The organism is Aeromonas allosaccharophila, assembly GCF_016026615.1.
Classification (GTDB): Bacteria; Pseudomonadota; Gammaproteobacteria; order Enterobacterales; family Aeromonadaceae; genus Aeromonas; species Aeromonas allosaccharophila.
On record NZ_CP065745.1, the window covers coordinates 172115 to 228092 of the forward strand.

Below are 55978 nucleotides of genomic sequence, written 5' to 3' on the forward strand. Positions count from 1 at the left end.
TGCGCCATCAGCTGGGGCTCTCCCAGCGGCGGGCGGCCGAGCTGAGCGGCTTGACCCACGGCGCCATCTGCATGATCGAGCAGGACAAGGTGAGCCCGTCGGTTGCCTCCCTGCAAAAGCTGCTCACCGTCTATGGCCTGCCGTTGTCGCGCTTCTTCGCCGAGGAGGAGAGCCGCACCCCGGAGGTGGTGATCAAGGCTGATCAGCTTATCGAGCTGGGCAGTCAGGGGGTCTCCCTCAAGCTGGTGCATAACGGCAACAACCGCCGCCAGCTCGGCTTTATGCTGGAAACCTATCCCCCCGGCACCGACACCGGCGGTCAGGTGACCCATCAGGGGGAGGAGGTTGGCACCGTGCTGGAGGGATCCGTGGTCCTGACGGTGGCGGGCCAGAGTTATCCGCTGGAGGCGGGCGACAGCTACGTGATCGACACCGGCGAGCCCCACAGCTTCAGCAATCCGTCGGGGCAGACCTGTCGCATCGTCAGCGCCCACACCCCGGCCAGTTTTTAATCTAGGCAGTAGTTTGGCAACCGAACCGGTAAGGAAACAGGGATCATGACCGAACATGTAAACAGTTACTACGCAGCCAGCGCCAATAAACATGCGCCCTACCCGACATTGACCGAGCAGTTGGAGTGCGATGTCTGCGTCATCGGCGCGGGCTATACCGGCCTCTCCAGCGCCCTGCATCTGGTGGAGAAGGGCTACAAGGTTGTGGTGCTGGAGGCGGCCCGGGTCGGTTTTGGCGCCAGCGGCCGCAACGGCGGCCAGATCGTCAACTCCTACAGCCGCGACATCGACACCATAGAAGCGAACTGCCCGCCGGATCAGGCCAGGCTGCTCGGTTCCATGCTGTTTGAGGGGGGCCAGATCATCCGCGAGCGGATCAAGCGCTACAACATCCAGTGCGATCTGCAGCAGGGGGGCGTCTTTGCCGCCGAGACCGAGAAGCAGCTGCATGAGCTCAAATCCCAGTATGCCCGCTGGCAGAAGTGGGGCAACGACCAGCTGGAGTTGCTCGATGCCAAGGGGGTGCGCGAGGTGGTGGCGAGCGATCGCTACGTCGGCGCCCTGCTCGACAAGAGCGGCGGCCATATCCACCCGCTCAATCTGGCGTTGGGGGAGGCCGAAGCGATCCGCATGCAGGGGGGACAGATCTTCGAGCAGTCTGCCGTCACCAGCATCACCCCGGGGCAGCCAGCACTGGTCAAGACCGCCAAGGGGGCGGTGAAGGCGCGCTTTGTGGTGGTGGCGGGCAACGCCTACCTCGGTAATCTGGTGCCGGAACTGGCGGGCAAGAGCATGCCCTGCGGCACCCAGGTGATCGCCACCGAAGTGCTGGGGGAGGAGCGGGCTCGCTCCCTGTTGCCGCAAAACTACTGTCTGGAGGATTGCAACTACCTGCTCGACTACTACCGCACCTCCGGCGATCATCGGCTGCTCTATGGCGGCGGCGTGGTCTATGGCGCGCGGGATCCGGCGGATATCGAGCGGCTGATCATCCCCAAGATGCTGAAAACTTTCCCGCAACTGGCAGGGGTCAAGGTGGAGTACACCTGGACCGGCAACTTCCTGCTCACCCTGTCGCGCCTGCCGCAATTTGGTCGCATCGGCCCCAACATCTACTACATGCAGGGCTACAGCGGTCACGGTGTCACCTGCACCCATCTGGCGGGCAAGCTGCTCTCAGAGGTGCTGAGCGGTCAGGCGGAGCGCTTCGATGCCTTTGCCAAACTGCCGCACTACCCCTTCCCCGGTGGTCGGCTGTTCCGTATCCCCTTCACTGCCGCGGGCGCTGCCTGGTATACCCTGCGCGACCGGTTGGGGGTATAAGGGCCGCCCAGCGAGAGATGCGGGTTGGTGCTTGCCGCTCTGCGAGCGCAGATGCCAGCTCCCATGCCGGAAACAACGAGGCCACCGCGAGGGTGGCCTTGTTGTTTATCAAACTGCAGCGCGCTGTTTAGCTGTAGAAGGCTTCAACGGTGCCCTTGAGCTTGATCAGAATGGGCTGACCACGGCGATCCAGCGCTTTGGGGGAGGGGATCTTCACCCAACCTTCGCTGATGCAGTACTCCTCGACATCGGTGCGCTCTTTGCCGTTCAGGCGAATACCGATCGGGTGCTCGAAGCAGGCGGCCACATAGTGAGGGCTGCGGGGATTGCAGGAGAGGTGATCCGGCAGAGCCGGTTTGGTGCTGGTATCGCTCATCGATATAACCCGAAATGAATAAAAAGTGGGTCATTGTAGAGAATGCCGCCATGGCATTCAAGGCGGCCAAAAAACAGGCAGAGGATGCCCGCCATCGCTATGGGCGACCCGCTTATCCCCGTTGCCAATGCATCACCAGCTCGGGGCGGCCGCTATGCTCGCACAACTGCTGCTCACCCTCTTTGAAACCGTTGCGGCAATAGAAGCGCCGCGCCTGCTTATTTTCGGCGTAGACCGTCAACTCGAGCTGGTCATATTGGGCTTTGAGGTGATCGAGCAGTTGGCGACCCAACCCGAGTGATTGGTGAGTTGGGGAGATAAACAGTGCGGCGACAGACCCCTGATACCAGGAGATAAAGCCCAGCAGCTGACCATCCTCCTCATAGACCCAGCTCTTGCTGGCGGGCAAGTAACTATCCCTCATCGCCGCCCGTTGCGCTTGCCAAAAGGCGGTGGAAATAAAGTCGTGGGCTTGCAGCGATGCCTGATACCAGAGCTCGACGGCGGCATCCAGATCGGTTGTTAATAATGGGCGGATCATAGTGGCCTTAATAACAAAGAGTGGGAGTAATGCAGGCTCGATGAGCGCAGCGTAATCGGGCATTCGCGGTAGCGAGAGGGGGGGGGGAGAGTCCTGCCTGACACCCGGTTCGCCGTAACCGTTCACCGGGACGGTGTTGACAGCACCAACTCCTCCGGGAACGGGTAGTCGGTTTTCTCGATGCAGGACCTGACAACTGCCCTCAGCCACTCCTGCGGGCAGCGGCCCAATCGCTTGGCCGTCTCCACCAACGATAGGATACGCTGCCTGAACTGCTCGCCTCGATGCGACCAGACGCCATAGCTTCCCTTGCGCCACAGCACATAGCCACGCAGCGCCCGCTCCGCTTCATTGTTGGTCAGCGCTATCTCGTCGTTTTCCATAAAACGCCATAGCATCTCATCGTCCTTGAGCAGTAACTGGCAGCGCCCACGGTAGCGCTTGGAACACAGTACACTGCCCCGCTCCAGCTGCCTTCGCCAGCTTTGCCGACATCGCTGCAACCTTCGCTGGTACTGCTCCCGGCTTAAGCAGCCTTGTTCATAGCCATGCCGGGTTCTGAACACCGTGTCAGCCAGCAGTACCAGCCGGGCTCCGATAGGCTGGTTGACGGCGTCGCTACTCTCGGCAATCGCCGCCACGTTGCGCAGCACATGCGCCCAGCACAGTTGGCGCTGGGCGCTGTCGATGAAGCGGTATCCCGCATACTGGTCGGTCACCAGCACCCCATCAAGCTCACTGCCCAGCAACCGCTTCGCTGCCTCCTGACCGCGGCCAAACGCCGTCATGAAGCAGACCGCGACCTTGCTCAGGGCCAGCCACATCCAGCGTCGCTCACCGCCCCGCTGGTGCCGGGTTTCATCGGCATGGATGATGGCGGCAGACTGCACTTGCTGTTTGATGGCTTGGTGGGTCGGGGTGAGCATGGCGCTGACCCGGCCTTGCGCTTCACTGATGGCGCCTCGGCTAAAGCTCAAACCGAAGTGCTGCTTGAGCTGCTGCTGTATCTTGCTGATGCTCTGGTGGAACTGACCACTCTGCAAAGCGATATAGCTCAGCAGATTAGCCCCCATCTGGCTGTGGCTCACCGTATCGGGCAGGGCTGCTTCACTGGTGGTGACGCACCCACGGCAGGTGCCCCGATACAGCTGATGCTCTGTCACCACATAGCTGACCTCGGGCAGGTCAAACACCTGATGAACCCGGTAGGGCTTGTCATGGGACACCACCTGCTCACCACAGCAGGCGCACTGCCGGGCAGGATAGTGTGGTATTGCCGTCAGTCGGTCGTCCTCAGGATGACGTTCACGCCGCTGCCCCTTGTGGCCAGGCTGGGCACCACGAGCCTTGCCGGAAGCGGGGCGCTTGCGCGCAGGCGGGGTCCCCGAGCCATCAGTGGAGGGGGGCTTGGAGGAGTTATTGCTGTTTTGGTTGAGGCGGTCTTCAAGCTCGGCGATGCGCGCCATCAGCTTGTAAATCAGCTCGTTGGCTTGCTCGAGGGTCAGCGGCAGGCCGGGTGGTGGCGTAATGGGTTTGCTCATGACGTGATGGTGCCAAGCTGGCGGGATCAGGCAAGGGGCAACAGTGGATCAAGGGATGATCGTCTCACTTTTTCCTGTCAATGCCATCTGGGTGAACAGTTACGGTTCGCCACCTTGGCCAAAACGGCAAGGCTGTGATTTATGTAATTCGTGTCGCCGTAATACCTGTCACCGTATAGTGTCGCTCGACATTGACGGTTATTTCCCCCCAGCGGGAGGATTTGACTCTGGCCTGATGCGCTTGAAAAGCCGCCTGATCAACAAACTCTTCATAGACATCGAATCGGCAGGGATTGAGAGGATCTTGGTTCACCTTAAAGATCAGACAGCCGGTTTCAGATCGGGTTAACTGGATATGGTTATCAAGTTCATCCTTGACCGCAGTCAAATCGTTGGAGGACACGATAATAAATCCCTTTAATATCACTCTGCTCATAAATCATCCTTAAATATAATTATCGTGAGATTGATATCGAACTACTTGGTTTGTGTTGGACTATTGCAAATAGCCATAACCACTTTGGTGCGGCGAGCTGTAAAATCGACGCTTTGAAACATCCTCTTTAACCATTTTTATGAAACTAGCCAAGATGTATCTCAAGTCGCTCACATAACTCCCATAACGCTATTTTGTTTGAGTCATAATCAAGAAGATTGCTTGCCTCAAGAGCCCCACACCAACGAAACTCGGAATGTTCAGGTGATAACTTAGGATCGCCAGTCACTTGTACGGAGAATGAATACTCAGGGATTACATAACGATGGTTTATCCAATGTTTATGGCCGGTGTAGTAGACCTTTGGTAGCATGCACATCGAATCCAACTGCTGCCAATTTGTCCCAACTAAAGATGTTTCTTCGAGTAATTCTCGTTTGGCTGATTCGAGTAAAGACTCCCGTTCCTCACCGCCACCAGAAATAGCTTGCCACACATCATTGTCGTTCCTGCGTCCGAGTAGAAAACGAGTTTCAACACCTTCATGTTTATATGGAATAATTAAAACTTGAAAAGGCGCTCTCATTGAATACCCCCCAAAACACAAAATGTATCAACCGGGTGTTTTGTATATATAAATAAAGTGTTCGCTACCGCACTCAAGTTACAGCCCCTGACTTGCTGCTTTTAACCCATGTTCTGCGGATAACACCCTTCTGACAGCGAATGCTCATGGTGTGGCTCCGGAAGCGGTTTTATGCCGCACTACCATGATACCGATTGAAGCCGGTGGTGGAAGGGCTGGGGGGCGATAATCAGTGCCGGATCAATAAATTAAAACAACTTGGGTGGCAGAAACGACAAGGCCCCCGAGGTCGGGGGCCTTGTGATAGGGCCATCACTGGCGAGGCTGCACTGGGCAATGCCGATCAGGGCAAGTCTAGGGTAAAGCGGGCGCCGCCGAGGGGGGATTCATCGACCCGGATCTGGCCGCCGTAGCTGTGGACGATCTCGGTGACCACCGCCAGACCGATGCCCTGACCCGGCGAGCTGTCGGCGCGAACGCCACGCTGGAAGATCTGCTCCGATTTGGCCGGGTCGATACCCGGGCCATCATCTTCCACTTCGATGCGCAGCCGTTCGAGATGGCGGCGCACCGTTACGTTCACTTCGCTGATGGCAAACTTGCAGGCGTTGTCGAGCAGGTTGCCCATCAGTTCCATCAGGTCGCCCTGTTCGCCGTGAAAGAGGGCATCATCATCGAACTTGAAATGGGTTTGCAGCTTCTTGTGGCGATAAACCTTGGTCAGGCTGGCCAGCAGTTTTTCAATCAGCGGCACCGGCTCGGTGCCCTTGCTGGCAAGGCGCTGGCGGCCGGTAACGGCGCGTCTGAGCTGATACTGGATCATCTGATCCATGGTGAGGATCTGCTCGTTGATGTTGTCGTGGATCTCCCGCCCCAGTTGCACTTCGCGGGTGGTGATCTGGATCAGCGCCAGCCGGGTTTTCAGGCTGTGGGCGAGATCGTTGAGGGCGTGCTGGTAGCGCTGGGTTTGCTGGCGTTCGTTTTCCAGCAGCTGGTTGACCGAGTCGGTCAGCGGGGCCAGTTCCCGTTCGAATTCGTTTGACAGCGCATCGCGCTTGCCAGCCCGGATATCGTCGATCTGGCGGGCGATGGTGCGCAGGGAGCTGAGGCTCCAGAAGGTGGTGAGCAGCAGCAGTCCGGCCAGCAGCAGGTAGGCGAGCAGCGCCTGACGGGCGGTCTGATAGAGGTAGGTGCGCGACTCTTCGTGATAGCGTTTGGCCGAGTCGATCATCACTACGTAGTAGGCGGTGGTGCCACTGCCGGGATTGCGGATAAAACGCAGGCTGTAGACGTAGTAGCTCTCGCCGTTCTTGATGGTGTGTTTCTTGAAGAAGTAGTCGAGATCCATCCCCCCCAGATACTTCATCAGATCGCGGCAAATGGTATGTTTGGCCTTGATCACCTCCGGCATATGGAGGCTCGACCAGACCAGCTCGCCATCGGCGCGGCAGATCAGGGTGTCGAGGTTGCTGTCACTGGCATCGCGGGACATCCGCCCCAGTTCGACGGTGGGGCCCTTGTCGTCCGGCTCGGTGGAGGAGAACAGCTTGGCCAGGTTCTCCTGCATCCGGGCACTGGCCTTCTGGCTCTGCTCCTCGATATGGCCGAGGTAGAGGGCGTAGACGGCAAACCCCATGATCAGCGCGATGACCAGCAGCGAGCTGAGCAGCAGTTTGATGTGCAGGGAGCTGCGGATCATCCTGATGGGGCGCGGCAGATGAAACTGCATCAGTTACACGACAGGTTGAAGATGTAGCCCTGGCGCCGGATGGTGGAGATGGGTTGAATCGTCCCTTCCGGATCCAGCTTCTTGCGCAGGCGGCTCACCATCACCTCGATGGTGTTGGGGTCCCCTTCGCCGTCGCCGTAGAGCTGGTCGAGCAGTTGCTGCTTGGAGACCACCTGACGGGCGTTGCGCATCAGGTACTCCAGAATGAGGTATTCAAAGCTGGTGAGCACCGCCACTTCACCGGCGATGGTCAGCTCCTTGCGGGAGAGATCCAGCTCGTAATCACCGGCCTTCACCTTGGGCGAGATAAAACCGGCGCTGCGGCGCACCAGCGCATTGAGGCGGGCCAGCAGCTCATCTTTCTGGAACGGTTTGACCAGATAGTCATCAGCACCGGCTTCCAGTCCTTCGACCTTGTCCTGCCAGTTGCCACGGGCGGTCAGCACAATGATGGGGAAGGGGATCTGCCGTTCACGCAGTCGCCGGATCAGTTGCAGGCCATCCATATCGGGCAGACCGAGGTCGATGATCGCCACATCAATGGGGTAGTCAACGGCATAGTGCAGAGCAATCTCGGCCTTGTCGGTGCTGTAGACCTGATTGTCGGCTTCGGTCAGCAGGGAGGAGAGGTGGTGATTGAGCAGCTTGTCGTCTTCGACCAACAGAATTTTCATGATGTGAACGGTCATAGGGATCCAGGCTGTCAATTAGAAAGTGAATGTCGCTTCGAGTCAATTCGAATCCTATCTTGCCACTCCTGTATCGGGACTGAATCAGGGGGCTTCAGAGTTTGCAGCAACTGGTCGTTTATCCATTGTCCGTTGTTGTCGATGGCGCTTTGGTCAGTTCATTGCTGATCGCCATGCTGCGAAAGGTTTGACGAAATGAGAAAGGTAGCCGGAACGTGGCTGGCGCGGCTGAAGGGTCGGGAGCGCAGCGACTTCCTCTATATTGTCTGGCTCTGCTGGGGAGCAGCTCTGCTGCTCTATGTGCTGGGGTCACCCTGTTTTCTGTGGCCAGTGGCGCCGATGCCGCTGGTTCTGCTTGTCTGGTTGATGGAGAGAGTCGGGATGTTTGGAAAAAAACGTGATGGGGCGGCCAGTGTGTCAGCCGGGGCAACGGTCATTGCTGCCGGCGCCCGCTTCAAGGGCGAGTTGCAGGTCGAGGGGGATCTGGAGGTGCGCGGTCACGTCAATGGCACCATCCAGCTCACCGGCGGTGTGCTGCGCATCATGCAGGGCGGCACTGTCGAGGGTGATGTGAGTGCGCCCCACGTGCTCATCAATGGTCTGCTTGAAGGCACCTGTACCTCCGCCGAGGTGGAGATCCTAGAGAGTGGCAAGATGCAGGGGATCTTCAAGGGTGGCAGTCTCTCCATCTGCAAGGGCGGCAACTTTGTCGGTCAGTCCCAGCCCACCGTGGCCGGCAAGGCTGATCCCGTGTTGCAAGCCTTGTCTGAAAACCGATCGCCCGAGAACAAGCAGCCAGAGAACAAGAACAATGTGAAGAAGCTGCCGCATGAGCCGAAAGGCAAGGCGACCGAGGAGCTGGCCAAGCAGGCGTGATGCCGTTTGCCAGCCGTGCAGATGACGGTTGTTCAGGGAAACAGAGAGGGGGCCACGATGGCCCCCTCTCTGTTTCCCCGTTACCCGTTAGCTGCGGTGCGGCGGCAGCATATTGGTGAGGGTGTTGTCTTTGAGAATATGGTGGTGATAGAGGGCCGCCACCGTGTGCAGGCCGATCAGCGCGTAACCGATATTACCCAGGGTCTCGTGTACCTCCTTGATCAGCCCCTTGAGGTCCGGACTGGGGGATAGCAGGGCCGGCAGCTCAAGCCCGAAGAAGGGGATGGGCTTGCCCGCGGCGCTCAGCAGCAGCCAGCCAAACAGCGGGGTGAGAATGAGAAAACCGTAGAGGGCGAGGTGGGCCAGTTTTGCCAGCTTGTGCATGACCGGGGAAAGCTCGGGCACGATACGGGGTGTTGGGCTCATCCAGCGCAGCGCCAGTCTGACAAATACCAGAGCGAAGATGAGCAGCCCCAGCATAAAGTGCCACTCCTTCATCAGATCCCGGCCAGGGTCCCCTTTGGGGAAGATATCGCGAAATTCGATCAGGGCGTAGACGGCGATCATGGCCCACAGGGTCAGCCAGTGCAGCCCGATATTCAGGGTGCCGTAACGTTGTTCACTGTTCATCAGCATAGGTTTGTTCCTTCAGATTGGTTGTCACATCCGTGTGGCATCCCCGCTGAACAGCATATCGAAGCGAGGCCGGATCCCTTGGCGGTAACTGCCGTGCTGCCACCACTTGCCTGTGGCCAGCAGCCTTAAACGGGCGGCAGTCGGAGGGCAAATTCCCTCTACTCTCTGCATGGTATCACTGGCAACCGGGTTGATAGTCTGATCAATGCCACACAATTAACAGGCTTATTAAGCCCCTTGTGACGTGAAGAAGGCGTGAAATAAAGGTGTGAAATTGCGTCAGTGGGGCCAATGACGGCTTCACGCGGGCTCGATGGCCAGTACCATGCAATCCGGTTCGTTGATGCGAAAACGGACATTGCAGTCAAACAGCCGCACCCCGTACTCCTTCTCATCCGGCTTGCCCTTCTTGTAGGCGGGGCGAGGATCTTGCGCCAGCACTTCGCTCACCAGCTGGCGCAGCTCGGGATGGGCCTTGAGCCAGGGTTGCAACTGCTGCTCGGCCTCGGCACTGAAACTCACCGCCAGCGGCGGGGTGGGCGCATCGGGGGCAAAGCCGCCACGGGCATCCGGCAGGCTGTCGGCATAGGGAATGTAGGGTTTGATATCGACGATGGGGGTGCCATCGAGCAGATCCACCGCCCCCAGCTCCAGCCACAGTTTGCCCCGCTCGCGGCCGACCCCGTGCAGTTCGACCACCGAGAGGCCGAGTGGATTGGGGCGGAAGGTGGAGCGAGTGGCAAAGACGCCGACCCGCTCGTTGCCGCCAAGGCGCGGCGGGCGCACTGTCGGGTGCCAGCCCTGCGCCATGGTCTGGTGAAAGACGAAGCTGAGCCACAGATGGGAGAATTGCTCGATGCCGCGCAGCACATCCGGCTGATCGTAAGGGGGGAGCAGCTCGAGGCGGGCGCGAGCAGATTTGACCAGACCGGGCTGGCGGGGGATGGCGAACTTCTCCTTGTAGGGAGAGCGGATGATCCCGAGGGTGTCGATTTCGAACTTCATAGCGGATCCTGTCTGAAAACCTCGGCAATTTAGCACAGGCGGCCCCAAAACGCAGGCTTGGCCTCACTACGCCCATTTCTGCTGCGCTGCCGTGATCCCTGTCCCATCCCGGCCAGTCGGAGGCTGTGCCCGCGCATCAAGTTGCGTAGGGTGGAGGCAACGGGCGCATCAGGATGAAATGTGCGCACTCGCGCCGAAGGGGAGGGAGAGGGATGAAACTGCTGATTATCGGTGGCACCGGTTTTTTGGGGCGCCACCTCACCGCGCTGGCGCTGGATTGGGGCCATGAAGTGACCCTGTTCAACCGCGGTCTGCACCAGCATCCGGACTGGCGCGATCTGGTACAGCTCACCGGTGACAGGGACAAGAGCCTGAGCGCCCTGCAAGGGGACGGGTTGCAGTGGGATCTCGCCATCGACACCTGCTGCTATCGCCCCGAGCAGGCGGCGAGCCTCTCGGCAGCCTTGCTCGGGCGCTGCGAGCGGCTGATCTTTATCTCCACTATCAGCGTCTATCGCGATTTCTCAATGCCCGGAATGGATGAGTCGGCGCCGCTGCACTCTATCCCCGCAGGCGAAATGCCCACTGACTATGGCCCCCTCAAGGTATTGTGCGAGGCGGAGTACCACGCCCGCTGGGGCGAGCGGCTCTGCATCCTGCGCCCGGGCGTGCTGTGCGGCCCCCATGATCCCACCGGACGTATGGCCTGGTGGATTAAGCGGGTACAGCAGGGCGGGCCCTGGTTGCTGCCGGGCAGTGGCGAGGATCGCTTGCAGTATCTCGATGTGCGCGACTGCGCCGAGTTTGTGCTGCGCGCGGCCGAGCAGCAGTTGTCGGGCATATTCAACCTGCTCAAACCCGGCATTACCCTGAGTGACTGGCTGGAGCGGCTGAGTGCCCGCTTGCTGCCAGCCAGCCCCATCCAGCCCGAGTGGCTGCCTTGGCCGACCCTGATTGCAGCCGGTATCGAGCCTTGGCAGAGCTATCCCACCCTCTTGCCCTGCGCGCAGGCGGAGTTTGCCGGTTATGGCTCGGTCAGCGCCGAGGCGGCCATCGTGAAGGGATTGAACTTTCGGCCGCTGGAGGAGACCGCCGCCGACCTTGCCCACTGGCTGGCCATCGAACCCGTCGCTGCAGTGGCGGCGGATGCCATGACTCTGGCCCGGGAGGCTGCGCTGCGCCAGCAGTTGCTGGTACCCACTCTGCAATAGGAAAGAGTGGCGGGATCATCGTGTTGCTGCCGAGAATGCAGTGGTGTGAACATAACGAGAGAGGGCATCCCGCGGGATGCCCTCTCTGTCTATCCATGCCTGATGGCTGCCAAATACCGGCTGACGCGATTTCCCATGGGGCCGTCTTTGCTCGCCGTCCTAGCGAATGGCGGCGCCAGCGGCTACCAGCAATTCGCGCAACATGGCGCGATGGCAGCGGGACTCCTGCTCGCAGTAACAGCCCACCGAGAGGTTGGTGGTATGGGAGAGGGCGGCCAGCAGCGCCAAATCATGCCTGGCAGCAGGTTGCGCCATCTCGGCCTTGTACTGTTTGCCAAACGCCGCCCACTGGGCGGGTGTCTCGGCGGCCTGACCCAGCTTCATGGTCTCGCTGCTGGGGGCGAGGTTGGGAAACCAGACGTCGTACCAATGCTGGCTGGCAAATTCGCTCTTGGGGACGCCGCGAGGCGGGCGGCGCACCGTGCCGATCCGCAGCCCCTCATCGGGCAGGCGCGGGCTGCCAAGGCGAACGATGGCGAGGGCCATGGTCGCGGCTTACTTCTCTTCGGCCACTTTCAGCGCCTGCCCGTAGCAGATCACCTGTTTCAGGCAGCCCGGGGTGTCGCTGAATTCGGCGCACTTGTCGATGGTGACAGCGTTGCCACCCATGTCGGCGGCGCGGCGGCGCGCCAGGGTGCGTGCATCACCGGCGTTGGGCACCGGCTGGTTGGCATCGGCCTGGCAGGATTCACCCTCGATGGTGCCGAGGTAGAGGTAGTTAAGGTCAGCCAGCTCATCCTGTTCGTAGATGCGCACGCTACCGGGTTTGAAATATTCGTCGAAGTTCTCTTTATCCAGATTGCTGTTGAAGGCGTAGTTGGCACAGCCGGAGGCAATCAGGGGCATCATCAGGATCAGGCGTTTCATCGTCTCGTATCTTGTGTCGGTGATGAGGACAGTAGAAAGGCGCAGGCGCTCCATGTCGGCATCTTGTTGAATAATGAGGGGGACATTATAGGGGCCAGCCACCTGCGGCGACCAGCCCCGTTTTGCGCCCGGGTGTCAGGGTGTGACCCCCATCAGCCTGATATCAGGCTGATATCAAACAGGAGCCAGCCGTTGGTAAAGGCTGCGGTAGTAATCATCCGCCAGCAGCTCGTCATGAGGGGCGCAGAGGCGGATCTGTCCCTCTTCCATCAGGGCAATCCGGTCCATCTGCTCCATCCCCAGCAGGCGGTGGGAGATAAGCAGCAAGGTGCGATCTGCCCCGAGCCGGAACAACAGATCCATGATCTCCCGCTCGGTCTGGCTGTCGAGCCCTTCGGTCGGTTCGTCCAGCAGCCAGAGCGGCGCATCGTGCAGCAGGGCGCGGGCGATGCCGATACGGCGACGCTCACCACCGGAGAGGGGGCGGCCGCCGTCACCCAGCCAGGCGTCGAGGCCCGCCTCATCTTCCAGCAGATTGGCCAGCCCGACCTGGGTCAGTACCGCAATCAGCTGCTCGTCAGTGGCGGTCGGGGCGGCCAGCTTGAGGTTGCCCCGCAGGGTATCGGCAAACAGATGCACCCGCTGGCTCACCACCGAGATGGAGGCCCGCAGCGCCCCTTCGCTGTAGTCGGTGAGCGGCTTGCCATCGAGCAGGATCTTGCCCGCCTGCGGGCTCCACTCCCGGGTCAGCAGCCCCATCAGGGTCGATTTGCCGCAGCCGGTCTGGCCCAGCAGCGCCAGCTTCTCACCGGCGTGCAGTTGCAGGGTGCAGCCACGCAGCACCGGCTGGGGGTTGCCGGGGTAGCCAAAATAGAGGTCATTGATCTGCAGCGCACCAGCGGTAGCGTGGGTCTGCTCGTCGCCCCACACGGGGGCTTTTGCCTCTTGCAGGATCTCGTTCAGGCGGCGTGCCGAGGTGAGGCTGGTGGAGAGGTGCTGGAAAGCCCCCGCCAGCGGCATCAGTGCCTCGAAGCTGGCCAGCGTGGCAAAGACCATCAGTGCTGTGATGGGGTCGGGCGCTGCGCCCGCTACTCCATGACCGGCCAGCCAGAGCATCAGGGTCAGGGTCCAGCCGCTCAGCAGTTGCACCGAGAAGTTGGCCAGCCCGCTCACCTTGGCCATGCGGGCCTGTGCGGTTAGCAGCGCCTGCTCGGCCTGTTGCAGCTCAACCAGCGCCTTGGGAGCGGCGGCAAACATCTGCAGTTCAGCCTGACCATCCAGATAATCCACCATCCGGGTACGCAGGGTCGATTTTTCGGCAATCAGCGCCTGGCCGGGGCGACGGCCGAGGAAGTAGAACACCAGCGGCAGGGCGATCATGCCAAATAGCAGAATGGCGCCCAGGGTGAGGGCGAGGCGACTGTCGAAAAACGACAGGAAGAAGACCAGTCCGGCGGTGCTGAGCAGGGCCGCGCCTATGGGGGTGATCAGCCGCAGGTAGACGTGGTCCATCGCATCGATGTCGGCCACCAGTCGATTGAGCAGATCCGCCTGACGGAAACCGGCCAGGGTACCGGTGGAGAGCGGCGAGAGTTTCTGCCAGAACCAGACCCGCAGTCGGGTCAGTACCCGGAAGGTGGCATCGTGGCTCACGACCCGCTCACCCCAGCGACCGGCGGTACGGACGATGGAGAAGAAGCGCACGCCACCCGCGGGGGTCATGTAGTTAAAGGCATGGGTCGTCGCAACGGTCATCCCCGCCACGGCGGCGGCAGAGAGGAACCAGCCGGAGAGGGAGAGCAGCCCCATGCCGGCGGCCAGGGTCACCAGCGCCAGCAGCAAACCAATGGTGAGGCTGAGCCAGTGTTGGCGATAGAGGCGCAGAAACGGCAACAGATCACTCATCGAGAGAACCTCCGGAACGTTGGGAGAGCAGGCGGGCAAAAGGCCCCTGCCCAGAACTAAGTTGCTGGAAGTTGCCTTGCTCCACCAGCTGGCCGCGGGCCAGCACCAGGATATTGTCCATCTTGGTAAGCTGGTCGAGGCGGTGGGTGATCATCAGCAGGGTCTGGCCAGCCATCGCCTGCTCGAGGGTGGTCATGATGGCGCGTTCGGAGTGGCGATCCAGACTGGCGGTCGGTTCGTCGAGCACCATCAGCTGGGTCGAGTTGAGCAGGGTTCGCGCCAGTGCGAGGCGCTGGGCCTGACCGACCGAGAGGCCGCCCGCCTGATCGCCGACCGGATAGTCGAGCCCCTTCTCCATGGCAAATTCCCACGCTTGTGCCCGTTTCAGGGCATCTTCCAGCTCGGCATCGCTGGCCGTTGGCTTGGCCAGCAGCAGGTTGTCGCGCAAGGAGGCGTGGAACAGCTGCGGGTTTTGCGAGAGCCAGCCTAACTGCAGGCGCCACTGACTCATGTCGAGGGTGGCAAGCTCCTGCCCGTTGACCTTGAGCTCGCCGCGATAGGGGGCAAAGCCGAGCAGGGCGTTGACCAGCGAGCTCTTGCCTGCGCCGCTGACGCCGATGAGGGCGGTACGCGAACCGGCTTCCAGGGTGAAGTCGATGGGGCCGACCAGCACCTTGCCTTCGGCGCTCAGCACTTCAAGGCCTTTTGCTTCTACCTTGACCGGGCTGTCGGCATGGAACGGCGCCGTGCCTGCGGCCGGTTCGCTCACCTCGGCTTCTAGGAATTCAAGCAGCTGCTCGGCAGCGCCGATAGCCTGCGCCTTGGCGTGGTAGTGGGCACCCAGTTCCCGCAGCGGAGCGTAGAACTCGGGGGCGAGAAACAGCACGAACAGGCCGGTAAAGAGGGTGACCTTGACCCCATAGCTACCAAAGTTCAGATGGTCGATATAAGAGAAGCCGAAGTAGACGGCGACCAGCGCCACTGAAATAGCGGCGAAGAACTCCAGCACGGCGGTGCTCAAAAACGCCAGGCGCAGCACTTCCATGGTGCGCTCGCGAAAATCTTCCGAGGCATCGCGAATGGCGTCACCTTCTGCCTGGGTCCGCATAAAGAGTTGCAGGGTACGCAGCCCCTTCAGGCGATCGAGGAAGTGGCCGGAGAGGCGAGCCAGCGCCTGAAAATTGCGGCGGTTGGCATCGGCGGCGCCCACACCCACCAGGATCATAAAGATGGGGATGAGGGGCGCAGTGCCCAGCAGGATCAGACCCGCCGCCCAGTTGACCGGGAACACGGCCACCAGAATGACCACCGGAATAAAGACGGCGATGGCCATCTGTGGCAGATAGCGGGAGAAGAAATCCTGCATATTTTCAATCTGTTCCAGCAACAGACTGGCCCAACTACCTGCCGGACGGCGCTGGATATAGGCGGGGCCAAGGCGGCTCAAGCGCGTGAGCACCAGCTGGCGGATGGTCTGGCGCACCGCGCTGCCCGCCTTGAAACTGGCCACTTCGCGGCCGTAGGCCAGCGCCGCTTTGCCAAGCGTCACCAGCAGCAGGGTAATAAAGAGCGTGATGGACTGCTCGGGGGTTGAGCCTTCGATGATAAAGCCGTGCAACAGGGTCGCCAGCAGCCAGGCTTGCGCCACCATAAGAATGCCCTGGCCAAGGCCAAAAGCGATGGATATCGTGATCCAGCGGCGACCGTGACTCGATTGCTTGCGCAACCAGCCATAGAGACGTTTTTGCGTTTTTTTATCCATTACCACCATCCTCGCGTCGAGTGGCGCAAGACTATCCTTGCCGTTTGGCCTTGGCAACCTTGTAAATTATCTGTGTTGAAAATGTTTGATTGAAAAAGCAACCGTCTGCTCAATCCTTGTCCGAACAGATTGATTTATTGAAAAAAGTGGCAAAGGCGCCATTGCGCTCGGCGGCAAAATGCATATAGTAGGAGCCCTGACGCGGGTGTAGTTCAATGGTAGAACGGTAGCTTCCCAAGCTGCATACGTGGGTTCGATTCCCATCACCCGCTCCAAATTTCAGATGCCAGGCGGGCATCGTATAATGGCTATTACCTCAGCCTTCCAAGCTGATGATGCGGGTTCGATTCCCGCTGCCCGCTCCAGCTTCAAAACAAAAAGCCCACTCCTGCGAGTGGGCTTTTTGTTTTGCATCTTGTTCAGCGTGTGACGCAACGATCACCGTGTTTTTGTATTATCTCTGCCTTAATAAGGCAAACCGCAGAGACAGAAAAGGCGCCCAAGGCGCCTTTTCAGATCAACAGCGTAGCAAGAGCTTATTCCTGCTCCAGCTCACCACAGAAACGGTAGCCTTCGCCGTGGATGGTGGCGATGATCTCCGGGGTGTCGTTGACGCTTTCGAAGTGCTTGCGAATGCGACGGATGGTCACATCGACGGTGCGGTCGTGGGGTTTCAGCTCACGGCCAGTCATCTTTTTCAGCAGCTCGGCACGGGTCTGGATCTGGCCCGGGTTTTCGCAGAAGTGCAGCATGGCGCGGAACTCGGAGCGCGGCAGCTTGAACATGTCGCCAGTCGGGCTGACCAGTGCGCGGCTGTTGATATCCAGCGCCCAGCCGTTGAACAGGTAGCGCTCAACCAGCTTCTTCTCTTCGCCACCGGCAGCCACGTTCATGGTGCGGCTCAGCAGGTTGCGGGCACGGATGGTCAGTTCGCGCGGGTTGAACGGCTTGGTGATGTAATCATCGGCGCCGATCTCCAGACCCAGGATCTTGTCCACTTCGTTGTCACGACCGGTCAGGAACATCAGGGCGATGTTATCGTTCTCACGCAGTTCACGGGCCAGCAGCAGGCCGTTTTTGCCCGGCAGGTTGATGTCCATGATCACCAGATTGATGGTGTGGGAAGTGAGGGCTTGATGCATCTCGTCGCCGTTGTTGGCTTCGAGCACGATGTAGCCTTCCGCTTCAAAAATGCTTTTCAGGGTATTGCGTGTGACCAGCTCGTCTTCGACGATCAGAATGTGTGGTGTTTGCATGAGTATTCCCAGATTCTTATCAGTTAATTATCTTAAATTTAACACTCTTTGGCGTTACAAACCGATTTCCTGACTGATCCTGAAAATTTATTACGTCATCCTGGGTATGAGAGTCAGGTCGGAATATCGCGAATTAGGCATCAGTACCGGCAAGTATCCCTGTGCCACTTATAGGTTCCCGACAAGTCTGGTCGAGCAGAGCCTGGAAAGGTCGTCCATTACGAAAGTTGCCGCATTTTATCAGTTAACAGGAGCATAACAACACTCTTTGCCGTCAGATAGCAACTTTTTAACTCTGTTTTGATATAGGTCAAACCCTGGCACAGCTGCATCATACTTGGCCTTAACCGGGTTTTTGCCCCTATAAAATGTAATGGAATGTAACATGTGATTGACATGATTTTGTGGGAAAACTACAAGAAAATCTGCTTTATCGCGCCATTTGAGCCACCTGATTGGTCTGCCTTTGCCATCATTACCGCCTGGAACCCGGCCAGCCAGTGGGTCGGCGAACGGCGCAATCGGCGGCGGGAGCGGGCATTGTGGCGCCATCTGACTGGGGATTTGCAGGTGCCCGTGGTGGGGCCGTTTTGGGGATCTGACCCCAACGAGCGCTGGCAGGAGTCATCGCTGGCGGTGGCGTTCTCCCTGCCGCAAGCCCGTCAGCTGGCCGCGCGTTTTGGCCAGAATGCCCTCTACTGGGTGGAGGATGGCAGGCTCTGGTTGGTGCCAGTATTGACTGATAAATCAGCAGTTTGTCTGGGCAATATTGAATCCTTCTGGATTGCCAGAAGCCTCACCTGATGAAAGAATGAACACCTTCATGTATCTGAAAGGAATCAAATCATGCTGGATCTCCTGCCCGACCTCTGCGATCAACACGGCGACTTGCTGCAAGTGGCTGACCCGGTGTTTCAGGATTTTGGCGGCAAGCCCCTCTTTTATGGTCGCGCCGTGACGCTCTCCTGTTACGAAGACAACAGTCTGGTGCGGGATTTGGTGACCCGTCCCGGCCACGGCAAGGTGATGGTGATCGACGGCGGCGGCTCGTTGCGCCGGGCGCTGCTGGGTGATCAGCTGGCGGTCAAGGCGGTGGAACAGGGGTGGGAGGGGATCCTGATCCACGGCGCGGCGCGGGATGTGGGCACCCTGGCCACGCTGGCGCTCGGGGTCAAGGCGCTGGCAGCCTGTCCGGTCAAGACCGAGAAGCGGGGATTGGGTGAGCTGGGGGCGGTGGTCAGCTTTGCCGGCGTGACCATCCACGAAGGGGATTACGTCTATGCGGATCGCAACGGCGTGGTGGTGAGCGCCACGCCGCTGCTGTGATCATCAGAAGTTGAAGCCGACGCCCAGACTCAGCGCCTGATCGGCGGTGATGGCGCTGACGCCGTAGTTGGCGGTAAGGGAGAGTCTGGGAGTCAGCAGCAGGCTGGAGTTGAGCTCCAGCAGGGTGCTGGCCTTGTTGAGATCGAGATGCTTGATCTGGCTGCTGATATGGAATGCCGGAGAGAGCTGGTAGCGTACCCCCGAGCTCATATTGAAACCGGATGTGCGATTTTGATCCGCCACTGCCGGGCCCGCTTCCATAAAGAGGGTCACATCATCCACCACCGGATATTGATAGCCGCTATTGACCAGCCAGAGATCAAAACTGTCGCTGTGATGGCTATGGCCATTGAGCAGCACACCCGAGTAACTTTTGACATAGAGAGACGGGTTGGATTGCGGCTGAACAACTGCCCAGTCAGCGGCCTGTACGGCCATGCTGGCGCAGGATGCAAGCAGTGTGATGAGAAGCGCCTTGGTCATTCTTTTCCCCTCCCTGGGTCCGGAACTGAGCTTAAGCATGGCACAAGCATGGCACATGCCAGCTGGTAGTAAAGTGAAGCGAGATCACAATAAAATCCTTTGGCGTGGGCGCCAGCCATGATAAACAGGCTGCCGTATTGATGGCTCTAATCATTAAGAGGTGAATCCATGAACAAGAAACTGACTCTGCTGGCCGCGCTGGCACTGGGAGGCTGCGCAATGGCAACAGGTTCCAGCATGGCTCAACTGCAAGCATCCAGCTGGCAGCTGCAAGGCGCCACCGGCGATACCTTCACCCTGCAAGTGGTCGATGGCAAGGTGGCGGGCAAGGGCGGCTGCAACCGCTATTTTGGCGGTATCACCCAGCAGGGTGACGGTGTCTTGACGCTAGGCGCCATGGGCTCCACTCGCATGATGTGCATCGGCGATGAGATGAACAAAGAGACCGAGTACCTGCAAAAGCTGGAGAAGGTGGCCACCTACTCCATCAACGGCAACCAGCTGACCCTGAGCGATGCCAACAAGGCAGCCTTGCTCACCTTCAACGCCGTGCCTGCAGCCAAATAAGGCACGTCGTTCGTCTGATTGCATTGACCGTTCTGATCGCTTCGGCAGATCAACCGCTCTGATACGCCCTCCCTGTGGAGGGCGTCTGTGTATCTGGCACTGCGTGCCATATGGTCATATGTGTTATCTGAACCCGCAGAGAAAAGAAAACCCCACTCCGGTATCAGCCGGAGCGGGTTTTGACTATCTCGCGATGACGAGGGATTACTGTACGAACTGCTGATGCAGCGCCAGTTCATCAAACAGCTGATCCTGAATGGACGCGCCATTCAGATTGGGCATGCTGTGATCCGCAAATGAGCTGTAAGGATCGCTCCCGTTGTTCGCTGCGACACCTTGCACTGCCGAGTCCAGTTGTGCCAGCAGGTCATCCAGTTCGTTATCGCCGCTATCGAGCAGCTCACTGAACGCCAGCGTCGCACCGGGCTGACTCTGCAGTTCGCTGCTCTGGGGCGCCGCGAGGCTGAGTGCACTGAAATCAATCAGCTCATCCTGCATCTCGTCGTGGGTGGCCTGGCTGCTCGTATCCTCATCGCTGACTATCTCGCTGGTCATTGTCGGCGCTGCCGCCATGCGCAGACTGATTGGGGCTGCAACCCCGCCAGCCAGATCCTGAACGGCGATATCCAGGTTGGTTTCGGCGGTATCGCCATCACCATCGCGCAGGGTAAGGAGGAACTTGTCTTCTCCATCGCCATGCACATCCTTGGCCTGATAGTCGTACTGCCCTGTTTCAAAGTTCAGCGCCAGCTTGCCATTGGCGGTATCCAGCGTCAGCTTGCTGCCATCGGTCACCTTGATGTCGCTATCGCTGTGGTGGGCGAAGATGCCGTTTTTCTGCTGATCGTAGAAATAGGTCTGGCCATCATGGGTCAGGCTCTCGACCCACTCCCCTTCGATCGACGATCCGGTGAGATCCCCGTGCAGCTGGCCCGGGACCGACTCGGTCAGCGTGCTGATAATGTCGGCATCCTTCTCCACCTTGATGGCGGTGCCATCCTGACCCGCCATGGGCGCCAGATACTCCAGCGAGGAGCTCTGGCCGATGGCAAGCATATTGACGTTGTCAAAGGGGTTGCCATGCTGATCCAGAATGTGCTCCATGGACTCGCCCAGGATCAGCAACTGCTCGGCATGGGTCGGTGCGACCCAGCCAGTGAGCAGGTCCTGATAGTGCTGCTCACCACCCACTTCATCCGGGCTGATGCCCTTCATCAGGCGCTCGCGGAACATGTCTGATTTGTATGTACCGTTCATCCAGTAGCTGAAATCCGAGGGGGCGCCATCGGAGAGGAAGTAGAACTGCTTGCTGCTTCCCGCCATCTCCTGCTGATTCTGACTATCTGACAGAATCGTATCGAGCTGGTTAAGTGCCTGAGTGTAGGGGGTCCAGCCTCCCGGGCTCAGCTTGCTGAAGAACTGCTGGATGTCGGCCAGGGAGTGCAGCCAGCCAGAAATCTGCCCATCCGGGTTGCCTGCGTGGGTGGCAATCTTGAACTGCACATCCCCCAGCTTGTCGTACTGATCGAACATCGCCTTGATAGCCTGTTGCGAAAGTGACCAGCGGGTTGTCCACTGTCCATTTGCGTTCTGGACGGGGTCATTCATAGAGTCGGACATATCCAGCGCAATGATGACGGAGTTGGATTGCGGTGCCATATCCCCGGTGGTGAGGGTCAGGTGGGCAGGCGCAGGGGCGCTGTCGATCACATCGATCACCAGTTCTCCCTTGGTGTGCTGGTTGCCAACCTTGATATCGAGCTCGAACGGCAGAGAGAGGGTGTCCTTGCCGGCAGCACCATGATCGAGCGGGCGGAACAGATCCAGCTCATAAGTGCCGTTCTGCGAGTTCAGCTGTGCTGTCAGCACATTGACCTTCTGGCCCGCCTCCGTGATAAAGCCGGTCAGGGTCAGACCATCGTTGCTCACCTCGTAGCTCAGTGGCTTGCCACCACTGTTGACTGCCGTACCTGTCTGCCGGGTTGCAAACTGGTAGTCGTGGGGTGTGGCATCCTGAGCGCCCGGCAGTGAGCCTTGGCTGTGGGCATGCGCGCCGCCTGCCAGTCCATCCTCTTGCACAGTCACATGCAGGGGAGCCGGTGCGGGCAAGCTCTCACCGATCAAGGTGATGGTGACATTGGCGTGATCGGTGGCACCGTGAATGTCGCGAATCGCGTACTCAAACGTGATTTCTTTGGCCTCGCCCGAGACCAAGTTCCGTTCAGCCTCCGGCAACGTCAGCAGGTATTTGGTGGCATCGAACTGCAGCTTGCCATTGACCAGGGTGACATAGTCCGGGTAGCTCCCCGGCACGATAGCGATGACATCCCCGTTGGGATCGGAGTCGTTGCTCAATACGTCGAGGGAGAGCACGCCGGTCTCATTGGTCTGATAAGACTGATCGAAGCGAGTCAGATCCGCGGTGACCTTGGTAATAAAGTACTCCGAGCCTTGCGGATCGACGATGCCGTCCTTATAGCCGAGGGCTGACATTTCGATGGTGTCAAAGTAGCGGCCACCGGCATCGATCTGCACATTCTGTTTACCGCCAGCGTTGCCTTCAAAGATACCGGTCGCCACCAGCTCACCCTTGTAGAAGGCTTTCCAGACACCCCGCTCGACACCGGGCTCCCAGCCGCCATGCGCCTGGTCGTGCCACAGGTTTTTGACCTCGATGGTGGCATGGTCGGCGACCTGACCCTGCTGGAAGGTGAAGCGCATGGCTTCGCTCTGGTTCGCACTGTCGAGGTAGCCGATCTGTCCTGCCTGAACGCTGTCAGCGCCAGGTTGCTCGATACCGGATTTCACCCCGAAACGGTGGTCGCCATCGCCGGTGTAATCGGACTTCTCGGCATCGGCCACTTTCTGCCCGGTTGTGGCATCGATGACATAGTAATCGACCTTGATATCGCCACTGGTATCCCAGTTCTGTTCATCGAGAGTGACGATCTTGTCGCTGACAAGGCCGTCATCCTGCGCATCAGGGGCCTCGTTGGTGCCGGTGATGGTGACGGTGACGGTGTGCTGGGCAGAGCCGTCAGCACTCTTGACCACGAAGTTTTCGCTGGGCAGGGATTCCCCCTCTTTGAGGGCCTGCACCTGCGGGTCATCATTGTTGAGTGTGTAAGTCCAGTTGCCATCTTGGTCGATGGTGAAGGTGCCGTGGTCACCCTTGACCAGCGTCTGGGGCTGGAACACCGCTTCGCCGTGATCGACATCGGTGGCGACCAGCTTGCCGTTGGTGGTGAGGGTCACATCCTCTTTGACGGCGCCCTGGTCTGCGCCCGGCGTGGCAACGCCGATGGTGGCGATGTCGTTGGTGCCGGTGATGGCGACGGTCACGGTGTGCTGGGCGGAGCCATCGGCACTCTTGACCACGAAGGTTTCGCTGGGCAAGGATTCCCCTTCTTTGAGGGCTTGCACCTGCGGGTCACTGTAGTCGAGCTGGTAGCTCCAGTTGCCATCTTTATCGATGGTAAAGGTGCCGTGGTCACCCTTGACCTGAGTCTGGGGCTGGAACACCGCTTCGCCGTTGTCGACATCGGTGGCGACCAGCTTACCGTTGGTGGTTAGGGTCACGTCCTCTTTGACCGCACCCAGGTCAGCGCCCGGCGTCACAACGCCGATGGTGGCGATGTCGTTGGTGCCGGTGATGGTGACGGTGACGGTGTGCTGGGCAGAGCCGTCGGCACTCTTGACCACGAAGGTTTCGCTGGGCAGGGATTCCCCTTCTTTGAGGGCTTGCACCTGCGGGTCATCGTTGTTGAGTGTGTAAGTCCAGTTGCCATCTTGGTCGATGGTGAAGGAGCCGTGGTCACCCTTGACCAGGGTCTGGGGCTGGAACACCGCTTCGCCGTGATCGACATCGGTGGCGACCAGCTTGCCGTTGGTGGTGAGGATCACATCCTCTTTGACGGCGCCCTGGTCAGCGCCCGGCGTCGCGACGCCGATGGTGGCGATGTCGTTGGTACCGGTGATGGTAATGGTCACCGTGGCCGGGGCACTCTGGTTGCCACTCGGATCGGTTGCAATATAGGTAAAGGAGACCTGCCGCGTCTCACCCTCTCGCAGGGATTGAAACTCGGGGGAGGGAATATATTGGTAGCTGCCATCGGCATTGAGGGTCAGTTGACCGCTCTGTACGCCGCTCACCAGGGTGTAACCCTGCGGATTGATGCCGTCGCTATCGGGATCTTGCGCAGTCGGAACCTGAGCGAACAGGGTTGGCGTGTCTTCCGAAATGATCTGCTGCTGATCAAAGGCAACCGGCGGATGCGCTATCTTGCCGGCGATCTCGTCACCCGGCAGCGCATCCAGGCGCTGCGGGTCACGGCTGTTATGGGTCGTATCAAAACCCGCTTCGGAAATGGTCGCTCTGGCGGTACGTTCGGTGACGATGACGCCCGCATTACCGGAGCCTGCGAGGCCTCCTGCGGTATCACCGCCGCTGGCGGTTGCCTGGGCGATTTCGGTCGGATCCTGCCCATCCTGAATAGCTTGCTGGATGGCGGCGAGTTCTTGCTCAACGGCGGGGTCAATTTCCCCCACATCGGAGGGAATGGTGTCGTCTGGAATAGGGTTATCCACACTCGCCATTGCTGGCGGTGTCAATTCTACCTCTGCAGGGGATACCAGTAGCACACCCTTAGGAAGCATATCGCCGACATTAACGGCTTTGATTGAGCCATCTTTTAAAACGATCCAGCACTCTCCTTGAGCCTTAGTGAGTTCCATAGCTTGATCGAGCAGGATTTTGTGCATGTTGCGTGTGTTCCTAATAGTCTGAACTGATAAATTTATAGTTTTTAAACTGATTGTGCCGTCCAAGGCTAAGGAGAGTGCATTAAATAATCAAACGACTTATTGATGATATGTTTCTATTAACTAATTCGCTGATGGAATCAGTGTATCGCTTTGATTTAATTGCGTTTATTATTTTTTTCTGATTATTTTAATTGTATTGCGCATGGTCCTTATCGCGCTGAAGTCAGCGCATCAAGGGCGCTCATTATATGAGCTACTTTATATTTCTTGATGAGAATAAAGAAATTTAAAGGCGTTTAATGTGAAAAACGTTTTTATCTCATCCTTGCTTTTATGGTAGCGAGAGTAAATTCGTTGAGATATCAGTTTTATAGGGCTGGCTTATAAAGAATCGTCGTTTTTAGCTGGGGCGGTGGGGAAAGTCACTGGCCAAAAATGACAGCTCGATGGGGATTTTTTGTTATTTATATACCGATTATTAACATGCGCGAGAAAATAAGTTTTCAAACCCAATGACGATGGTGTTGATGATATGAATAAGTAGTCAGCAGGGTGAATGTTAATAGGGTGTCCAGTGGAATATGTGCTGGTAACACTGTGATCTGTATCCTTAAAGCGGTTTTTCTGTCGCTCGCTGTTGCATATTTAATCTGCTGGTCAAATGGGCTGCAAACGACAATCATCATCTGCCTGAGCAAACCCGGCCGCTCGCTGCTTGTTTGACCATTTCGGTCAATGACATGAAAAGTTACTCCGGCCAATCGTTTTACCGCTTTTTCTGTGACGATGATCACTGTAGCATCGCCGCCCGACCTGCCACCCGGCCGCATCTCCCCCTGCGACGGCGCTGGCGTCACCCGATACATGCTGTCACCCGGAACGTGAATGACCCCAGGATGGGACCCGCCACTAACCTGTAGGTTTGTGGTCTGCGTGTCGCGTGGGTCGGCACCTCTCCCGCCGGATCACCCGCGACGCCTGTCTGCAGACTTGCCATATGAAACTCCTCTCTTCATAGGTGCAAGATGACACTGTTATTGAGTCTGGTCGGTATGCTGGCCCTGATGTTTATCGCCTGGCTGGCCAGTGAAAACCGCCGAGCCATCCGCTGGCGAACCGTGCTGGGGGCGCTCGCCCTGCAAACCGGTTTTGCCGCCCTGGTGCTCTATTTCCCCCCCGGACAAATCATGCTCGGTGCCATGAGCAATGGCGTCTCCGCCCTGCTTGGCTTTGCCGACAGCGGCATCCGCTTCGTGTTTGGCGATCTGGCCAGCAACGGCTTTATCTTTGCCGTGCGGGTGCTGCCGCTGGTGATCTTTATCAGCGCGCTGATCGCCGTGCTCTACCACTTCGGCATCATGCAGTGGGTGATCCGGGTACTGGGCGGCGCCATCCATCGCCTGCTCGGTACCAGCCGCGCCGAATCTCTGGTGGCCACCGGCAATATCTTCCTGTCGCAAGGGGAGTCGCCGCTGCTTATTCGCCCCTTCCTCGCCGGCATGACCCGCTCCGAACTCTTTGCGGTGATGACCTGCGGCATGGCCTCGGTGGCAGGCTCGGTGCTGGGCGGTTACGCCGGTCTGGGAGTGGATTTGAAATACCTGATCGCCGCCTCCTTTATGGCGGCGCCCGGTGGCCTCCTGATGGCCAAACTGCTGGTGCCGGAGCAGCAGCAGGTGAGCGAACAGGCCGAGATCACCCTCGACAAGAGCGACTATAGCAACGCCATCGACGCGCTGGCTGGCGGCGCCATGAACGGCATGAAGATCGCGGTGGCCATCGGCACCATCCTGCTCGCCTTTGTCAGCGTCATTACCATGATCAACGCTGGCCTCACCACCGTCGGTGAGTGGTTCGGCTGGGCTGATCTCTCCCTGCAACAAGTGCTGGGTTATTTGTTTGCCCCGGTGGCCTGGCTGATTGGCGTGCCCGCCAGCGAGATGATGGCGGCAGGCTCCCTGATTGGTCAGAAGGTGATCATGAACGAGTTTGTCGCCTATCTGGACTTTGCCAATATCAAGGCCGATCTGAGCGCCCACACCCAGATCATCATCACCTTCGCGCTGTGTGGTTTTGCCAATCTGGGTTCCATTGCGGTGCAGCTTGGCTCCATCGGCACCATGGCGCCGGAGCGCCGCCACGATGTGGCCAATATGGGCTTCAAGGCGGTGCTGGCGGCGACCCTGGCCAACCTGATGAGTGCCACCCTGGCCGGGATCTTTGTCTCCCTCTGATGAGATAAAGCCAGGCTGCGCCAGTAAAAAAGCGCCCGCCCCATGTGGGGCGGGCGCTTTGCTTTATGGGCAGGGTGCTAGCGAGCGCTCGCTTCCCCCAGCCGTGGGTTGAGGGAGAGAATGCGGGTCTTGCTGACCCGGTGGCGATAGATCTCCCGGAGATAGAGCAGTGCCTTTTTCACCGATTCGCGGCTGAGGCGAATATCGTTGATGGAGACGAACTTCTCTTTCTCGCGGATAAGCTCCCGATATTTCTTCTCATACATGGGCTTGATGGCGTACCAGTTGGTATCGAGGATCTTGGCCGGGTTCTCGAACTCGTTGAGCATGCTGTCGAGCAGTGTGTCGTTCCACTCCTCATTGCTGATCATCTCGATCACCGCCTTGTCCAGATGCTCATCGAAGCGATAGTGGTCCTTGGCAAAACAGCGCTTGATAAAGGCCACGATCAGGGTCAGGAAGTCATCGCTCAGGCAGGGGCTCTTGACGATCAGGGTGGTGAGGGAGATGTTGGCCGACGCCCCGACGCCCCGACGCCCCGACGCCCCGACGCCCCGACGCCCCGACGCCCCGACGCCCCGACGCCCCGACGCCCCGATGACCAGCGCATAGCGCTTGAGGGTGGTATTGGGGAAGAGCCCGTTGAGGTGAGACTTGAGCCGGTTGAGATCCATATAGGAGAGCTTGTACTCCTTGGGCAGGGAGATGATCGACACCACAGAGGAGCAGTTCTTGAAGAAGTGCAGCTCGTTTAGATGGGCCGGGTCATGGCCACTTTTCACATAGTCGTCCAGATACTCCCGATAGTTGCCCGCCTCGATGGGCAGCAGACTGATCCCCTCGATGGCCTGGGTCATCTTGTTGAAGTGGGGTAGCTCGATGGAACGGGTGAAGAGATCGTCCACATTGAGCCCGTCCTCCTTGTCAAACAGGCCGCCGGGGGGCGAGATGGACTCGGCATACGCCACCGCCACCGGCCCCGCCAGACTCATAAAGAGGTCGTTGGCATCGAGCCGAATGGTCTCGCTGATATCGATGCCCGCCCGGCGAAAGTAGTTCTCGTCGTAGTCGGTGGTGACGGCCTGGGCGGTAAGAATGTTGAAGATCTGCTGGGAGATGTACTGGTTGGCGTACTTCTCCATGGTGTTGACGTCAACATGCTGGATCTCTCCATCGTCGCTCTCTTCGGCGTAGCGCATGATGTCGTTGGAGATCAGCATCATGGCATTCCAGGGCCTGATCCGCTTGAGCATGCTGGCATCGCACGCCTGCTCGTTGTCGAAGTGATAGGAGAAGTCCCACTCCTCGGCTAGGTATTTGCACAGCAAACGCCCGGCATTGATGTGCAGCGCTTCCGAGATCTCGATACCCCGATCACAGATATTGGGCAGGATGCAGATGCCGCTGGTGAAGATGGGATCGAACATGAAGTGCTCCCCGAGGGAGAGATGCTCCTCCTCTTCTGACGGGGGCGAAAAGGTCTTGCTCATGTAGGAGTACTGTTGGGCCAGCCCGAACTCGGAGGCCATGCCGGAGCCGGTTCCGCCCCCGGCACTGAAGATGTAGAAATAGAGGCGGGACTGGTTGGCCTTGATGCCGCAGGAGTCCACCAGATAGGTATGAATGGCCTGCCACTCCGAGTTGGCGAAGTAGTGGGGGCTCTTGTTGAGGATGATCTTGGCCAGATACTGGCCCAGGATGGGGGCGTTACCCGCGCCTCCCGCGTGGATCTCCGACAAGTCCATCACCCGCATCTTGGCGTAGTCACGCAAGGAGCCACCTTCGCCGCTGCGATTGGAGTGGCGGATGCGGCCATCGATGTCCTTGTCCAGATCCCCCAGCATCACCATGGGCTCGATCAGAAAGACCGGCCGGGCCCCGTTGTTTGGCAGTCGCAGGTTGCGCCGGATCCAGCTCACCGGACCAAACTCCTTCTCCCGTTTGCGTTGCTCTTCACTGTTGAATTCATTGAGATAAAAACTGCGGGCGTTGTAGACCAGCGAGGCAACATCCTGCGCGATGTTGGAGCCGCAGCGCCCTAGGCTGTGTTCTTAAAGTGATGAATATATAATCTCAAATCTTCTCAACAGCTTAAGACCTATGCAGTGTCCCGTCGTTACCAGTTGACCGATGCACAATGGGGGCTTATCGAGCCCCTTTTTCTATGCCGCCGCATAAGCGGACGCCCTACTCGTGAGCCACGCCAAGTGCTTGATGGCATTCTCTGGATTCTTCATACCGGCGCACCTTGGCGAGATCTGCCAGAACGTTTCGGCCCATGGAGCTCGGTCTACAACACCTTTCGACGTTGGCTGAGTACAGGTCGTATCGATGCCATCCTTGCTGCGTTGCAACTGCATCTCAATGAAGAAGGGCTTATCGACTTCGACCTGTGGTGCATTGACGGCTCCAATGTCAGGGCATCCAAAGATGCTGCCGGAGCGCGTAAAAAAACACTCCGGTGAATCAAGCCCTTGGTCGCTCTCGTGGTGGTTTTGGCAGCAAAATTCACTTGGTCACTGATGGTAATGGTTTACCGCTGGGGTTCTGCCTTTCGCCGGGGCAATCAGCGGAAATCAGATATGCGACAAGTGCGTTGGCCATGGCAAGGATCCCGACTTCATCAGGCCATTATCGCACGCGGCCAACGCATCTTGCCGCAGATAAGGCCTATAGCAGCAGGGCTCTGCGGGCAGAACTCCGGCGCAGAAAGATAAAAGCGGTAATCCCGCAACGCAGCGACCAGCAACGGCACCATAAGGGACGTCCACTGGTGTTAGACAAAGCTCGTTATCGTAGGAGAAATGTGGTCGAACGGTGCTTCGGATGGCTGAAGAAGTTTCGCCGATTCTCAACGAGGTATGAAAAGCTGGCGGGAAGTTTTGCTGCTTTTATCAAGCTGGCTTTCTGCCTTCGTTACTTACGGGAACTATTAGTGGACAGAAAACCAGCATTTTGAGAACACAGCCTAGCCCCACCAGACAGACGGACGGAAAGTTGTGGGGCACGGCGGCGCCCGTTTCACTCTCTCCGATGGCGGCGGGAAACACCGCGTGGCGCAGCTGTTCCAGATTGGCGAGAATGCGGGCCAGATCCCCTTCGGTGTAGTAGAGGTAACGGTTGCCTGCGTCCTGCTCATCATCCGTGCTGATAGGTAGCAGATCGATATGCTCGGTCATGAAAAAAGATCCCTCTTGGCGGCGAATGTATATAAATCAGCAGCTTTTGGACTGCCCGGTAACTCTAGATGATAAAAAGCGGGGGCGCGGTGAGAGGAGGGTGAGAGTTGTGACTGTGTGATCATGGGCACAGCAGCGCGCCGGAAATCTGCCGGTATGCCTCACTTGGCAACGGCGCAGCATTTCCAGGGGCGTAGGGATGCGACTATTTCGAATGGGTGACGGGCTCTTCGGAGAGCAACTCGTTGACGAGTCCAACGGCTAAATGAATATTCGACTCCATCTTGTCGCCGTCCACCGCGTTCGCTTTCCACGATTCAGGGGCTTCCGGATGTGGCCCGGAAGCGGCCACCTTGCCTTTGCCGTATGAGCTGATCAGCGCGGCTATATGATGGTTTTGAAAATGGGCGATAACCTTGACCTGCTCTGGGCTTGGCACCGGCGTAAATTGCGGGCCGGCCTGGTAATACATCTGGCGCTCTTCACCAAGCCAGGTGATCGGGAAGATCCTGGCGCTAAAGTCGCCGTCATAATCATCGGATGTGGCAGGGACAAGGCCCAGCGCCGGCACAAAGCCTTCGTCCTCAGACCAGCCGTTGGATGCCACAAATGCACCCCCACAGATCCCGAGGTAGCGGCCACCGCTTAGCAAATAGGTTTTTAATGCCGAGCGCGCGTCTGCGGTGAAGGCATTGAGGAGCGGCTCCACATCGTCCTCTGTGCCGCCAACGATAAATACCCTGGCATTATCGAGCTCTGCAGGCAGCGCCCCAATATTGGAGAGATACCTGACCGGCAACCCCACCTGCCTGACCACATCAGCAATCGCCTTCGTGCTATCCCCATCAGAAACCGGCCCGTTATAGATCAGCGCGTACGGCTCTTGATGCGGCTGCGCAGAGGCGGCCTCTGCCATGCATCCTGTCATTAACCAAAGGCTGATAACGCTCGCAATCTGCACGACGCTTTTTGGTACATTCATCGCTGCCACTATCCCTGTGATGTGAATCGAAGAGACTACTTATCACGATCCCGTTCTGCATGTCAGCCGCAGTTAAATGAACATTTCAAGTTAACGCACCAAGGCTATGGGAGCTGCGTTCAGCAAACCGCGAGCCAATACAGTGGGCGCACTTCACCTTCACTTCACCGAGCGGGGATAAGGTAGGCCCACGTTTTCAGTTGGAGCTTCATTCTATGCCCACCATAGTCACTCACGCCGCCGTGCCCCTCTGCCTTGGGCTCGGGTTTGGTAGCCGGATTATCCCGCCACGCCTGCTGCTGGCCGGTGTTGCCATCGCCATGCTGCCCGATGCCGATGTGCTCGCCTTTAAACTGGGGGTTGCCTACGGCCATGTCTTTGGCCACCGCGGCTTTACCCACTCACTGCTGTTTGCCTTTGCCCTGCCCACCCTTGCCATGCTGTTTCACCGCCAGTTACGGGCCAGCGCCGCCACCGTCTGGTCGTTTCTGCTGGTCTCGCTACTCTCCCACAGCCTGCTCGATTCCCTCACTACCGGCGGCAAGGGGGTTGGCTGGCTCTGGCCGTGGCGTGACGAGCGTTTCTTCGCCCCCTGGCAGGTGATCCGGGTTGCCCCCTTCAAGCTGGAGGCCTATCTCACCGCCCGAGGTGAAGCGGTGATCCTCTCCGAGCTCTGCTGGGTCTGGCTGCCGGGGGTTGTATTGATGCTGGTGTTGATGGGATGGCGGGTGTGGGGCAGGTAGGCTTGTGATGGAAGATATGTTGGTTATATCGTACGTTGGCAAATATCGGGCATAAATAAAAACTTGGACGCCCATCTCTTCTGGCTATGTAACGTCTTGCCTAGAGAGATGGGAGTTCTAAATTTAGTTGAATTTTATTATAACTGTGTCATATCCCTTTGGTAGAGTGTTTCCTCAAGGTATTTAGCAAGATCTGAAAGATAAGTATCTAAGTATTTTAAATTTATTACATCAGTCCAATTACCAGAAGCGCCATAAGTATTGTTTTGGACAAATCGGAACCATGGAATTTCCTCTGGGTCATGGTTTAACGCAGACCACAATCGACTCTCGATCAAAACTAATGGGATGTAAAAGTCAATTATTCTTGAGTGGGATTCAACTGCGTCTAATGATAGGGTGAGGTCTGCTTTTTTTCTTCTACACATTTCTAGTTCTAGCGTAAAATTACTCAGTAGTTTATTGATTGATTCATTTTTTGCGCTATTAATGGCAGAGTTAAGGGTCGATATTGCACGCCATAATACTGAGTTGTCTAGGTCTTTTTCTTTGTTTGTATCTGTTTCTCTAAATGCAGAATAGCATTCATCCGCTGGCATAGGTTGAATTCTAATCGGCGCTGTTAGCATTGTACTTTTGGGAAATATCAATTTATCAAGTTTATGTAAGTAATCTCTGGATTTAGATAATGATATTCCATAGCTATCGAGAACAGATTGAATTTTCAACTTTGTTTCATCACAGTAACCTGGCCAATATTCATTATTGCCAAATGAATGTTGTGCTGTCTCGCCAGCACAAAGGATATGAAATCAGGGTGAGAGCGTGAACATTTTGTTAAATTTCACCCAGTTTTTTGAGACCCGCATTGAGTACCGTTTCCAGATATTCACTGCTCATTCCTGCGATTTTTTGCTTCCGTCTTACGCTCGCCTTGCGTGAAGTCTCGGCCCTGAGCATGTTCAGCCCCATGTGCCGGATGCACGCCAAAATCTCTGCGGCATCACCGCGATAAATCGGGCAATCATCCTCGCCCATCGTGACGTCCAGCACCCAGTGCAGGCTATTTTCGATGGCCCAGTGCCCACGCACCGCTCGCGCAAACTCATCCTGCACCAACGCTTTGGAACTGATGAAATAACGCTGCTCTATGGTAATTTTTTGCATATTTTCAACGCGATAGGAGATGGCCACGCCAATGCTGTGCAACTGTTTCCAATGAGGAAACTGGGCGGCCAACTCGCCCGCCGCCATGACATGGTACTCACGACCATCGATGCGGCCATGAGCCTTCTCAAGCGTCATCGTCTCTGCGCATAACGGGGTGGCCGCCAGCGGGGCGAGGGCCTGTCGAACCGCCTCGAACAACTTGGGTTGGTTGCCTTTGACGGCCAATAAGTAATCGCCACCTTGCTGAAGGATGGTCTCGGCGATCTCGGTCTGGCACCCCATCGCATCGATGGATACCAGGCAGCCTTTGATGTCGAGCAGCGCCAGCAACTCGGGAATAGCGGTAATTTCATTGGACTTGGCGTCGGTTTTTATCTGTCCGAGCACCAGCTTATTGGCGGCGGCATAGGCACTGACCATGTGAATGGTCGACGTTCGATCCTCACGGTCATAGGAACTGCGCAGGGTTTTGCCATCGATAGCGACCAGGGCGCCATCGGTGTGCTGGTTAATGGCTTGAGTCCACCGCACAAAGGCGGCCTGAAACGGCTCTGGTTTGATGCCGGAGATGATCCTGGCAATGGTGTCATGGACAGGAATGCCGTTTTTAAACAGTCCCTTGGATTGAAACCAGGGAAGATGAACCTCGCCGAAATCCTCAATATCTTCCCAGCCCTCAGCCCCGCCGATCACGGCACAGACGGTGAGAAACAGGACATCGTAGAAGGGATAATAAATCTTGGCATGCTGGCGAGGGTCGTGAATATTGTCGAAGAACTGAGCGAAAACGGCATCAATAGACATGAGAGCACTCCTGAAAAGGAGCATGAGATCACAGCCGGATCACCAGGTCAAATTTCAGGGTGAGGATGTGAGCAAATTGTTAACTATGGAAATCATGGAAATTATCATTTTTTGGATTTCATGCGCATTTTTTGAGCTGAAATGACGTGCAGTGACGATTAAAAAGTGTGAAGGCGATCCTGACTATAAAGTTAACTGCATATCACAGGCCTATAAGTATTTGTTTTGTAGGCAAAAAACTATTTTTAATTTTTAACAAAATGTTCACGATCTCGCCCTGGATATGAAATGCCGGTGCTGATTTAATTTCAACATAAATGTGGATGCGAGCTATTAACTCATGTTTTCCAATGTTTTTACACCAAATTTGTCTTCCAGCCAGATCAAGCTCTCTTAATTTCCCACTAATCATGTCTTTGTAATAAGGACTGTGGATTGGTTTCCATCCATGAGTATTTAATATATTTAATGCTGTATGTTCAGCTTTAATAGAATGGAATGCATCAGATTGAGCAAGTTTCTTGTCGATAGGTTTTGATTCTGTCATATGTACTCGAAATTTAATATTTAATAGTGATTAGCAGGTAGCACTAATCTTATAACAGACTCTCCCATATAAATCCGCCGAGCCCTGATAGTTGCCACAGGAAAAACTAAGTGATAAAACTACCTGCCAGCCTCTGACATCTGAACGTGTTATCGTAACCGTTCACCGGGACGGTGTTGACAGCACCAACTCCTCCGGGAACGGGTAGTCGGTTTTCTCGATGCAGGACCTGACAACTGCCCTCAGCCACTCCTGCGGGCAGCGGCCCAATCGCTTGGCCGTCTCCACCAACGATAGGATACGCTGCCTGAACTGCTCGCCTCGATGCGACCAGACGCCATAGCTTCCCTTGCGCCACAGCACATAGCCACGCAGCGCCCGCTCCGCTTCATTGTTGGTCAGCGCTATCTCGTCGTTTTCCATAAAACGCCATAGCATCTCATCGTCCTTGAGCAGTAACTGGCAGCGCCCACGGTAGCGCTTGGAACACAGTACACTGCCCCGCTCCAGCTGCCTTCGCCAGCTTTGCCGACATCGCTGCAACCTTCGCTGGTACTGCTCCCGGCTTAAGCAGCCTTGTTCATAGCCATGCCGGGTTCTGAACACCGTGTCAGCCAGCAGTACCAGCCGGGCTCCGATAGGCTGGTTGACGGCGTCGCTACTCTCGGCAATCGCCGCCACGTTGCGCAGCACATGCGCCCAGCACAGTTGGCGCTGGGCGCTGTCGATGAAGCGGTATCCCGCATACTGGTCGGTCACCAGCACCCCATCAAGCTCACTGCCCAGCAACCGCTTCGCTGCCTCCTGACCGCGGCCAAACGCCGTCATGAAGCAGACCGCGACCTTGCTCAGGGCCAGCCACATCCAGCGTCGCTCACCGCCCCGCTGGTGCCGGGTTTCATCGGCATGGATGATGGCGGCAGACTGCACTTGCTGTTTGATGGCTTGGTGGGTCGGGGTGAGCATGGCGCTGACCCGGCCTTGCGCTTCACTGATGGCGCCTCGGCTAAAGCTCAAACCGAAGTGCTGCTTGAGCTGCTGCTGTATCTTGCTGATGCTCTGGTGGAACTGACCACTCTGCAAAGCGATATAGCTCAGCAGATTAGCCCCCATCTGGCTGTGGCTCACCGTATCGGGCAGGGCTGCTTCACTGGTGGTGACGCACCCACGGCAGGTGCCCCGATACAGCTGATGCTCTGTCACCACATAGCTGACCTCGGGCAGGTCAAACACCTGATGAACCCGGTAGGGCTTGTCATGGGACACCACCTGCTCACCACAGCAGGCGCACTGCCGGGCAGGATAGTGTGGTATTGCCGTCAGTCGGTCGTCCTCAGGATGACGTTCACGCCGCTGCCCCTTGTGGCCAGGCTGGGCACCACGAGCCTTGCCGGAAGCGGGGCGCTTGCGCGCAGGCGGGGTCCCCGAGCCATCAGTGGAGGGGGGCTTGGAGGAGTTATTGCTGTTTTGGTTGAGGCGGTCTTCAAGCTCGGCGATGCGCGCCATCAGCTTGTAAATCAGCTCGTTGGCTTGCTCGAGGGTCAGCGGCAGGCCGGGTGGTGGCGTAATGGGTTTGCTCATGACGTGATGGTGCCAAGCTGGCGGGATCAGGCAAGGGGCAACAGTGGATCAAGGGATGATCGTCTCACTTTTTCCTGTCAATGCCATCTGGGTGAACAGTTACGTCTCGCCAGCACAAAGGATATGAAATGCCGGTGCTGATTTAATTTCAACATAAATGTGGATGCGAGCTATTAACTCATGTTTTCCAATGTTTTTACACCAAATTTGTCTTCCAGCCAGATCAAGCTCTCTTAATTTCCCACTAATCATGTCTTTGTAATAAGGACTGTGGATTGGTTTCCATCCATGAGTATTTAATATATTTAATGCTGTATGTTCAGCTTTAATAGAATGGAATGCATCAGATTGAGCAAGTTTCTTGTCGATAGGTTTTGATTCTGTCATATGTACTCGAAATTTAATATTTAATAGTGATTAGCAGGTAGCACTAATCTTATAACAGACTCTCCCATATAAATCCGCCGAGCCCTGATAGTTGCCACAGGAAAAACTAAGTGATAAAACTACCTGCCAGCCTCTGACATCTGAACGTGTTATCTTGTATGTTGGACTAAAAATAGTAGGTTGGTGTTTCACGAAGTGAAGCGCCAAGTTTACCGCAAATATATCTGAAAATCTGTTTTACGGATCTGCCACATCCATGTTTATCCTGCTCTGATGGGAGCAATAAGGCTCGCTAGTTCGGCTTTGCTACACGCTGCACCAACCGATAAAACCACATTGCCGCCCCTGAGTAGCAGCCCACAGTCGATGCTTTTTACCTGCGAGATAGCAACACTCAGAAATATAAGTGTTCTGATTTTTATTATGCATGTTATTGGCTATTCCACAAATTTTTCCATTTTGACATTCAAGATATTGTTTGCGAACACCCTTACTAGCAAAGCTTCTACGTTATTAATCATATCTTCCTCGACTTCATAAGCTGAGAAGTATGATGCCATGTCGGCTAACTGTAAGTTTGTTTTTTCAATTTTCCTAGGTGACTCGAAAGCTGGTTTGAAACCTGTGCCAGTATATGGATGAGACACGGATTTAATTTTTTGTGTCTGTCTATCTCGATTGAAAGCATTCTTCATCTCATCCCAGAGATTTTGTTCTTTAGCTTTGCCAATATATAACGCTTCACCTCTTGAATCATAAAAAATATATATTCCGCAACAGTTTTTTAGATACGTTTTAATGTCTTCTTGTCGCTTGTTTCCACTTAGGTTAGAGTCGAAAAGCTCCCTGTGTTTACCTTGTTGTGATTCTGCCACATCAATTGGGTAATACTCAACTATTGGTTGAATTGAATAGGAGTGTGCGTAAAAAACAGATTGACTACTAATTTTATCAATTAAGCTCACGACTTGTTTAGCCGTAAGCACTTTTGGTTCATTAGTCCACTTTTGAACGGTTGAATAAGACAGGCCCAATAATTCAGACAGATGTTTATTATTGGGGGACTTATATCTAATTCTCAATTCGTCAATTATTTCTTTAGAGTTCAACTTAATCTCCTATAAGTATAAATCTTGACTGTTGGGCTTTGCCACACGCTGCGTCAACCTACAAAAACCACGCTACCGCCCCTGAGTTACAGCCCCCAGTCCGCTGCTTTTAACCTGTGAGATAGCAACAATCGCAGCCATGGTGTGCTCCCGAGAGAGGGATTGTCGTTTGGCTATCTTAAGGGCGAGGGGGGAGCGTTGAGAAGCGTGTTTTGGCGGGAATCTGTGTTGGATCAATAAATTAGTCATTGAGGCGTGGCTGTGTGAACAACTCATTTGGCAGGGAATGCAAAGCCTCCCTCACCCCAGCTCTCTCCCGGAGGGAGAGGGGGCAAGACGCCGAGAGCTGCAAGCGGGTGCGAGCGAGATAAAAAGAAAGGGAGCCGGTCAGGCTCCCTTTGATGCGGTGATGCAACGATGGCTGCTATGTGTAAGGTGGACACGCAGCCGGATCACTACGGCCAATGGCATTTGGCCAATGCCGCCTCTTATCGATTGGTCGCTGCCTTCATCCCTTCCACAAACTCCTTCAGACGAGTGAGCATATGTTCCGGGTTCTGGTGGTGGGTCTCGATGATCTTCACCACGGCGGAGCCGGAGATGGCACCGGCGGCGCCAGCGGCGATGGCTTCACGCACCTGAGCTGGTTCGCTGATGCCAAAGCCGAGCAGGGCGGGGGGCGCCTTGAACTCGCGCAGGGTATTGATGAGACCTTCCACCGGCATGCCGGCCTTGGTCTCGGCACCGGTGACGCCCGCGCGGCTCACCAGATAGGTGTAACCATTGCCGAGCTCCGCCACCTGTTTCAGGGTCTCGGTGTCGCCATTGGGCGGGGCGATAAAGATGCTGTCGATGCCGAACTTGTCGGCGGCCGCCTTGTAGGGGGCGCACATCTGCACCGGCACGTCGGCGACCAGCACCGAATCCACGCCAGCCTGCTGGCACTTCTCGTAGAAGCCATCGATTTTGCGCACATAGACCAGGTTGGCGTAGACCAAGAGGCCAATGGGCAGCTGCGGGTACTTGGCGCGGATACGGCCTAGCAGCTCGAAGCAGTCATCTGGTGTGGTGTGGCTGGCAAATGCCCGCAGGGCGGCGCCCTGAATGGTGGGGCCGTCCGCCACCGGATCGGAGAAGGGAATGCCGAGCTCGAGGGCATCGGCGCCCCCTGCGACCAGCGCATCGACGATGGCCAGTGACAATTCGGGGGTGGGGTCACCCAGCATCACGAACGGCACAAAGGCGCCCTGATTGGCCGCGTCCAGACGGGAGAAGAGTTGTGCGTAACGGTTCATGACAAGGTTCCTTCTTTTTCAAAAATGTCTGCCACGGTGAAGATATCTTTGTCGCCACGGCCGGAGAGGTTGACGATGAGCACCTGCTCTTTTTCCGGTTCACTGCGGGCCATCTTGAGGGCGTGGGCCAGCGCGTGGGAGGACTCCAGCGCCGGGATAATGCCTTCGGATTTGGCCAGCTCCTGGAAGGCGTCCAGCGCCTCCTTGTCGGTTACCGAGGGGTACTCGGCGCGGCCGATGGCGGCCAGATGGGCGTGCTGCGGGCCGACGGAGGGGAAATCCAGCCCCGCCGAGACGGAGTAGGACTCCTGGATCTGGCCCTGATTGTCCTGCATCAGGTAGGAGTGCATGCCAAAGAAGACCCCCTTGCTGCCGTGACCGAGCGGCGCACCGTGCTCGCCACTCTCGATACCGTGACCACCCGGCTCGACGCCGATAAGGCGCACTGAAGGCTCATCGATAAAGTCGGCAAACATGCCGATGGCGTTCGACCCGCCGCCGACGCAGGCGATCACGGCATCGGGCAGTCGCTCCTCCTTCTCGAAGCACTGAGCCTTGGCCTCTTCGCCGATCATCTTCTGGAACTCCCGCACGATGGTGGGGAAGGGGTGCGGGCCGGCGGCTGTGCCGAGCAGGTAGTGGGCCGACTCGTAGTTGGCAGCCCAGTCACGCAGCGCCTCGTTGCAGGCATCTTTCAGGGTGCTGGAGCCGGAGTGCACCGGAATGACGGTGGCGCCCATCAGCTTCATGCGAAATACGTTCGGTTTCTGGCGCTCGCAATCCTTGGCGCCCATATAGACCCGGCACTTGAGGCCGAGCAGGGCACAGGCCAGTGCAGTGGCGACGCCATGCTGACCGGCGCCGGTCTCGGCGATGATCTCTTTCTTGCCCATCCGCTTGGCCAGCAGCGCCTGACCCAGCACCTGGTTGGTCTTGTGGGCGCCGCCGTGCAGCAGATCTTCACGCTTGAGATAGAGGCGGGTTTTGGTGCCCTTGGTCAGATTGCGGGTCAGGGTGAGCGGAGTCGGGCGACCGGCATACTCGGTCAGCAGCTCCTGAAATTCGGCGATAAAGGCTGGATCATCCTTGGCATCGACAAAGGCTTTCTCCAGCTGGAGCAGGGCGGGGATAAGGATTTGGGGCACATACATACCGCCAAATTCACCAAAAAACGGGTTGAGCAGGGTCATGATTAAATTCCTTGTTTCTGCTGTTAAATCAGGGATGCACAGTGATGGTCTGGGATGTATGTCTGGGGCACATACATGTCATCGGCGAAATTCACTAAAAAACGGGTTAAGCAGGGTCATGGCTTCTTCCTTGTATTAGCTAAATCGAAACATCAAAAAGGGTTGCGTTACAGAGTGCGCAGGGCGGCAAACGCGGCCGCCAGCTTGTGTGCATCCTTCTGGCCCGGGGCACTCTCCACCCCGGAGTTGAAATCAAGGCCGAGGCAGCCCACTTGCGCCGCCTGCAGGGCGTTGTCGGGATTGAGCCCCCCCGCCAGCATCAGCTTGCTCTTGTCGAGCGTGGCCAGCATGGTCCAGTCGAACGCCTGACCGGTGCCGCCGCTCTGGCTGCCGACTTTCGTATCCAGCAGCAGGCGATCGGCCGGATAGTCGAGGTCGGGCAGCGGCTCGCCACTTTCCTTGCCAAGAGAGATGCCGACCGCTTTCCAGATCTGGCAGCCCGCGGGCAGCAGTGGGCGCAGTTCCTCGATATAGGCAGCATCCTCATCCCCATGCAGCTGGACTGCGGCTAGCCCCAGCGCATCCACCGTCTTGGCGATGGTAGCGGGCTGGGCGTTGCGAAATACCCCGACGTAAGAGAGCGGCGCGCCCGCCATCACGGCGCGGGCTGCGGGGATGTCCACATAGCGCGGGCTGTTGGCAACAAAGATAAGGCCGCCAAACACCGCGCCCGCCTGATGGGCGGCGGCGGCATCCTCGGCTCGGGTCAGGCCGCACACCTTGTTCTGGCCCAGAGTGAGCTTGCGCACAGCAGCCTCCAGATCCGGCTCGGCCATCAGGGATGAGCCTACCAAAAAGCCCTTGGCGTGGTGGCGCAGATCCGCCACCTGGGCGCGGTGGTTGATGCCGGATTCGCTGATCACCACCCGATCGCTCGGGATATCTTTAGCCAGCTGTTTGGTGCGGTTGAGATCGACGCTCAAGTCGCGCAGGTTCCGGTTGTTGATGCCAATCACCGGCGCCCCCAGTGCGATGGCGCGGGTCAGCTCCTCCTCGTTGCTCACCTCGGTGAGCACGCCAAGGCCCAGCTCTTTGGCGACTGCGAACAGGGCGCGATACCCCTCGTCGGTGAGCACCGAGAGCATCAGCAGGATGGCGTCCGCCTGATAGTGGCGGGCCAGATAGACCTGGTAGGGGTCAATCATGAAATCCTTGCAGAGCACCGGTTGGCTGACGCGACCTCGTACCCGCGGCAGGAAGGCGAAATCCCCCTGAAAGAACTTCTCGTCGGTCAGCACCGAGATGGCGGTGGCGTATTTGCCATAGATGTCGGCGATGGTCTCCGGGCTGAAATCATCGCGGATCAGCCCCTTGGAGGGGGAAGCCTTCTTGCACTCCAGAATAAAGCGAGTGGAGCCCGCCTTGAGCGCCCCGACGAAATCCCGATCGCTTTGGGTCAGTGCGCTCTGGAAGCTCTCCAGTGGCTGGGCCAGCTTGCGGGCGGCAACCCACTCCTGCTTGGCCGCCACGATTTTGCCGAGAATGGTCTGGCGGATGGAGGCCATGTTCAGAAAAGCATGGGGGGCAATAAGGTCTGACATCTCGTTATCCTTGCGAAACTGGCTCTTGCCCTGCGGGCGTACTGAATGACTGCTGTGCGACGTGGTGGCTGACATCATGCCTCCTGATGACTCAAGGTAGCCAGCCGAGCGGCGAGCTCCGCTGTCTTGCCGCTTGCCAGCACCGCCAGCACCTCGGCGGCCGCGCTCTTAAGATCTTTTGCCTTGCCCGCCATCAGCAGTAGCGGTGCCACGTTGGCGGCAATGGCGGCGTTGTGAGCCGGGGTGCCACGCCCTGCCAGAATGGCGGCGGTGATGGCGCGGTTCTCTTCCGGTTCCCCACCCTGAATGGCGCTGACCGGGTAGGTCTCGAGGCCAAAGTCAGCCGGGGTGATCATAAATTCGCGGATCTCGCCGTCACGGATCTGGGCCACCTGGGTCGGGCCGTGGATGGCAATCTCGTCAAGGCCGGCGCCGTGAACCACCATACCGGTTTTCAGCCCCAGTGCCAGCAGGGTTTCTGCGATGGGGCGCACCAGCTCGGGGGCATAGACCCCCATCAGCTGATAGGTGGGGCGAGCGGGGTTGATAAGCGGCCCCAGCACATTGAACAGGGTGCGGGTTTTGAGGGCCTGACGCACCGGCATAGCGTGGCGCACGCCAGCGTGGTACTGGGGGGCGAACAGGAAGCAGATGCCGAGCTCATCCAGACAGTGGCGCGCCTGCGCCGGGCTCATGTCGAGCTTGATGCCCATCTTGTCCAGCAGATCGCTGGAGCCCGACTTGCTCGAGACCGAGCGGTTGCCGTGTTTGGCCACTTTCAGGCCGCAGGCGGCAGCGACCAGCGCCGAGGTGGTGGAGACGTTGATGGTGTTGAGGCCATCGCCACCGGTGCCGACGATGTCGCAGAACTCGTAATCCGGACGCGGGAAGTCGCGCGCTTCCGCCAAGAGAGCCTCGGCGGCACCGGCGATCTCCTCCGGTGTCTCCCCCTTGATCTTGAGGGCGGTCAAAAGGCTTGCGAGTACGATGGGATCCACTTCGCCACGTACCACCTGGCCGAAGGCGTCGCGGGTACTTTCACGGCTCAGAGACTGACCCTGATAGAGGGTGTTGAGATGTTGATGCATGTTGGTCTCCTTACCTTAACGCACGCTGCTTTCTGGGCGGGTGATGTGGGCGAGCGCCTGAGTCAGCAGACGGGCCCCTTCCGAGGTCATGATGGATTCCGGGTGGAACTGGAATCCCAGCACCCGCTCATCCTGCTGCTCAATGGCCATGGGCATGCCCTGATAGTGGGCAATCACCGTCAGCTCTTCCGGTACATAGGTGGCGACCAGCGAGTGGTAGCGGGCCACCGGCAGCGGGCTCGGCAGACCGGCGAAGGCGCCGTGGCCGTTGTGCTCAATCAGGGAGCGCTTGCCGTGGACGATCTCGCCCGCCGCCCCGACGGTGCCACCGTAGGCTTCGCACAGGGCCTGATGACCGAGACAGATACCGAGGATGGGCACCTGACCGCGTGCCAGCTTGATCAGGTCAATCAGGCAACCCGCTTCATGGGGGGCGCCCGGCCCCGGCGAGAGCACCAGCACGGCGTCCCCTTCACAGGCGGCGATTTCGCTCATGATGCGGCTGGCCGGCAGGCTGTTGCGATAGATCCTCACCGGATAGCCGAGGGAGCGGAACTGGTCGACGAGGTTGTAGGTAAAGGAGTCGAAGTTGTCGAGCAGGAAGATGTTAGTCATGGCTCACGTCCTTATGTTGCTCCTGCTGGGCGCTCAGGGCTTGCAGGGAGGTGCCATGGCTGGCTGCGATGGCGGCCAGCACGGCGGCCGCCTTGGCGCGGGTCTCGTCCGCCTCGGCCTGGGGTTTGGAGTCATAGACTACCCCGGCACCGGCCTGCACATGGGCCACGCCCTCTTTGACAAACGCCGAGCGGATGACGATGCAGGTATCCATCTCGCCTGCACCGTTGATGTAGCCGACGGCGCCGCCGTAGCTGCCGCGGCGTTTGCCTTCCACCATGCGAATCAGCTCGCTGGCGCGGATCTTGGGGGCGCCGGTGAGGGTGCCCATGTTCATGCAGGCCTGATAGGCGTGCAGGGCGTCAAGGTCTGAGCGCAAGGTGCCCACCACCTTGGAGACCAGATGCATCACGTGGCTGTAGCGATCCACTTTCAGCAGCTCCTTGACGTAGCGGGTACCGGGCTCGGAGATACGGGCGATGTCGTTGCGACCCAGATCTACCAGCATCAGGTGTTCGGCCACCTCTTTTTCGTCTTGACGCAATTCCAGTTCGATGCGGCCATCGAGATCCCGGTTGATGCTGCCATCGGGGTTGAAGCCGCGGCGGCGGGTACCGGCGATGGGGTACATCTCTACGTCGCGGCTGGCGGCGCAGAATTTCACCGCACTCTCTGGCGAGGCGCCAAACAGGGTGAAGCCCTCATCCTGCACGTAGAACATGTAGGGGCTGGGGTTGGTCTGCTTGAGGCGGCGATAGGCGGCCAAGGGGCTCGGGCAGGGCAGGGAGAAGCAGCGAGACGGCACCACCTGAAAGATGTCGCCACGGCGGATAAAGCCCTTGAGCTTCTCCACTTCTGCGCAGAACTGCTTGTCGCTCTTGTCCACGCTCATGCCACCGCTCAGGGGCTGGGTGGTCAGCTCGGCGCCAAGGGGTTGCTGGCAAATCTGTTTGAAGTCGGTGAGTCGTTCGGTCAGGCGAGTGTATCTGTCATCCACATGGCTCTCGTCGCTGTCGCCGCCAAAAATGCAGGCCAGCAGTTGAGTGCTGCGTTCGATATGGTCGATGGTGATCAGGGTCTCGGCCACATAGAAGCAGTAGTCGGGGCAGTCGTTGCTCCCCTCCGGCACTTCAGGCAGATCTTCAAAAGAGGCGATCAGGTCATAGGCGAAGCTGCCCGCCATAAAGAGCGCTTCTTTACCCAGCTGGCAATCGAGCTCCCGCTGCAGGGTGCGCAGCACGTCCAGCACGCTGCTCCCCTTGAGGCGGGAATCTTCGTCCAGCTCCCGATCGGAGGCCGGGAAGTCGAGTTGCAGCTCGCCATCTACCAGCGAACGAGCCACCACAGCAGACAGCCGCTCGGCCAGCAGGCTCTGCAACTGGGCGCCGTTATCGTTCAGGGTGCGAACCCGTACGGTCCGACCATGGCACTCGATGCGCAGGCAGGCATCCACCAGCAGCAGGCTCTGCTTGCCCGCCTTGGAGTCGATCTCCACCGATTCCAGCAGCAGGTTGTTGGGGCGACCCTGACAGAGGCGGGTATAAAGCGCCAGCGGATCGGCCACATAGGGGGCGTTGAGTTTGAGGGTATCGAATTCACCCAGAGGAAGGCGATGTGTGGCTGTCATAGTGCGTTCCCTTGCGTGTGATGTGGTTTACCGATGTTCATGCGTCTAATCCCGTAAAAATGCCTTGGAAATTGGGTCGGTTCGGGCGGTTTCAGTAGGGTCGCCATCGCCAGGTCATTGCGCTTGTCTGAATTCTCGGTTTCATCACAGGTCCATTTGCCGGATAATAAAAAAGCCCGCTGGGGTCAGCGGGCTTTTTCTTTGGGTTCTTAATTTGCTGTCAGATTACAGGTACAGCAACGACCACACGCCCGCATGTCAGGGAGTGTGCCACCACCAGATGGTCAGGATGGAAGTCGTTTGCATGATAAAGTCCTGTAAAAAGATGTTTGCAATGAAGTGCCTACAGAAAACGATAAAGCCGCGGCCAAGTCAAGTCGCTTTTTAGCCTTCTTTTTTTCAAGCGGGCCCCAAGACAAGAGCGAAACAAGCCGATGAGATTCGATCTTCACTGCCATACCACTGCCTCCGACGGGGTGCTGAACCCGGCCGAACTGGTGCGCCGCGCCGCTGAAAAACAGGTTGAGGTGTTAGCGGTTACCGACCACGACACCCTTGACGGGCTTGATGAGGTGCGCCGCACCATCGAAGCCGAGCAGTTGCCGCTGCGACTGGTGAGCGGGGTCGAGATCTCCACCGGCTGGGAGCATCACGAAATTCATATCGTGGCGCTGGGGGTGGATGAAAAAAATCCGCAGCTGGTGGCGTTTTTGGCGGGGCAACGGGCTCGCCGCGAGGCTCGCGCACTGGAAATCGGGCGCCGTCTGGAGAAGTGTCTGATCCCCGGCACCTATGAAGAGGCCAAGGCGCTTGCCGGTGATGCCGCCGTGACCCGTGCCCACTTTGCCCGGGTGCTGGTGGCGCGCGGGGTAGCCGACAACATGCAGAAGGTATTCAAAAAATACCTGAGTCGTGGCAATAAAGGGTATGCCCCGGCCGAGTGGCCCGAGATGAGCGAAGCCATCACAGCCATTCACGCCGCGGGCGGGCTGGCGGTGCTGGCTCACCCCAGCCGTTACGATCTCACCGCCAAGTGGATCAAGCGGCTGCTGGTGGCCTTCAAGGCGGCCGGTGGCGATGCCATGGAGGTGTCACTTCCCCAGCAGAGCCCGCAGGAGCGGGCCAATCTGGGTCAGTGGGCGAAAGAACACGATCTGTACATCTCGGTGGGATCGGATTTCCACTTTCCGTCCAACTGGACCGAGCTGGGCCGCCACCTCTGGTTGCCAAAGGAAGGCATGCCGGTCTGGCTGGCCTATCCCGGTCACTTTGGGCTCACCACCGAGCAACATGCAGAGCTGCTGGCGAGCCGCTAACGGCACCAGCGAAGTGGTCACAAACAGGTTAAGGTAGTGTCATGGGTCTTTGATCCGTGACCATACGAGCGGGCAGGTATTGCTGCCCCCATTGCGAGAACAAGCTATGAGTCAGCATTTTTACGTACATCCGGAAAACCCCCAGGCCCGTCTGATCGGTCAGGCGGTACAGATCATCCAGAACGGCGGCGTCATCGTCTATCCGACAGACTCCGGCTATGCGCTGGGTTGCCAGATGGGTGACAAGGGGGCGCTGGAGCGCATCTGCCGCATCCGTCGCCTCGATGCGACCCACGACTTCACCCTGGTGTGCCGCGATCTCTCCGAGATCGCGACCTACGCCAAGGTCGACAACGGTGCGTTTCGCCTGATCAAGCACAACACTCCGGGTGCCTACACCTTCATTTTCAAGGCGACCAAGGAAGTGCCGCGCCGTCTGATGAACGAGAAGAAGAAGACCATCGGCATCCGTATCCCGGACAACAAGATCGCCCAGGCGCTGCTGGAAGCCCTCGGCGAGCCGCTGCTTTCCACGACCCTGATCCTGCCGGACTCCGAGATGGCCGAGTTCGACCCGGAAGAGATCTTCGACAAGCTGGGCAAGCAGATCGATCTGGTGGTCAACGGTGGTTATCTGGGCGAGCAGCCCACCACGGTAGTCGATTTCTCTGACGATGAGCCGGTATTGCGTCGTCGCGGCGCCGGGGATCCGACCCCGTTTGAGTGAGTCTGCCGACCCTGTTTCCGTGACGGCCACGCCCCAGGCGGGCGCACCGGTCGCGGAATCAGCGGGGGAGTCCGTTCTCCCCCACGCCATCCCGTCCCCCATCGCGCGGGTACTGGGGCAGCCCTATCACGAGCTGCCCCAGGACTTGTTCATCCCGCCCGATGCGCTGGAGGTGTTCCTCGATACCTTCGAGGGGCCGCTCGATCTGCTGCTCTACCTGATCCGGCGCCAGCAGCTTGATATCCTCAATTTGCCGATCCTGCAGATCACTGCCCAGTACATGGAGTACGTGGAGTTGATGCAGGGGCTCAACCTTGAGCTGGCTGCGGAATATCTGTTGATGGCGGCCTGGCTCGCGGAGATCAAATCCCGCCTGCTGCTGCCCAAGGCACCGGAGCTGGAGGATGAAGAGGAGGGGGAAGACCCGCGGGTGACCCTGATCCGCCGCCTGCAGGAGTACGAACGCTACAAGGTGGGAGGCGAGCGCCTCAACGAGCTGCCACGGGTGGAGCGGGAGATCTTTATCGCCGCCGCCCTGCCCCCCGATTTTGGCGCTCTCAAGCCACTGGCGCCCGATGTTTCGCTGGTTGAGCTCGCCCTTTACATGCAAAGTGTGGTAAAACGCGCGACTCATTTCGAACATCACCAGATCCGCCGCGAACAGATCCCGACCCGGGTGCGCATGGCGGAGATCCTCGCCATGCTCACGTTGGGGCAGACCTTGCGCCTTGAGCAGGTGCTGCGCGCCGAAGAGGGGCGCATGGGGGTACTGGTGACGTTTCTGGCCCTGCTGGAGCTGTGCAAGGAGCAACTGATCTGGATCCTGCAGGCAGAACCCTTGGGTCCAATCCATTTTGCATTGGCTGCAGAAGAGAATGAGAAACGTGAACAGACCCATTGAGCGTGCATCCCGTCTGTTGCGTTGCAGCCAGGCCCCCTGGGTCACAGTGCATTTCGCATTGGCCGAGCAGAGCGAGGAGGGCAACCGTGGCGCTGCCCACTGAACGATTAAAGACCTTGATCGAGGCCGCGCTGTTCGTGGCCGGTCGTCCGCTCAATGTCAGCGAGCTGAAAAGCAGCGTGCTGGCCGATTATCCGGTGACCAGTCGCTATGTTCAGCTGCTGTTGGCAGAGATCAGGCAAGATTACAGCGAACGGGGCGTCGAGCTCAAAGAGGTCGCCTCCGGCTGGCGCTTTCAGACGCGTCAGGAGTATGCCGAAGAGCTTTCAAGGCTCTGGAGCGAGCGGGCGCCGCGCTATTCGCGCGCAGTGATGGAGACGCTGACCCTGATCGCCTATCGCCAACCCATCACCCGGGCCGAGATCGAAGCGATCCGCGGGGTGGCGGTGTCGAGCCAGATAGTGAATACCCTGAAAGAGCGTGGCTGGGTGCGCAGCATTGGCCACAAAGAGGTCGCGGGTCGTCCCGAGCTGCTCGCCACCACCAGAGAGTTTCTGGATTACTTTAATCTGCAGAGTCTGGAGCAGCTCCCCGAGCTGGATCCGGAGCTGCAACCCCTGTTGCCCTCGGCGGTGGACGGGGAGAGCGATGCCCGGTGAATGGCGCCCAATCGTGCCGATGTCACCGAGATGTACATTTTTCAACTGTGGCGAACGCTCCAACCGGCGTTTGTTACAGTTAACCCCGTTGCCCCTTTATTCGTGGGCAGCGATCAACAATCAGGTAACCCCGATGAGTGAAAAACTGCAAAAAGTGTTGGCCCGCGCGGGTCACGGCTCCCGTCGTGAGATGGAGGCCCTGATCACCGCAGGTCGGGTCAGTGTGGATGGCAAGGTCGCCACACTGGGGGATCGCGTCGAAGTGAACGCCGTGATCCGGGTGGATGGTCACCAGGTCAAGACCCGCGGGGCAGAGGAAGTGATCTGCCGCGTACTGGCTTACCACAAGCCGGAAGGGGAGATGTGTACCCGTCACGATCCGGAAGGTCGTCCCACCGTGTTTGATCGTCTGCCCAAGATGGACGGTGCCCGCTGGATCGCGGTCGGCCGTCTCGACGTCAACACCTCCGGTCTGCTCTTGTTCACCACCGATGGTGAATTGGCTAACCGTCTGATGCACCCGAGCCATCAGGTAGAGCGGGAATACGCGGTGCGCGTCTTTGGCGAGATCACCGAAGCCATGTTGCAGCGTCTGCGCAAGGGCGTACAGCTGGAAGATGGCACCGCCAGATTCACCAAGATCAAACCGGCTGGCGGTGAGGGGCTGAACCAGTGGTTCAACGTCACCCTGACCGAAGGTCGCAACCGTGAAGTGCGCCGCCTGTGGGAATCCCAGGAAGTGCAGGTCAGCCGCCTGATGCGTATTCGCTACGGCGACGTGACCCTTGACCGCGGTATCCCGCGTGGTGGCTGGCAGGAGCTCAAACTCCCCGAGGTGAACTACCTGCGTGGCCTGGTCCATCTGCCCAACGAGACCGAATCCAAGGTCGATCTGCAGCAGGATGGCAAAACCAGCCGTCACAAGCAGGCCGCCCAGATCCGTCGTGCCGTGCAGCGTCACAAAGAGATGCAGGGCAAAGAGCCCCGCGCTCGCGCCACCACCGCCCGTCGCAAGCCGCAAGCCTCTACCCGCAACTCCGGTACCGGCAGCAAGTAGCCGACAACCCGTTGCGTACTGCGCGTCGTCAAATAGCGCGCAGTCGGCCAAGCAGTCGCCAATAGAAAGGCCCGCACCATCTGGTGCGGGCCTTTTTTGTCAGCGTGTTGCCTGGCGGCAATATTATTGGACCTGTGCCACCGCTTCACGAGTGAGTCGGCCAATCTCTTCCCACTGTTTCTCTGCGATCAGTTTCTTGTCGACCATCCAGGAGCCACCACACGCAATGACCCGCGGGATCGCCAGATATTCACCGATATTGTGAGTCGAGATCCCGCCGGTGGGCATCAGCGTGATCTGGGTATAAGGCGCCAGCAGCGCCTTGATCATCGCGCTACCACCTGATGCTTCGGCCGGGAAGAACTTCAGCGTTGTCAGCCCCATCTCCAGCGCCGCTTCAATAGTGCTGGGGTTATTGACCCCCGGGATGATCGGGATGTTCAGCTCCTGACAGGCCTTGACTGTATTGGGGTTAAAACCGGGGGAGACGATAAAGGTGGCGCCCGCCTCTTTGGCTGCGATCACCTGCTCGCGGTTAAGCACGGTGCCCGCGCCAATCAGCATCTCTGGCTGGCTCTGGCGCAGCAGCCGGATCGCCTCGACAGCGGCAGCGGAGCGGAAGGTGATCTCGGCAACCGGCAGGCCATTATTGGCCAGTGCCGCCCCCAGTGGAATGATATCTTCAGCCTGCTCGATGGCGATCACCGGGATCACTTTCAGGGCTTGCAGTTGTTCAGTAATGGATGACATTCGGTTGACCTCGTTTAGTGTGATGCCGGTTTGATGAAGCTGTCGGTGACATTGCGGGTGGCACTTTCCGGAATAATTGCCCCCTTGTGCTGAATGACGATCCCCGCCAGTCGGTGGCCCATGCGGGCGCACTCGTCGATCGCACATCCTTGCAGGTAGCCAGCCAGAAAGCCGGCATTGAAGGAGTCACCGGCCGAGGTGGTATCCACCACTTTGCTGACTGCTTGGGTAGGGATAGTGATGGCGGGATCCCCGGTTTGCAGGGCCTGGTAACAGCAACCAGCCGCCCCCTGTTTGACCACCGCCTGCTGCACCCCGGCCGCTTTGAGGCGCTGCAGGGTCTGGGCCACATCCTCGTCCCCCCACAGGGCCTGCTCATCGTCGTCGGTGACCAGGGCCAGCTCGGTGATGGCCAGCAGTTGCTGATAACAGGCCCGGGCGTCGGCCGGAGTCTGCCACAGGGCGGGGCGATAGTTGCTGTCAAAGATGATCGCCACACCCGCCCGGTGCAGTTCACCCAGCCACTGCAGCAGCACCTGCCGATCTGCCGCTGGCAGGATCGCCAGCGAAATGCCGCTGAGATAGAGCGCATCCACGTCGCTGACGGCCTGCTTGAGCTGTGGCAACTGCGGGTGCTGCATCAGGTAACGGGCAGCCGAATCGTTGCGCCAGTAGAGGAAGGTGCGTTCGCCGTGTTCATCAAGCTGGATAAGATAGAGGCCGGGATGGCGCTGTTGATCGATGAGCACCGTGCTGGTGTCAATCCCGGCCTGTTGCCAGCGCGCGATGATTTGCTGGCTGAGAGGGTCTTGGCCCATGGCGGTCAGATAGCTCACCTGAATATCGGTGGGTTGGGAGGCACGCGCGAGATAGATGGCGGTATTGAGGGTATCGCCCCCAAATGCCTGCTGCATGTCGCCAAAAGGCATGCCATTGAGCTCAATCATGCACTCCCCGAGCAGGGCAATCCGTTTCATCCCTGTGCTCCTGGCAGTTGAAAGTAGCGGGCGGCATTGTGATAGCAGATATCCTGGATCATTTTCCCAGACAGCTGCAGATAAGTGGGGATCTCGCCCTGTTCGATCCAGCGCCCCACCATGTCGCACAAAATGCGGCGGAAATATTCGTGGCGAGTGTAGGAGAGGAAGCTGCGGGAGTCGGTCAACATGCCGACAAACTGGCTGAGCAGGCCGAGTTGAGAGAGCTGCTCCAGCTGGCGCTGCATGCCATCTTTCTGATCGTTGAACCACCAGCCTGAGCCGAACTGGATCTTGCCTGCAATGCCTCCCCCCTGGAAGTTGCCCGCCATGGTTGCCAGCACCTCGTTATCACGAGGGTTGAGGCAATAGAGGATGGTTTTGGGCAGTTCATCGGTTTGATCCATCTCATCCAGCAGATGAGCAAGCTCCCAGGCAAACGGCTTGTCTCCGATAGAATCAAAGCCACGGTCTGCGCCAAGCAGGGTGAACATGCGGCTGTTGTTATTACGCTGTGCGCCCAGATGCAACTGCATCACCCAGCCTCGCTTGGCGTATTGACGGCCGAGCCATACCTGAACGGCTGTGGAGAAGGCGGCAATCTGTGATTCGTCCAGCACCTCTCCGGCCAGTCGGCGCTGGAGCAGCTGAGTCAGGGTCGCGTCGGAGGGAACAGGTGCATACCGAACCACTTCGATACCGTGATCCGCTGCGCGGCAGCCATGTTGGGCGAAGTGTTCAAGGCGCCGTTCCAGCGCGGTCAGCAAGTCGGCAAAGGTAGCAATGTCGACATCCGCGGCGGCTCCCAATGCCCCAATGTAGTCAGCAAAACCGGCTTGCTCGATCTTGAATACCTTGTCGGGGCGCCAGCTGGGGAGCACCTCGATAGCAAAACCGGGGTCCTCGGCAATCTGGCGATGATAGATAAGTGAATCCACCGGATCATCGGTGGTACCGACCATGCGGACATTCATCTGCTGCATCAAACCGCGTGCGGAGAAGGCCGGGGTGGCGAGCAGTTCGTTGCAGTGATCCCATACCTTGTCGGCGGTGTTTGGCGCCAGGGCGATACCCTCCAGACCGAAGGGGCGGCGCAGTTCGAGATGGGTCCAGTGATAGAGAGGGTTACCCAGCGTTTGCGGGACTGTCTGTGCCCACGCATTGAACTTGTCACGACTGCTGCTGTTTTTGCCGGTGATCAGTGCTTCCGGGATACCGGCGCTGCGCATGGCTCGCCATTTGTAATGGTCGCCTTCCAGCCAGATCTGGCCAAGATCATCGAATCGGCGATCTTCGGCAATCTCCCGTGGATTGAGATGGCAGTGGTAGTCATAGATAGGCATATCGGCGGCATAGTCATGATAGAGATAACGTGCTGCCTCGCTGTTCAACAGAAAATCCTTACACAGGAAAGACTTCATTTATTCATTTCTCCCTTGGCCCGGTCGTTGCCAGATATGGTGATTAGAGCGCAGCGACGCAGTGACGGGCGCCGTGGTCAAGCAGCCCTTGATAGGCTCGAGTGACCGCATCGACAAAAGCACCCTGTTGCGGCAGTTCCGGGCCAAAGATGGCTTCAATGGCCAGCAACGGTTTGACCACGTTGCAGCTGAGACCGTGTTCTGCATAGATCGCCTGGAAGCGGTTGAGCAGGGGATCACGGACATCGATCACCTCACCGTTTTCTCCTTCACCGCTGACATAACGCATCCATCCGGCAATACCCAATGCCAGATGCCGGTAATCACTGCCGTTCTTCAGATGGAAGAGGACGGAGTCGACCATACGCTGTGGCAGCTTTTGACTGCCATCCATGGCAATTTGCCAGGTCTGGTGTTTGAGCGAGGGGTTGGTGAAACGGGCGATCAGTTGTTGGGCATAACCATCGAGATCCGTACCAACAGGCATGTTCAGGGTCGGCGCCTGTTCATTGAGCATCAGGTCAAGCGCAGCTTGGCGATAGGCCGAGTTCGTCATGGTGTCTGCGATATGGGCATAGCCGCCTAGGTAGCCGAGATAGGCGAGAAATGAGTGGCTGCCGTTCAGCATGCGCAATTTCATCTCTTCAAAGGGCACGACATTGCTGACAAATTCGGCACCAGCCAGATCCCAGTCGGGGCGGCCATTGACGAAATTATCTTCAATTACCCATTGCCGGAACGGCTCGCAGGCGATGCCACAGGGGTCATAAACACCGATGGCTTGCTCAATCTCTGCCAGCGTCTCCGGGGTGGCAGCAGGTACGATTCGGTCGACCATGGTGCAAGGGAAGGTGACCTGCTCACGGATCCAGGATGCCAGCTCTCCATCGAGCAGTTCGGCAAATCCCAGAATGGACTGACGTGCAACATGACCATTTTCCTGCACGTTGTCGCAAGACATGACTGTAAAGGGAGGGAGGCCACGCTCTTTGCGCAGGCGCAGGGCGGCAACGATGCAGCCGATGGCGGAAGTGGGGGCATCAGGGTGCTGCAAGTCGTGCTGGGTCAACGGATTCTGCGGGTTGAACTGCCCGGTGGCTGGGTCTGCGCAATAGCCTTTTTCAGTGATCGTCATGGATACAATGGCGACTTGCGGTTCAGCCATCTTTTCGAGGATGGCGGACATGCCGTCAAAAGTGGGATGCAGTGACTCCACCACAGAACCAATCACTTTGGGTTGTACGCTCTCGGCACCCTTCTCCAGAACGGTGTAGAGGTGGTCCTGTGCTCTGAGCGAACGGATCAGCTCCTCACCACCGAACAGGTTGACCTCGCAGATCCCCCAGTCTCCGCCATGTTGAGCCAGCATTTCGTGCGTGATCAGTGCCTGATGCGCGCGATGGAATGCGCCGAAGCCAAGGTGGACGATCCGGCTTTTTAGTTCACCACGTAGATACATAGTGTTTAATTTTTTGGTGTGAAGCTCACAGTTAGCGATATTCATTGGTATGTTATCCTTGTTGCTCAGTAGCCAAGCAAGATCTGAGGGAGCCACAAGCTAAGTTGCGGGATATATGTGACCAACATCAGAGAGATGAACATGGCCGCGTAAAAAGGCAGTAATGGTTTGATTACTCGGTCAATAGATATATTTGCAACCGAGCAGCCTACGAAAAGTGCACTACCGACTGGAGGGGTACAGATCCCTATCGCCAGATTAAAGGTCATCATTACGCCAAAGTGGACGGGATCAATTCCTAGATCTAGTGCAATAGGTAGGAATATTGGTGTAAAGATGAGGACTGCGGGAGTCATATCCATAAAAATCCCCACAATCAGCAAGATGATATTTATTATCAATAAAAGTACCAAGGGGTTATCAGATACTGCCAATAAAGCATCCGAAATCATATAGGGGATGTCAGCATTAGCCATTGCCCAAGACATTCCCATGGACGCACCGACTAGCAATAGTACAATCGAGGTTGTAATCGCAGACTCGAGCACTATTTTTGGTAACTGTTTGAATGATACCTCTCGGTATATTAATACAGCCAAGACTAACGTGTATATAACTGCGATGGCGGATGCCTCTGTCGCAGTAAATATCCCACCAATAATCCCCCCCATAATAAGGATGACGAGTAGTAACGAAGGCAGTGCTTTAACTGTAGTATCCCATATTTGGGCACAACTTGGTTTTGGGGAAACTGGATAGCCTCTACGCTTGGCGATAATCCCTGCAACGATCATCAGGCTTAATCCCATTAATATTCCAGGGATATAGCCAGCCAAGAATAATGCTGCAATAGATGTCCCTCCAGATACTAAAGAAAAAACAATTAGGGTGTTACTGGGAGGAATGAGTAAACCGCTTGGACAAGAGCTTATATTGGCGGCTGCAGAAAATGCAGGGTCATATCCCTCTTTTTTCTGCATTGGTGCCATAGTGCCACCAACGGCGGCAGCAGAAGCAACAGCAGAACCTGAAATAGCACCAAAAAGCATATTGGCCATTATGTTCACATGTGCCAGTGAACCTGGTAAACGACCCCCTAGAACTTTCGCTAGGTTGATTAGTCGTGCAGCGATACCTCCCTGATTCATGATGTTGCCAGCTAAAATAAAGAAAGGGATCGCTAATAGAGCAAAGTTATCCATTCCCACAGCCATTCGTTGTGCAACGACTGTGATTGCCGTATCAAGTGGTAATGCCATTGCGATGGTAAGTAATGAAGACAATCCGATTGCAAATGAAACCGGAAGACCAATAAACAATAATATGCCAAAACTTCCAAACAAAGTGAGAATGACTTGCCAGTCCATAAATTACACCTTAATCCTGATTAACATTGTTCGGGAACAACATCGAAACTATTTTGCTTTTTTGTCACAAGTAAAAGCATGAAGTGTATTGAGTAAATCACCATTAAGATGCCGGTGATGGGGAGGCAGAAATATACATACCCCATTTCGATACCGAGAGCTGGTGTCAACTGGCCAGCGGCTAAGGTTTGGATAGTTAGAACTGAACCGCCATAGATAAGTACGATAACCGCAAAGGCAGTGATCGCTATTTGAATGAAGAGCTCTGCCAAAATCTTTCGTTTACCACTTAGCTTCATGACAAGCAAGTCAATTGCTAGATGTCTTTTTTGTCCTGTGGTATAGGCCGCCCCTATCATTGCGACCCACATGAACAAATAGCGAGATAGCTCATCTGTTATGGTACTAGGGGCGGCGAAGATGTAGCGTGATAACACTTGCCACACGACACACACAACTAAAAAGACAGACAAGCAAATTGTAAATATTGCGAGCGTCTGATTTAGATGAAAGATAAATTTTTTCATTACTTATCAGTCCTTTTTGGGTGGGAATCTCCAGAATTGGTTGACCAGATATTCCATTAAGTCGGTGTAAGTATAGGGAAGCGAGTATTTACATACTAGTGATAGCGGTCACATATGAACTGGTCGACCAAATCACCTGCTAATATTGTGATCGCGGTCGACCAATTTGACTTTTTTCTTTGACTTGGCACGAGGGGAGGGGACATCATCGCTT

53 protein-coding genes and 2 tRNA genes (1 of these 55 only partly in view) are annotated in these 55978 nt (G+C 57.5%); 17 read left to right on the forward strand and 38 right to left on the reverse strand.

The window, feature by feature from the left end; translation table 11 throughout:
• Positions 1 to 512, forward strand: partial view of an HTH-type transcriptional regulator PuuR gene (gene puuR, locus I6G90_RS00730; RefSeq protein ID WP_042062867.1) — the 3' portion only. The gene continues 91 nt to the left of window position 1, outside the view; only the last 512 of its 603 coding nucleotides appear in the window; its start codon lies off the left edge, out of view; the stop codon is at positions 510 to 512.
• A gap of 45 nt (positions 513 to 557) precedes the next feature.
• The gene (locus I6G90_RS00735) at positions 558 to 1835 is read left to right on the forward strand and encodes an NAD(P)/FAD-dependent oxidoreductase (RefSeq protein ID WP_058054342.1); all 1278 of its coding nucleotides are present in this window, start codon (positions 558 to 560) and stop codon (positions 1833 to 1835) included.
• A 127-nt stretch (positions 1836 to 1962) separates the two neighbouring features.
• Here I6G90_RS00735 and I6G90_RS00740 read toward each other — a convergent pair whose 3' ends face one another.
• The 7 genes from I6G90_RS00740 to I6G90_RS00770 all read right to left on the reverse strand — a co-directional run bounded on the left by I6G90_RS00740 (position 1963) and on the right by I6G90_RS00770 (position 7718).
• Positions 1963 to 2211, reverse strand: coding sequence for a DUF3297 family protein (locus I6G90_RS00740; protein WP_005338226.1), 249 nt, complete (start codon positions 2209 to 2211; stop codon positions 1963 to 1965).
• A 112-nt stretch (positions 2212 to 2323) separates the two neighbouring features.
• A complete protein-coding gene (locus I6G90_RS00745) occupies positions 2324 to 2752 on the reverse strand; it encodes an N-acetyltransferase (protein WP_197929260.1) in 429 nt (142 codons plus the stop codon).
• Positions 2753 to 2874: 122 nt separating this feature from the next.
• A complete protein-coding gene (locus I6G90_RS00750) occupies positions 2875 to 4293 on the reverse strand; it encodes an IS66-like element ISAs21 family transposase (RefSeq protein ID WP_004576012.1) in 1419 nt (472 codons plus the stop codon).
• Between the two features lie 139 nt (positions 4294 to 4432).
• Positions 4433 to 4729, reverse strand: coding sequence for a putative quinol monooxygenase (locus I6G90_RS00755; RefSeq protein ID WP_197929261.1), 297 nt, complete (start codon positions 4727 to 4729; stop codon positions 4433 to 4435).
• A gap of 145 nt (positions 4730 to 4874) precedes the next feature.
• On the reverse strand, positions 4875 to 5315 hold the full coding sequence (locus I6G90_RS00760) for an NUDIX hydrolase (protein WP_197929262.1): 441 nt from the start codon (positions 5313 to 5315) through the stop codon (positions 4875 to 4877).
• Between the two features lie 343 nt (positions 5316 to 5658).
• Positions 5659 to 7044 carry an ATP-binding protein gene (locus I6G90_RS00765; protein WP_197929263.1) on the reverse strand — a complete coding sequence of 462 codons (1386 nt, stop codon included), beginning with the start codon at positions 7042 to 7044 and terminating at the stop codon, positions 5659 to 5661.
• On the reverse strand, positions 7044 to 7718 hold the full coding sequence (locus I6G90_RS00770) for a response regulator (protein ID WP_042063363.1): 675 nt from the start codon (positions 7716 to 7718) through the stop codon (positions 7044 to 7046). The genes I6G90_RS00765 and I6G90_RS00770 overlap by 1 nt, the downstream gene beginning before the upstream one ends.
• A gap of 210 nt (positions 7719 to 7928) precedes the next feature.
• Between I6G90_RS00770 and I6G90_RS00775 the strand changes: the two genes are divergently transcribed.
• Positions 7929 to 8609, forward strand: a complete 681-nt coding sequence (locus I6G90_RS00775; RefSeq protein ID WP_197929264.1) for a bactofilin family protein — start codon at positions 7929 to 7931, stop codon at positions 8607 to 8609.
• An 87-nt stretch (positions 8610 to 8696) separates the two neighbouring features.
• On the opposite strand, the gene I6G90_RS00780 is transcribed toward I6G90_RS00775, so the two are convergent.
• Both I6G90_RS00780 and tsaA read right to left on the reverse strand, forming a co-directional pair.
• Complete coding sequence (locus I6G90_RS00780; protein ID WP_042081001.1) at positions 8697 to 9245, reverse strand: cytochrome b; 549 nt, start codon at positions 9243 to 9245, stop codon at positions 8697 to 8699.
• 300 nt (positions 9246 to 9545) lie between these two features.
• The gene (gene tsaA, locus I6G90_RS00785; protein WP_111809389.1) at positions 9546 to 10250 is read right to left on the reverse strand and encodes a tRNA (N6-threonylcarbamoyladenosine(37)-N6)-methyltransferase TrmO; all 705 of its coding nucleotides are present in this window, start codon (positions 10248 to 10250) and stop codon (positions 9546 to 9548) included.
• Positions 10251 to 10462: 212 nt separating this feature from the next.
• On the opposite strand from tsaA, the gene I6G90_RS00790 reads away from it, so the two are divergent.
• Positions 10463 to 11461 (forward strand): NAD-dependent epimerase/dehydratase family protein, encoded by a 999-nt coding sequence (locus I6G90_RS00790; protein ID WP_197929265.1) that lies wholly within the window; start codon positions 10463 to 10465, stop codon positions 11459 to 11461.
• A 159-nt stretch (positions 11462 to 11620) separates the two neighbouring features.
• Here I6G90_RS00790 and I6G90_RS00795 read toward each other — a convergent pair whose 3' ends face one another.
• The 4 genes from I6G90_RS00795 to cydD all read right to left on the reverse strand — a co-directional run bounded on the left by I6G90_RS00795 (position 11621) and on the right by cydD (position 16055).
• Positions 11621 to 12007, reverse strand: a complete 387-nt coding sequence (locus I6G90_RS00795; RefSeq protein ID WP_075114095.1) for a DUF488 domain-containing protein — start codon at positions 12005 to 12007, stop codon at positions 11621 to 11623.
• A 9-nt stretch (positions 12008 to 12016) separates the two neighbouring features.
• On the reverse strand, positions 12017 to 12388 hold the full coding sequence (gene rcsF / locus I6G90_RS00800; protein ID WP_197929266.1) for an Rcs stress response system protein RcsF: 372 nt from the start codon (positions 12386 to 12388) through the stop codon (positions 12017 to 12019).
• Positions 12389 to 12562: 174 nt separating this feature from the next.
• On the reverse strand, positions 12563 to 14293 hold the full coding sequence (cydC, locus tag I6G90_RS00805) for a heme ABC transporter ATP-binding protein/permease CydC (RefSeq protein WP_197929268.1): 1731 nt from the start codon (positions 14291 to 14293) through the stop codon (positions 12563 to 12565).
• On the reverse strand, positions 14286 to 16055 hold the full coding sequence (gene cydD, locus I6G90_RS00810) for a heme ABC transporter permease/ATP-binding protein CydD (RefSeq protein WP_197929270.1): 1770 nt from the start codon (positions 16053 to 16055) through the stop codon (positions 14286 to 14288). The genes cydC and cydD overlap by 8 nt, the downstream gene beginning before the upstream one ends.
• 201 nt (positions 16056 to 16256) lie before the next feature.
• Here cydD and I6G90_RS00815 point away from each other — a divergent pair.
• Together I6G90_RS00815 and I6G90_RS00820 are read left to right on the forward strand one after the other, a co-directional pair.
• Positions 16257 to 16330, forward strand: a tRNA-Gly gene (locus tag I6G90_RS00815).
• 15 nt (positions 16331 to 16345) lie between these two features.
• Positions 16346 to 16420 (forward strand) — tRNA-Gly (locus tag I6G90_RS00820).
• A 171-nt stretch (positions 16421 to 16591) separates the two neighbouring features.
• On the opposite strand, the gene arcA is transcribed toward I6G90_RS00820, so the two are convergent.
• On the reverse strand, positions 16592 to 17311 hold the full coding sequence (gene arcA, locus I6G90_RS00825; RefSeq protein WP_005338193.1) for a two-component system response regulator ArcA: 720 nt from the start codon (positions 17309 to 17311) through the stop codon (positions 16592 to 16594).
• Positions 17312 to 17707: 396 nt separating this feature from the next.
• On the opposite strand from arcA, the gene I6G90_RS00830 reads away from it, so the two are divergent.
• Entirely contained in the window at positions 17708 to 18115 is a 408-nt protein-coding gene (locus I6G90_RS00830) for a DUF3293 domain-containing protein (protein ID WP_197931131.1), read from the forward strand.
• Positions 18116 to 18157: 42 nt separating this feature from the next.
• Entirely contained in the window at positions 18158 to 18637 is a 480-nt protein-coding gene (locus tag I6G90_RS00835; protein WP_042657514.1) for a putative 4-hydroxy-4-methyl-2-oxoglutarate aldolase, read from the forward strand.
• Between the two features lie 3 nt (positions 18638 to 18640).
• Here the strand turns inward: I6G90_RS00835 and I6G90_RS00840 are convergent, their stop codons facing one another.
• A complete protein-coding gene (locus tag I6G90_RS00840) occupies positions 18641 to 19120 on the reverse strand; it encodes a hypothetical protein (protein ID WP_197929272.1) in 480 nt (159 codons plus the stop codon).
• A 168-nt stretch (positions 19121 to 19288) separates the two neighbouring features.
• Between I6G90_RS00840 and I6G90_RS00845 the strand changes: the two genes are divergently transcribed.
• Positions 19289 to 19687 carry an META domain-containing protein gene (locus tag I6G90_RS00845; RefSeq protein WP_197929274.1) on the forward strand — a complete coding sequence of 133 codons (399 nt, stop codon included), beginning with the start codon at positions 19289 to 19291 and terminating at the stop codon, positions 19685 to 19687.
• Positions 19688 to 19891: 204 nt separating this feature from the next.
• Here I6G90_RS00845 and I6G90_RS00850 read toward each other — a convergent pair whose 3' ends face one another.
• Positions 19892 to 24448: a retention module-containing protein gene (locus I6G90_RS00850; RefSeq protein WP_332260272.1), complete on the reverse strand. Its 4557-nt coding sequence runs from the start codon at positions 24446 to 24448 to the stop codon at positions 19892 to 19894.
• A 506-nt stretch (positions 24449 to 24954) separates the two neighbouring features.
• Complete coding sequence (locus I6G90_RS00855; protein ID WP_197929278.1) at positions 24955 to 25317, reverse strand: hypothetical protein; 363 nt, start codon at positions 25315 to 25317, stop codon at positions 24955 to 24957.
• Between the two features lie 159 nt (positions 25318 to 25476).
• On the opposite strand from I6G90_RS00855, the gene I6G90_RS00860 reads away from it, so the two are divergent.
• On the forward strand, positions 25477 to 26685 hold the full coding sequence (locus I6G90_RS00860) for a NupC/NupG family nucleoside CNT transporter (protein WP_197929279.1): 1209 nt from the start codon (positions 25477 to 25479) through the stop codon (positions 26683 to 26685).
• A 77-nt stretch (positions 26686 to 26762) separates the two neighbouring features.
• On the opposite strand, the gene I6G90_RS00865 is transcribed toward I6G90_RS00860, so the two are convergent.
• The gene (locus tag I6G90_RS00865) at positions 26763 to 28604 is read right to left on the reverse strand and encodes a hypothetical protein (protein ID WP_232254389.1); all 1842 of its coding nucleotides are present in this window, start codon (positions 28602 to 28604) and stop codon (positions 26763 to 26765) included.
• 186 nt (positions 28605 to 28790) lie between these two features.
• Here I6G90_RS00865 and I6G90_RS00870 point away from each other — a divergent pair.
• Positions 28791 to 29644, forward strand: a protein-coding gene (locus tag I6G90_RS00870) for an IS5 family transposase (RefSeq protein WP_197929280.1) whose coding sequence is annotated in 2 segments (ribosomal slippage) — positions 28791 to 29133 and positions 29133 to 29644 — 855 coding nt in all. Because the reading frame shifts where the segments join, the coding sequence is not laid out codon by codon here.
• Here the strand turns inward: I6G90_RS00870 and I6G90_RS00875 are convergent.
• A complete protein-coding gene (locus tag I6G90_RS00875; protein ID WP_232254390.1) occupies positions 29580 to 29864 on the reverse strand; it encodes a hypothetical protein in 285 nt (94 codons plus the stop codon). The two genes, I6G90_RS00870 and I6G90_RS00875, sit on opposite strands and share 65 nt — an antisense overlap.
• A gap of 205 nt (positions 29865 to 30069) precedes the next feature.
• Positions 30070 to 30846 (reverse strand): BPL-N domain-containing protein, encoded by a 777-nt coding sequence (locus I6G90_RS00880; RefSeq protein ID WP_197929281.1) that lies wholly within the window; start codon positions 30844 to 30846, stop codon positions 30070 to 30072.
• Positions 30847 to 31061: 215 nt separating this feature from the next.
• Between I6G90_RS00880 and I6G90_RS00885 the strand changes: the two genes are divergently transcribed.
• A complete protein-coding gene (locus I6G90_RS00885; RefSeq protein ID WP_197929282.1) occupies positions 31062 to 31589 on the forward strand; it encodes a metal-dependent hydrolase in 528 nt (175 codons plus the stop codon).
• Positions 31590 to 31726: 137 nt separating this feature from the next.
• On the opposite strand, the gene I6G90_RS00890 is transcribed toward I6G90_RS00885, so the two are convergent.
• The 12 genes from I6G90_RS00890 to I6G90_RS00940 form a co-directional block, all read right to left on the reverse strand.
• Positions 31727 to 32317, reverse strand: a complete 591-nt coding sequence (locus tag I6G90_RS00890) for a hypothetical protein (protein WP_197929283.1) — start codon at positions 32315 to 32317, stop codon at positions 31727 to 31729.
• Between the two features lie 109 nt (positions 32318 to 32426).
• A complete protein-coding gene (locus I6G90_RS00895; RefSeq protein ID WP_021141311.1) occupies positions 32427 to 33563 on the reverse strand; it encodes an ISAs1-like element ISAs12 family transposase in 1137 nt (378 codons plus the stop codon).
• 202 nt (positions 33564 to 33765) lie between these two features.
• Complete coding sequence (locus I6G90_RS00900) at positions 33766 to 34110, reverse strand: hypothetical protein (RefSeq protein WP_197929284.1); 345 nt, start codon at positions 34108 to 34110, stop codon at positions 33766 to 33768.
• 162 nt (positions 34111 to 34272) lie between these two features.
• Positions 34273 to 35691: an IS66-like element ISAs21 family transposase gene (locus I6G90_RS00905; RefSeq protein WP_004576012.1), complete on the reverse strand. Its 1419-nt coding sequence runs from the start codon at positions 35689 to 35691 to the stop codon at positions 34273 to 34275.
• A gap of 99 nt (positions 35692 to 35790) precedes the next feature.
• Positions 35791 to 36078, reverse strand: a complete 288-nt coding sequence (locus I6G90_RS00910; protein WP_197929285.1) for a hypothetical protein — start codon at positions 36076 to 36078, stop codon at positions 35791 to 35793.
• Positions 36079 to 36515: 437 nt separating this feature from the next.
• Entirely contained in the window at positions 36516 to 37187 is a 672-nt protein-coding gene (locus I6G90_RS00915; protein ID WP_197929286.1) for a GIY-YIG nuclease family protein, read from the reverse strand.
• A gap of 488 nt (positions 37188 to 37675) precedes the next feature.
• Entirely contained in the window at positions 37676 to 38482 is an 807-nt protein-coding gene (trpA, locus tag I6G90_RS00920; RefSeq protein WP_197929288.1) for a tryptophan synthase subunit alpha, read from the reverse strand.
• A complete protein-coding gene (trpB, locus tag I6G90_RS00925) occupies positions 38479 to 39672 on the reverse strand; it encodes a tryptophan synthase subunit beta (RefSeq protein WP_232254391.1) in 1194 nt (397 codons plus the stop codon). Before trpB ends, trpA begins: the two co-directional genes overlap by 4 nt.
• A gap of 167 nt (positions 39673 to 39839) precedes the next feature.
• The gene (gene trpCF / locus I6G90_RS00930; RefSeq protein ID WP_197929290.1) at positions 39840 to 41348 is read right to left on the reverse strand and encodes a bifunctional indole-3-glycerol-phosphate synthase TrpC/phosphoribosylanthranilate isomerase TrpF; all 1509 of its coding nucleotides are present in this window, start codon (positions 41346 to 41348) and stop codon (positions 39840 to 39842) included.
• Entirely contained in the window at positions 41348 to 42361 is a 1014-nt protein-coding gene (gene trpD / locus I6G90_RS21255) for an anthranilate phosphoribosyltransferase (RefSeq protein WP_232254392.1), read from the reverse strand. The genes trpCF and trpD overlap by 1 nt, the downstream gene beginning before the upstream one ends.
• A 15-nt stretch (positions 42362 to 42376) precedes the next feature.
• The gene (locus I6G90_RS21260; RefSeq protein ID WP_005359135.1) at positions 42377 to 42976 is read right to left on the reverse strand and encodes an aminodeoxychorismate/anthranilate synthase component II; all 600 of its coding nucleotides are present in this window, start codon (positions 42974 to 42976) and stop codon (positions 42377 to 42379) included.
• Positions 42969 to 44603: an anthranilate synthase component 1 gene (locus I6G90_RS00940; protein ID WP_197929292.1), complete on the reverse strand. Its 1635-nt coding sequence runs from the start codon at positions 44601 to 44603 to the stop codon at positions 42969 to 42971. Before I6G90_RS00940 ends, I6G90_RS21260 begins: the two co-directional genes overlap by 8 nt.
• Positions 44604 to 45037: 434 nt before the next feature.
• Between I6G90_RS00940 and rnm the strand changes: the two genes are divergently transcribed.
• The 5 genes from rnm to rluB all read left to right on the forward strand — a co-directional run bounded on the left by rnm (position 45038) and on the right by rluB (position 49263).
• Positions 45038 to 45919 carry an RNase RNM gene (rnm, locus tag I6G90_RS00945; protein WP_197929294.1) on the forward strand — a complete coding sequence of 294 codons (882 nt, stop codon included), beginning with the start codon at positions 45038 to 45040 and terminating at the stop codon, positions 45917 to 45919.
• A gap of 106 nt (positions 45920 to 46025) precedes the next feature.
• Positions 46026 to 46646, forward strand: coding sequence for an L-threonylcarbamoyladenylate synthase (locus I6G90_RS00950; protein ID WP_058053104.1), 621 nt, complete (start codon positions 46026 to 46028; stop codon positions 46644 to 46646).
• Entirely contained in the window at positions 46594 to 47547 is a 954-nt protein-coding gene (locus I6G90_RS00955; protein WP_197929296.1) for a segregation and condensation protein A, read from the forward strand. Before I6G90_RS00950 ends, I6G90_RS00955 begins: the two co-directional genes overlap by 53 nt.
• Positions 47548 to 47633: 86 nt before the next feature.
• Positions 47634 to 48206 carry an SMC-Scp complex subunit ScpB gene (gene scpB / locus I6G90_RS00960; protein WP_197929298.1) on the forward strand — a complete coding sequence of 191 codons (573 nt, stop codon included), beginning with the start codon at positions 47634 to 47636 and terminating at the stop codon, positions 48204 to 48206.
• Between the two features lie 133 nt (positions 48207 to 48339).
• On the forward strand, positions 48340 to 49263 hold the full coding sequence (gene rluB / locus I6G90_RS00965; RefSeq protein ID WP_058053102.1) for a 23S rRNA pseudouridine(2605) synthase RluB: 924 nt from the start codon (positions 48340 to 48342) through the stop codon (positions 49261 to 49263).
• A 123-nt stretch (positions 49264 to 49386) separates the two neighbouring features.
• Here the strand turns inward: rluB and I6G90_RS00970 are convergent, their stop codons facing one another.
• The 6 genes from I6G90_RS00970 to I6G90_RS00995 form a co-directional block, all read right to left on the reverse strand.
• Positions 49387 to 50013, reverse strand: a complete 627-nt coding sequence (locus tag I6G90_RS00970) for a bifunctional 4-hydroxy-2-oxoglutarate aldolase/2-dehydro-3-deoxy-phosphogluconate aldolase (protein WP_197929300.1) — start codon at positions 50011 to 50013, stop codon at positions 49387 to 49389.
• A 14-nt stretch (positions 50014 to 50027) separates the two neighbouring features.
• Entirely contained in the window at positions 50028 to 50990 is a 963-nt protein-coding gene (locus I6G90_RS00975; RefSeq protein WP_197929302.1) for a sugar kinase, read from the reverse strand.
• Entirely contained in the window at positions 50987 to 52381 is a 1395-nt protein-coding gene (gene uxaC / locus I6G90_RS00980; RefSeq protein WP_232254393.1) for a glucuronate isomerase, read from the reverse strand. Before uxaC ends, I6G90_RS00975 begins: the two co-directional genes overlap by 4 nt.
• A 73-nt stretch (positions 52382 to 52454) precedes the next feature.
• Positions 52455 to 53915, reverse strand: coding sequence for a fructuronate reductase (locus tag I6G90_RS00985; protein ID WP_232254394.1), 1461 nt, complete (start codon positions 53913 to 53915; stop codon positions 52455 to 52457).
• A gap of 20 nt (positions 53916 to 53935) precedes the next feature.
• Positions 53936 to 55237, reverse strand: coding sequence for a TRAP transporter large permease (locus I6G90_RS00990; RefSeq protein WP_197929306.1), 1302 nt, complete (start codon positions 55235 to 55237; stop codon positions 53936 to 53938).
• 20 nt (positions 55238 to 55257) lie between these two features.
• Positions 55258 to 55764, reverse strand: coding sequence for a TRAP transporter small permease (locus I6G90_RS00995; protein ID WP_197929308.1), 507 nt, complete (start codon positions 55762 to 55764; stop codon positions 55258 to 55260).
• Between the last annotated feature and the right edge of the window lie 214 nt (positions 55765 to 55978).

Excerpts from the sequence above, each read along its gene's own strand:
- I6G90_RS00735 (WP_058054342.1), top strand. The coding sequence starts at position 558 with ATGACCGAACATGTAAACAGTTACTACGCAGCCAGCGCCAATAAACAT.
- I6G90_RS00740 (WP_005338226.1), bottom strand. The coding sequence starts at position 2,211 with ATGAGCGATACCAGCACCAAACCGGCTCTGCCGGATCACCTCTCCTGC.
- I6G90_RS00745 (WP_197929260.1), bottom strand. The coding sequence starts at position 2,752 with ATGATCCGCCCATTATTAACAACCGATCTGGATGCCGCCGTCGAGCTC.
- I6G90_RS00750 (WP_004576012.1), bottom strand. The coding sequence starts at position 4,293 with ATGAGCAAACCCATTACGCCACCACCCGGCCTGCCGCTGACCCTCGAG.
- I6G90_RS00755 (WP_197929261.1), bottom strand. The coding sequence starts at position 4,729 with ATGAGCAGAGTGATATTAAAGGGATTTATTATCGTGTCCTCCAACGAT.
- I6G90_RS00760 (WP_197929262.1), bottom strand. The coding sequence starts at position 5,315 with ATGAGAGCGCCTTTTCAAGTTTTAATTATTCCATATAAACATGAAGGT.
- I6G90_RS00765 (WP_197929263.1), bottom strand. The coding sequence starts at position 7,044 with ATGCAGTTTCATCTGCCGCGCCCCATCAGGATGATCCGCAGCTCCCTG.
- I6G90_RS00770 (WP_042063363.1), bottom strand. The coding sequence starts at position 7,718 with ATGAAAATTCTGTTGGTCGAAGACGACAAGCTGCTCAATCACCACCTC.
- I6G90_RS00775 (WP_197929264.1), top strand. The coding sequence starts at position 7,929 with ATGAGAAAGGTAGCCGGAACGTGGCTGGCGCGGCTGAAGGGTCGGGAG.
- I6G90_RS00780 (WP_042081001.1), bottom strand. The coding sequence starts at position 9,245 with ATGCTGATGAACAGTGAACAACGTTACGGCACCCTGAATATCGGGCTG.
- tsaA (WP_111809389.1), bottom strand. The coding sequence starts at position 10,250 with ATGAAGTTCGAAATCGACACCCTCGGGATCATCCGCTCTCCCTACAAG.
- I6G90_RS00790 (WP_197929265.1), top strand. The coding sequence starts at position 10,463 with ATGAAACTGCTGATTATCGGTGGCACCGGTTTTTTGGGGCGCCACCTC.
- I6G90_RS00795 (WP_075114095.1), bottom strand. The coding sequence starts at position 12,007 with ATGGCCCTCGCCATCGTTCGCCTTGGCAGCCCGCGCCTGCCCGATGAG.
- rcsF (WP_197929266.1), bottom strand. The coding sequence starts at position 12,388 with ATGAAACGCCTGATCCTGATGATGCCCCTGATTGCCTCCGGCTGTGCC.
- cydC (WP_197929268.1), bottom strand. The coding sequence starts at position 14,293 with ATGAGTGATCTGTTGCCGTTTCTGCGCCTCTATCGCCAACACTGGCTC.
- cydD (WP_197929270.1), bottom strand. The coding sequence starts at position 16,055 with ATGGATAAAAAAACGCAAAAACGTCTCTATGGCTGGTTGCGCAAGCAA.
- arcA (WP_005338193.1), bottom strand. The coding sequence starts at position 17,311 with ATGCAAACACCACACATTCTGATCGTCGAAGACGAGCTGGTCACACGC.
- I6G90_RS00830 (WP_197931131.1), top strand. The coding sequence starts at position 17,708 with ATGATTTTGTGGGAAAACTACAAGAAAATCTGCTTTATCGCGCCATTT.
- I6G90_RS00835 (WP_042657514.1), top strand. The coding sequence starts at position 18,158 with ATGCTGGATCTCCTGCCCGACCTCTGCGATCAACACGGCGACTTGCTG.
- I6G90_RS00840 (WP_197929272.1), bottom strand. The coding sequence starts at position 19,120 with ATGACCAAGGCGCTTCTCATCACACTGCTTGCATCCTGCGCCAGCATG.
- I6G90_RS00845 (WP_197929274.1), top strand. The coding sequence starts at position 19,289 with ATGAACAAGAAACTGACTCTGCTGGCCGCGCTGGCACTGGGAGGCTGC.
- I6G90_RS00850 (WP_332260272.1), bottom strand. The coding sequence starts at position 24,448 with ATGCACAAAATCCTGCTCGATCAAGCTATGGAACTCACTAAGGCTCAA.
- I6G90_RS00855 (WP_197929278.1), bottom strand. The coding sequence starts at position 25,317 with ATGTATCGGGTGACGCCAGCGCCGTCGCAGGGGGAGATGCGGCCGGGT.
- I6G90_RS00860 (WP_197929279.1), top strand. The coding sequence starts at position 25,477 with ATGACACTGTTATTGAGTCTGGTCGGTATGCTGGCCCTGATGTTTATC.
- I6G90_RS00875 (WP_232254390.1), bottom strand. The coding sequence starts at position 29,864 with ATGACCGAGCATATCGATCTGCTACCTATCAGCACGGATGATGAGCAG.
- I6G90_RS00880 (WP_197929281.1), bottom strand. The coding sequence starts at position 30,846 with ATGAATGTACCAAAAAGCGTCGTGCAGATTGCGAGCGTTATCAGCCTT.
- I6G90_RS00885 (WP_197929282.1), top strand. The coding sequence starts at position 31,062 with ATGCCCACCATAGTCACTCACGCCGCCGTGCCCCTCTGCCTTGGGCTC.
- I6G90_RS00895 (WP_021141311.1), bottom strand. The coding sequence starts at position 33,563 with ATGTCTATTGATGCCGTTTTCGCTCAGTTCTTCGACAATATTCACGAC.
- I6G90_RS00900 (WP_197929284.1), bottom strand. The coding sequence starts at position 34,110 with ATGACAGAATCAAAACCTATCGACAAGAAACTTGCTCAATCTGATGCA.
- I6G90_RS00905 (WP_004576012.1), bottom strand. The coding sequence starts at position 35,691 with ATGAGCAAACCCATTACGCCACCACCCGGCCTGCCGCTGACCCTCGAG.
- I6G90_RS00910 (WP_197929285.1), bottom strand. The coding sequence starts at position 36,078 with ATGACAGAATCAAAACCTATCGACAAGAAACTTGCTCAATCTGATGCA.
- trpA (WP_197929288.1), bottom strand. The coding sequence starts at position 38,482 with ATGAACCGTTACGCACAACTCTTCTCCCGTCTGGACGCGGCCAATCAG.
- trpB (WP_232254391.1), bottom strand. The coding sequence starts at position 39,672 with ATGACCCTGCTCAACCCGTTTTTTGGTGAATTTGGCGGTATGTATGTG.
- trpCF (WP_197929290.1), bottom strand. The coding sequence starts at position 41,348 with ATGTCAGCCACCACGTCGCACAGCAGTCATTCAGTACGCCCGCAGGGC.
- trpD (WP_232254392.1), bottom strand. The coding sequence starts at position 42,361 with ATGCATCAACATCTCAACACCCTCTATCAGGGTCAGTCTCTGAGCCGT.
- I6G90_RS21260 (WP_005359135.1), bottom strand. The coding sequence starts at position 42,976 with ATGACTAACATCTTCCTGCTCGACAACTTCGACTCCTTTACCTACAAC.
- I6G90_RS00940 (WP_197929292.1), bottom strand. The coding sequence starts at position 44,603 with ATGACAGCCACACATCGCCTTCCTCTGGGTGAATTCGATACCCTCAAA.
- rnm (WP_197929294.1), top strand. The coding sequence starts at position 45,038 with ATGAGATTCGATCTTCACTGCCATACCACTGCCTCCGACGGGGTGCTG.
- I6G90_RS00950 (WP_058053104.1), top strand. The coding sequence starts at position 46,026 with ATGAGTCAGCATTTTTACGTACATCCGGAAAACCCCCAGGCCCGTCTG.
- I6G90_RS00955 (WP_197929296.1), top strand. The coding sequence starts at position 46,594 with ATGAGCCGGTATTGCGTCGTCGCGGCGCCGGGGATCCGACCCCGTTTG.
- rluB (WP_058053102.1), top strand. The coding sequence starts at position 48,340 with ATGAGTGAAAAACTGCAAAAAGTGTTGGCCCGCGCGGGTCACGGCTCC.
- I6G90_RS00970 (WP_197929300.1), bottom strand. The coding sequence starts at position 50,013 with ATGTCATCCATTACTGAACAACTGCAAGCCCTGAAAGTGATCCCGGTG.
- I6G90_RS00975 (WP_197929302.1), bottom strand. The coding sequence starts at position 50,990 with ATGAAACGGATTGCCCTGCTCGGGGAGTGCATGATTGAGCTCAATGGC.
- I6G90_RS00985 (WP_232254394.1), bottom strand. The coding sequence starts at position 53,915 with ATGAATATCGCTAACTGTGAGCTTCACACCAAAAAATTAAACACTATG.
- I6G90_RS00990 (WP_197929306.1), bottom strand. The coding sequence starts at position 55,237 with ATGGACTGGCAAGTCATTCTCACTTTGTTTGGAAGTTTTGGCATATTA.
- I6G90_RS00995 (WP_197929308.1), bottom strand. The coding sequence starts at position 55,764 with ATGAAAAAATTTATCTTTCATCTAAATCAGACGCTCGCAATATTTACA.